The organism is Nocardia sp. NPDC060259 (assembly GCF_042728775.1).
Taxonomy (GTDB): Bacteria; Actinomycetota; Actinomycetes; order Mycobacteriales; family Mycobacteriaceae; genus Nocardia.
The window spans coordinates 1-57358 of the sequence record NZ_JBHXAY010000025.1 but is presented as its reverse complement, the minus strand read 5'-3'; the positions used below and the strand labels follow the sequence as shown (position 1 = coordinate 57358).

The window sequence follows — 57358 nt, the reverse complement described above, 5'->3', positions numbered from 1 at the left end:
TGCGCGACGCCGCCGACAAGCCGATCGCCGCGCTCTCGGCGGAGCTGCGCATCCCGCACGCCGTGCGTGACCGGCACGCGATCCTCGGCCTGCTCGCCGAGTACCCGAGCGGCTCCGCGCTGTCCGCGTCCGATATCGGCAAGCTGCTGGCCTGGCGGATGCCGCGGCGGCGCAGGCACTTCCGCCTCGACGCGGTCACCGCGACCCTCGCCGAGGCCGCCACGATCGGCATGCTCGGTCGCGGCGCGCTCGATTCCGCCGCAAGGGCCCTGCTGCACGGCGCGCCGACCAGCGTCGCCGACGCCGAGGCCGAGATGGCCGCGGCACTGCCGGAACCGGTCGATCACGTGCTCGTCCAAGCCGACCTGACGGTGATCGCCCCCGGCCCGCTCGTCCCCGAACTCCGCGCCAGGATCGCGCTGGTCGCCGATGTGGAGTCGGCGGGCGCTGCCACGGTCTACCGGGTCGGCGACGCCTCGGTGCGCCGGGCACTGGACGCCGGGATGACCGCCGCCGAACTGCACGCCCTGTTCGCCAGTCACTCCCGCACGCCGGTCCCCCAGTCGCTGACCTACCTCATCGACGACGTCGCCCGCCGCCACGGCCAGCTGCGCGCAGGCATGGCCCAGTCGTTCCTGCGCAGCGACGACCCGGCCCTGCTCGCCCAGGTCCTGGCCGCACCGGTGGCCGACACCCTGGCCCTGCGCGCGATCGCGCCGACCGTCGCCATCGCCCTCGCTCCGCTCGGCGAACTGCTCGACCAGCTGCGCGAGGCCGGTTTCGCCCCGGCCGGTGAGGATTCCGCAGGCGCGATCGTCGACCTGCGCCCGCGCGGCGCCCGCATCGCCGTGCGCCCCCTGGCCCGCAAGCCCTACCGCCCGAGTCCCCCGAGCGACGAGCAGTTGTCCCTGCTGGTCACCGAACTGCGCGCGGGCGAACGCGCCGCGGGTGCCCGCACCGGCCAATCCGTGCGCACCGACGGCACTCGCACCGGTACCGCGGCCACCCTGGCCCTGCTCCAACTGGCTGCCAGGGTGGGCCGCCCGGTGAACATCGGCTACGTCGACGCCCAGGGCGTAGCCAGCCAGCGCGTGGTCGAACCGATCCGCGTCGGCAACGGCCAGCTGGACGCCGTCGACCCCGTCACCGGCGCCACCCGCCACTTCACCCTGCACCGCATCGCGTCGGTCGCCCTGCTGGACTGACGCTCCAGAATTACGGCTTGGCCATGCAGAACGTCGTCTTGGGGTCGGCGACCGTGCGGAACTGGGTCGCGTCGGTGCCGCACTCGAGTTCGTCGGCAACCCCGTCGATCCGCTTGACGACCTTGAACGTCGCCTCGGGCGCGGTACAGGCGACGGCCTCGGCGGGGCGCTTGCCCGCGTCGGCGTAGCAGCTGCCCTGGGCGAAGTTGGGGGCCAGGCAGAGCGCGGTCTTGGTGTCGCCGACGGTGCCGTTGAAGGTGGCGTCGGAGACGGCGCAGGTCAGCGGGGCCGTGCCGACCTGAACGATCCGGTAGTTCGACGTCGCCGCCGAGCAGTCACCGACGGTCGCCTTCATCGCGTCGGCCGCGTTGTCGGTGACCTCGACACAGGCGCCCTTGGTGGCCGCACCCGCGGACGAGTCGCTGTCCGACGAACAGGCGACGACCGCCCCGACCAGTGCGACCGTCGCCACGGGGGCGAACACGATCCGCGCCAGCAGTCGCTTTCCTGGGAAAATCACTGAAAACCTCACTCACCGAACGGTTCAGGCATACATGGCCGCCGGTGACGATACCCAAGCCGGTGTCGTCCGCGCTCGGCCGCGTCGAACCTGGCTACCATCGCAAAGATGACCCTCGACGATGTCGCAGGCGAGCTGTACGGCCTCGACCCCGGCGACTTCGTGGCGACCCGCACCGAGCGGGCCGCCCAGGCGCGCGCCGAGGGCGATCCCGACCTGGCCAAGGCCGTCACCGCGCTGCGCAAACCCACGGTCGCGGCGTGGACGGTCAACCTGCTGGCCCGGCACGCGCCGAAGGAGATCGCGGCCCTGCTCGACCTCGGTGACGCCTTGCGTTCGGCGCAGCGCCAGCTCTCCGGCGACAAACTGCGCGCGCTCGGCGCGCAGCGCCAGCAGGTGGTCAACGCGATGACCAAGCGGGCGGGCGAGCTGGCCGCCGAGCACGACCGGCCGGCGAGCGAACAGGTGCTGCGCGAGGTCGGCCAGACCCTCACCGCCGCGCTGGCCGATCCCGACGTCGCCGATCAGGTTCGCGCCGGCGTCCTGCCCGCCACGGTCACCTACGACGGTTTCGGCCCTGCCGGGCTGGTCGCGATCACCGGGGGCAAGGCCGCAGCGCCCGCGAAGCGCGCGAGCACCCGCCGTTCCGGCAAGTCACCGGAGGACGTCGAGGCGGCACGTCGCGCCGAGGCGAAGCAGGAACTCGACGACGCCGAATCCGCGCTCGAGACAGCCCGTTCAGCGCGGGATGAAGCGGAAACCGCCGCCACACAGGCCAAAACAGAGCTGGAAGAGATCGAGACTCGCATCGACGAGTTGCGCACCGAACTCGAGCACGCCGAGCAGCAGCGCCATTTCGCCCGCACCGCCGAGCATCGGGCACGCGGCGAATTGACCTCCGCACGCAGTCAATTTGAACGATTGCAGCGATCGGCAGACCGCGCCCGCGCCCGCATGGAAGAGGAATAGTCAACCGCCCGACCACGTCGACTCCGAGGTCATCGCTACAGTCGCGGTCTGGCTGAAGGTGCGCTGACGGGGCTGGCATGATCGCGGTGTGGACCTACGATTCGGTATTCAGTTGGCGCCGACAGCGACCGAGCTGCCGCAGCTACGCGCGATGGCCGTGGTGGCGGACCGGGAAGGCCTGGATCTGCTCGGCATCCAGGATCATCCGTACTCGGGCGGGCTGGCCGATACGTTCGCGGTGATCGCCACCGTGCTGGCGGAAACCGAACGGCTGCGGGTGTTTCCGGATGTCGCCAGCCTTCCGCTACGCGGGCCCGCGATGCTCGGGAAGCAGGCCGCGACGTTGGATCTGCTCAGCGGCGGGCGATTCGAACTCGCTGTGGGAGCGGGCGCGTTCTGGCCCGCGATCGGCGCCATGGGCGGACCGGTGCGGTCGAATCCCGAAGCGCTGCAAGCGCTCGAGGAAGCTACCGCGATCATCCGCGCCATGTGGCATCCGGGGACGAAAGCGAAAGTCGAAGGCACGCACTACACCGTGAAGGGCGTGCAGTCCGGACCCGCGCCCGCGCATCCCGTCGGGATCTGGTTCGGCAGTGTCGGCCCGAAGGCCAACGCCCTCACCGGACGGATCGCCGACGGATGGGCCGCGCCCATCCCGCACTACCTGCCGTACGAGAAATGGCAGGCGACACAGGACATCATCTCCGCCGCCGCGGTCGACGCGGGACGTAACCCGGCCGACATCACCCGGATGGCACAACTCGTCGGAACGATCACCGACACTCCGGGGCCGGTCACCTTGCGCGGCGAGGAACCGATTCGCACCGACGCCGCGGGCTGGGCTCGCGTACTGGCCGATCTCGCCACGGAAACCGGCTTCGACACCTTCGTGTACTGGCCGGAATCCGCCGACGATACCCAGCTTCGCCGCTGGATCGGTGACGTCGTTCCCGCCACCCGCGCCTTGTGCGCCTGACCGTCCCAGGCGCTCCACCCGCTACCCGATACTCACCGGGGTGTTCTGCCCGGTGCGGATACGCCATTCGCTCGCCCGCTGCTCGAGCGTCAAGATGATCACACCGTGCATCGGGTCCGGCGCCGAATCGTCGCTACCTCGTGTGCGTTGCCGGGCGACGACCTGCACGAAGGTCGGTGCCAACTCGATAGTCTTCTCGAGGCGGTAGTGCACATTCACGTCGTGCAGTGGGCCGTTCGCGCCGAACACGAAACGTTGTTTGATCAGCAGTTCGTCCCGGCCGGCGGCCACACTGCCACTGAAGTTCACGAAAGTGCTGTCCTCCCAGAACAACGCGTTCATGCCGTCGGCGTCGTTGGAGTTGAACGCCCCTTCATACCGCTCCAGCACCCGCACTGCCGCATCGATCGTCATCGCTTCTCCTAGCCTCGGTTTGACGCAGTACAACCAAGGCTAGGAGCTCGAGTGCACTTCAGGTAAAGCCCGCCGAGCTGGATCACATTCTGATCGACCCCGCCGCGGCGATTCAGAGGCCCAGCGTGCCCGGGTACAGGAATGCCTCCCGCGGCGGCGACGTCGAATCCAGCCACTCGCTCAGGAATTCACCGAGCGGCATCGAAGTCCGGCTCTGCAGGAACTCCCGGAATTCCGGCATCGAGGCGTGGCCGTCGCGGTGCTCGTCCACGAAATCGCGGATGGCCGTGAAGAACACGTCCTCGCCGAGCAGTTTGCGCAGCGCGTGCAGGAACAGCGGCCCGCGGTAGTAGACCGAGGTGAACTCGTTGCCGACGCCCGGATTCGCGAGCGCGATCTCCCAGAACTCGGGGTCGTCATGGAATTTCGCGATCGTCTCACGGTATTTGGTGTCGACGTCGGCCTGCTCGACCCGCTCGATCCAGAGGTACTCGGCGGTGTAGCTGGCGAAGCATTCGTTGAGGCAGATGTCGGACCACTGCTTCACCGACATGGTGTCGCCCCACCACTGGTGGGCCAGCTCGTGCACCACGGTGTCCAGGTCGGCCCACGGCGCATAGGTGGGCCGGGTCTGGGTCTCCAGCGCGAACGGGATCGCGGCGTCGACGTAGATCCCGCCCGCGACGTCGAACGGGTAGGGACCGTACAGGTTTTCGAGGAAGTCGAGAATTTCGGGCAGGCGCTGCTCGTCCTCGCGGTTGCCCTCGGACTCCGGCGCGAAGGCGCTCAGCACCGGGGTGCCGTTCGCCCGCCGCTGTTCGAGGAAGGTGAAGTGGTCGACCGCGACCGTGGTCAGATACCCGAGGACGGGCGACCTGGTCTCCCAGGTGGTGACGAGCCTGCCGTCGCGCACCTCGTGCACGGTGCGATCGCCCGTCGACATCACCTCCCAGTCGGCGGGCACGGTGGCGTGCAGGGTGAATGTCGCCTTGTCCAGCGGTGTGTCGTTGAGCGGATACCAGGTGCTCGCGCTGTGCGGCTGGCCGACGGCGAACGCGCCGCCGCTCGGCGCGTAGGTCCAGCCCTCGCCCGCGGTTTCGGCGGGCTGACCGGCGTAGTCGACGATGATCCGCATCGGCAGGCCGGGCGGCAGCGGGAGCAGCGGGGTGACGACCAGTTCGCGGTCGCCGTCGCGGGTGAACCCCGCGGGCTGCCCGTTCACCGTCACCATCAGCACCTCGGGGCCGCGGTAGTCGAGGTTGAACTGGGCCAGCGGCTGGGTCGCGCCGGCATCGATGCGCGCGGTGCCGCGCAGGAAGGAGGTGGGCGGGTCGTAGTCGAGCGTCAGCTCGTAGTGGTCGACGTCGTAGCCGCCGTTGCCGTCCAACGGGTAGTAGGGGTCACCCAGCCCCGGCGCCCCGATCAGCCCCTGGTCCGCGCCGACCGGGCGGATACCGAGCGTCAGTATCGCCAGGATCGCGCAGAGGGAGGCCGACCATCGCATCTGGACAGGTACCTTTCGCCGGATCGAGCCCCGCGGACAAACCCCATCGTCCCAGCCCCGCGGCGAGACTCCTAGCCCAGGTCGCCGGGCAGCTGCTGCGGGTCGAGCAGCAGGCGTTTGGTCGCCGTGCGCCGTACCCGCGCGGCCAGCGCCAGGTTCGCGGTGAGCAACTGCCATTCGACCTCGGTGATCTCGCCACGTGCCCGCTCGATCACCGCGCTGTCGCGGGTACCCCACGCGATCGGCATGGCGGTGACCAGCTGCCAGCGTTCGCCCACCTGCCGCGGCGCGCTGTCGGTACGGACCGCGACGGCGGGCACCCGCTCGCCGGGCTCGGGCGCGTGGCCGGGCAGCGTACGCACCTTGCGGGTGATCAGCGCCCAGCTGCGCGTGGCCGCCGTGGGCTCGGCGACGTCGACGAGGGCGAGCAGCACGATGCCGGACGCCTCGGTCTCGGTGACCACGGCGGGCACCAAAGCACCGTCCTGGTACAGCTTTTCGATACTGGAGCGGTGCGGAGTCCACAGCGCGACCCACAGCGCGATCGCCGCGACGAGGACACACACCACCGCGAGCAGGTACCCCCACGCCTGCCCGCTCCACAACAGCGCGGCCGTGGCCGCGACGGCGAGCCCGGCCACCAGCAGCGCGACCACGCGCAGCCTGCGTAACCCGGTGAACGTCTCGTTGACCGCATGAGCGTGCTCACGGTCGACCACGAATTCGAAGCGGCGCACGGTTCCTTCCTAGCACAAGTTGTGGAGGAGTTGCCTCCACTTATCTGCCGGGGACTTCACCGCACGGTACCGCGATCCGACCTGCCGATCAGCTCTACGCGCCGTCACCGATCGGCGGTCCGAGCAGATCGTCGGCATCGGTGATGCGGTACGCGTACCCCTGCTCGGCGAGGAACCGCTGCCGATGCGCGGCGTACTCGGCGTCGAGGGTGTCGCGGGCGACCACGGAATAGAAATGCGCCTGTCCCCCATCCTGTTTCGGCCGCAACAGCCTACCGAGGCGCTGCGCCTCCTCCTGCCGCGAACCGAAGGTGCCCGACACCTGCACCGCCACAGACGCTTCCGGTAGATCGATGGAGAAGTTCGCCACCTTGCTCACCACCAGCACCGGCACCTCGCCGGACCGGAACGCGTCGAACAGCGCCTCGCGTTCCTTGTTCTTGGTCGCGCCCGTGATCACCGGTGCGTTCAGATCGATGCCGAGTTCCTCGAGCTGATCCAGGTACGCGCCGATCACCAGCGTCGGCGCGTCCTTGTGCCTGGCCAGGATCGACTCGACCACCGGGATCTTGGTGCGCGCGGTGGAGCACAGCTTGTAGCGCTCCTCCGGCTCCGCGGTCGCGTACGCCATCCGCTCGGCGTCGGTGAGCGTCACCCGCACCTCGATGCAGTCGGCGGGGGCGATCCAGCCCTGCGCCTCGATGTCCTTCCACGGCGCGTCGTAGCGTTTCGGGCCGATCAGCGAGAACACATCGCCCTCGCGGCCGTCCTCACGCACCAGCGTCGCCGTCAGGCCGAGCCTGCGGCGCGACTGCAGGTCCGCGGTCATCCGGAAGACCGGCGCGGGCAGCAGGTGCACCTCGTCGTAGATCACCAGGCCCCAGTCGCGGCTGTCGAACAGCTCCAGGTGCTTGTACTCACCCTTGGTCTTGCGGGTGATCACCTGGTACGTGGCGATCGTGACCGGGCGGATCTCCTTGCGCTCACCGGAGTACTCGCCGATCTCGTCCTCGGTCAGCGTGGTGCGCGCCAGCAGTTCGCGGCGCCACTGCCTGCCCGCGACGGTATTGGTGACCAGGATCAACGTGGTCGCCTTGGCCTTGGCCATGGCGGCAGCGCCGACCATCGTCTTGCCCGCGCCACACGGCAGCACCACCACGCCCGAGCCACCGGCCCAGAACGAGTCGGCGGCCATCTCCTGGTAGTCGCGCAGGTGCCACTTGGCGTCGGTGTAGTCCAGGCCGATGTCGTGCGCCTCGCCGTCGACGTAGCCGGCCAGGTCCTCGGCGGGCCAGCCGATCTTCAACAGCATCTGCTTGATGTGGCCGCGCTCGGACGGATGCACGATCACCGTGTCGTCGTCGATGCGCGCACCGAGCATCGGCGCGATCTTCTTGTGCCGCAGCACTTCCTCGAGCACCGCGCGATCCAGGCTCACCAGGCACAAACCGTGCGCGGGATGCTTGACCAGCTGCAACCTGCCGTAGCGGCCCATCGTGTCGACGATGTCGACCAGCAGCGGCTGCGGCACCGCGTACCGCGAGAAGTTCACCAGCGCGTCGACGACCTGCTCGGCATCGTGGCCGGCCGCGCGGGCATTCCACAGCGCCAGCGGCGTGATCCGGTAGGTGTGCACATGCTCGGGCGCACGCTCCAGCTCCGCGAACGGCGCGATGGCCTGCCGCGCGTTGCCAGCCAGCTCATGCTCGACCTCGAGCAGCAGGGTCTTGTCGCTCTGCACGATCAATGGGCCGTCGGTCACAGTGCTCCTCGGCGGCCGGAGCCGCGGGTTCTGGGCCTCGCGACCCTCGACTCAGCACTCGAGACGGGCGCCTGCTGCGCATGCGCTTCGACTGCTGGGGCGAGGGGCAGCCCCGAACGGGCTCGTCAGCCCTGTGCGGGGTGCGTTCGGCCGGGATGTTTCTCCAGTGGGTACCGACGCGATGGGCGCTTCGGCAGCCTTTGTCGATTGTACGGATCGGGACCGACACGACCTGGGCCGATTCGGCCGCCCGCGCGATAGCCGGGGTCCAGCGGGTGTCGACTGGACCGCGACAAGGCCTGGCTGACCAGGTCAGACTCGACGAGTGCTTCAGACAACGGCGGTAATCGGGGTTGCGGCGGCGGCGCTCGGCATGGTGCTGACACCGGGGCCGAACATGATGTATCTCGTGTCACGGACGGTGGCGCAAGGGCGGCAAGCGGGAATGATCTCGCTGGCCGGGGTCGCGGCGGGGTTCGGGGTGTATCTGCTGGCCGCCGCGGCGGGGATCACGGCGGTGTTCGCGGTGGTTCCCGGGCTGTATGTGGCGATCAAGCTGGCCGGCGCCTGCTATCTGCTGTGGCTGGCCTGGCAGGCGGTGCGGCCGGGCGGGTTGTCGGTGTTCGCGCCGGCCGACCTGCCGATTGATCCGGCGCGACGGCTGTTCACCATGGGATTCCTCACCAATCTGCTCAATCCGAAGATCGCGATCATGTACATGGCGCTGATCCCGCAGTTCGTCGATCCGGAGCGCGGGACGCTGTGGCTGCAGAGCCTGTCGCTCGGCGCGGTGCAGATCACGGTCGCGCTCACCGTCGACGCGCTGATCGTGCTCGGCGCGGCCGGTCTGGCCGCCTTCCTCACCGCGCGGCCGCTCTGGCTGCGGACCCAGCGGTACCTGATGGGGACCGCGCTCGGCACCATCGCGGTGCTGCTCGCCACCGACAAGGCGCGGCCCGCCCCTGCCTGAACTCAGCCCCCACCGCGGCGGGCGAGTGTTCGACGAGGACACCCGCTGCCGCCGGGCCGCGCCACCGTGAGACCCGGCGTCGCGACGTGAAGTGCTTCCGCTCACACGCCAGGGGGCGACACGGTGAGGCCGGGTGGTCGGCGGTGAACTCCTGCGTGTCACGCTGCTGGGTGGTCCTGGCGAGAAGGAGTGAGCGGTGAGTGTTGGGTTGCTGGTGGCGGTGGTCGCGACCGGGCCGTCGGTGACGGAACTGGATTCGGCGGTGACCATGGTGCATCGGGGCGGCGAGCTGCTCGGGGTGATCTCGTTCGCCGCGTCCGGCGCGCTGGTCGCCGCCCGCAAGCGGCTCGATCTGTTCGGCATCGCGGTACTCGCCACCGCGACCGCGCTCGGCGGTGGCATCGTGCGCGACCTGCTGATCGGGCGCACGCCACCCGCCGCGTTCACCGACCTCACCTACCTGTCCGCTTCCCTGCTGACGGCCTTCGTCCTGTACTTCATCGCGCCGTCGCCCCGGCTCACCAAGGGTCCGCTGGAAATCGCCGACGCGATCGGGCTCGGCCTGTTCTGCGTCACCGGAACCGTGATCGCCGACTCGGCGGGTCTCGGCGCGCCCACCGCCGCGCTGCTCGGCATGACGACGGCGATCGGCGGCGGCGTCCTGCGCGACGTGCTCAGCGGCGAGGTGCCGCGCGTGCTGCGCCCCGACCAGGACCTCTACGCCATCCCTGCCCTGTTCGGCGCGGCCACCACCGCCACCCTGCTGCACTTCGACCTGTACCGGGCGTGGACAGGGTTGCTCGCCGCCGCCGGTGCCATCGGGTTCCGGCTGCTGGCCCGCCATTACCAATGGCACGCGCCGCTGGCCCGCCACGCTCGCGACTGAGCCAAGGGCGTCAGCGCACCGGCATACCCGCGCGCAGGCGCCGCACTCCCTCGTCGATGGTCTCGTCGCGCTTGCTGAAGGTGAAGCGCACCAGGTGTTTCCATTCGCCGGGGTGGTCGGTGAACACACTCACCGGCACCGCGACGACACCGAGACGCGCGGGCAGTTCGCGGCAGAACGCCAGCCCGTCCTGCGCGCCGAGCGGGCGGATGTCGGCGCAGACGAAGTACCCGCCGGAGCTGGCGGCGACGCCGAAACCGGTGTCGCGCAGCGCGGCCGAGAGGCGCAGCCGCTTGTCGGACAGTCCGTCACGCATGGCGCGCACCCAATCGAGTTCGGCGTTGATCGCGTGCGCGACCGCCGGCTGGAACGGCCCGCCACCGACGAAGGTGAGGAACTGTTTGGCCGCGAGCACGCCGTCGAGCAGCGGCGCGGGCGCGCACACCCAGCCGATCTTCCAGCCGGTGACATTGAAGGTCTTCGCCGCGCTGGACACCACGATGGTCCGCTCGCGCATGCCGGGCAGGGTGGAGATGCTGATGTGCTCGGCGCCGTCGTAGACGAGATGCTCGTACACCTCGTCGGCCAGCACCAGCAGATCGTGTTCGCCGGCCAGCTCGGCGATGGCGGTGAGATCGGCGCGATCGAGCACCGAGCCGGTCGGGTTGTGCGGTGAATTGATCACCAGCATGCGGGTTTTCGGGGTGATCGCGGCGCGCAGACTATCCAGGTCGAGCACGAAACGGTCGCCGTCGGGGACCAGGCGCGCGGTCCGGCGCCGGGCACCGGCCAGCGCGACCGCGGCGGCGTAGGAGTCGTAGTACGGCTCGATGAGCACCACTTCCTGGTCCGGCTCGACCAGCCCGAGCAGGGCGGCGCTGATTCCCTCGGTGGCGCCGACGGTGACCAGCACCTCGGTGGCCGGGTCGTAGGCGGTGCCGTAGCGGCGGACGCGGTCGTCGGCGATCGCCTGGCGCAGCACCGGCATGCCGCGGCCGGGCGGGTACTGGTTGAGCCCGTCGGCGATGGCGGCCCTGGCGACCTCGAGCATGCCAGCGGGCCCGTCGGTATCCGGGAATCCCTGACCCAGATTCACCGCGTCGTGGCGGACGGCCAGTTCGGTCATCTCGGCGAAGATGGTCGATCCGAACGGGCGCAAACGGGAGACAGTGGGCGGCGCAGACGACATCTCCGCAGCGTATCCCACTTTTCGACTACGTTGCCGACCGATAGCGAACACGTATGTTTCACAAACGTTTTGGCGGGTTGACCTGCGCTATTGTGCGATCACCCAGGCTGAGCTAGCCTCGCCGTGTTCTACCTCACACACCACTGCGTGGTGGTATATCGAAAGGGGCTCCTTATGGCCTCACCTCTGCTCGATTTCATCGCCGGACCGGCTGCGTCGGAGGTTGCCGGTTCCGCTCTGCGATTCATCCACGACCATCTGCTGGGCAGCCCGATCGTGGACTACTTCACCGGCTCGGCGACCCCGGACAACAACATGGGTTCCTCGACCGGCGACCACAACCTCGGTTCGTCGACCGGCGACCACCAGTGGGGGTCGACCTACCCGTAGACACTCGCGGCATCGGACCGGATCGCGCGGGTCCGGTCCGATGCGAGGGGTCAGCGCAGCCGCGCGCCCGACAGCTTCATCACATTGGCGAAATCGTAAGCAGCCCAGACTTTTCCGTCGCGTACCGAGAATCCGAGGACGCGCACCGGCCGCCCGAACGGCGAGTTCGGATCGGTGAGCACGAGGCCCGATTGCCCGTTCACCGCGGCGAATCCCATGTCCAGCCCCGGTTCTTCCAGGTGCTTGCGCCACAGGCCCAGCGCCAGGCGCGCGATCTTCTCCGCTCCCGCAACCACATTCAGTGCGGTCTTGGTCGTTCCGCCCGCATCGGCGACGAAGGTCGCGTCCGGATGCAGGGTGGCCGCCACCGCCACCACGTCGCCGGTCGCCAAGGCGGCGAGAAACTTGTGCACCGCCTGATCGTGCACCTCGTCGGTGACCGGTTCCGGCGCCTTCGCCGCCGCCTTACGCGCCCGCACGGCCAATTGCCGTGCGGCATCAACGGAGACACCCAGGATCTCGGCGATCTCGTCGAACGGCACATCGAGGCTGTCGTGCAGGACCAGCGCAACACGCTGCTGTGGTGTCAGCGCGTCGAGCACCACCATCGCCGCCATCCGGCTGTCCTGATTGCGGACCACCACATCCAGCGGATCAGGGGTGCGCGACGGCGTGGTGACGATCGGCTCCGGAAGCCACTGCCCCACATAGGTTTCCCGGCGCACCACCGCACTGCGCAGATGATCGAGGCAGATCCGGCTGACCACCGTCGTCAGCCAGGCACGCAGATCGTCGATCTCGGACTGGTGCACCCCGGCCATCCGCAGCCAGCTCTCCTGCACCGCGTCCTCGGCGTCGCCGACGCTACCGGTGAGCCGGTAGGCGACCGAAAGCAGGTGCGCTCGATGCGATTCGAACAGGTCGGCGAGAAGCGGGGAAACCATCGTCGATGATCCTACGGACCGGAAAACCTGCTGAGAAACCGGGCGTCGACCTGTCAGGATGACACGATGTACGAGCACACGCTCACCGGCGGCACGGTCTGGCTCACCCGCCCGGCCTGCGCCGACATCGACCGCATCACCGAGTGCTGCCAGGACCCCGAGGTGGGCCGCTGGACGACGATTCCCGTCCCGTACAGCCGCTCGGACGCCGAGCAATTCCTCGACCTGGTCGTCGCACCCGGCTGGGCGGGCAACGCGCCCGTCTGGGCGATCCGCACCGCCGAGGACGGGCAGGTCGAAGGCATGATCGGCCTGCACACCCGCAGCCCCGGCGTCTGCGAGATCGGCTTCTGGCTCACCCCCGACCACCGTGGCCACGGCCTGATGTCACGCGCCATCGCCCTGGTCTGCGGCTTCGCCTTCGCCCCCGACGGCCTGGCCCTGGCCCGCATCACCTGGCGCGCCATGGTCGGCAACCACCCCTCGGCCGCCACCGTCCGCCGCAACGGCTTCCACTACGAGGGCACCGCCCGCCTCGGCGGCATCCAGCGCGGCGCCCGCGTCGACGAATGGCACGCGGCCCGCCTGTCCACCGACCCACCCGGCCCCGCCGACACCTGGCCCGCCGACATCGCACCCCGCTGAGCTAGCAAGTTGACCAGCTCAGCGGTTGGCTCTAGCATGAAGCTACCAACCCAGTCCTCACGTAGGGCTGGGTCTTTTTTTGCCCGGCGCATAGTCAGTCGGGACCCGGGGCTACGTTCATATCGCACTTCGTTGGGGGCGCAATGCGGGTTGGCGTGTATATCGATGCTTACAACTTGTACTACGGCATGCGGGGGATCTGCGGTCGTGGAACATCCGGCTGGCGGTGGCTCGATGTCCGCGGTCTCGCCGAATCGCTGTGCGGCTGGCAGGGGGCGAGCGTGCAACGGGTCGTCTACTGCACGGCACGGGTCGATCCGACCGACAACCCTGATGCACACCGAGATCAGAGCATCTACCTCAACGCGCTGCAGGCAAGCGGTTCGATCGATGTCCTCGAATTGGGCCGCTATGTTGCATGGCCGAAGTCGGCACCACTCGCTCACCCCAACAAAGCCGGTCGTGCCGACGTGGTCGTTGCGACAGGTACGCAGCAATGGTCATCAGATCTGCCGATCCGCCTCGCGACCAACGGCGCTGGAAGCGACGTGCTGATGGCGACAGTCCGGATGCGGGAAGAGAAGGGCTCCGACGTCAATGTCGCAACACACCTGTTGACGGACGTCCTCCGCGGTCAGGTGGACGGTGCGATCGTGATCTCCAACGATTCGGATCTCGCGTTGCCACTTCGCACCGCACGGCTGCATGTCCCGGTCGGGACGGTGAATCCCAGTTCGAGGCAACTCGCGGGCGCGCTGCGTGGAACCTCAGCCGAAGGCGCAGGTCGGCACTGGTGGGCGAGGCTGTCTGCTCACCACTATTACTCGTCCCAACTCGCAGATCCTGTGGACAACCACTGGCGGAAGCCGACGGGCTGGTAGGCCACGGCCGTTGATCGGAGCGCACATGCCTGACGACGCTCGGTTCGAGTGGCTTGCCGATGTCATGGGGGTTGGGGCGGAGGATCGGGTGCTAGAGCTCGGGCAGGGGGCCGGGGCGGCGCTGGTGCACGCGTCGGGTGACCTGATGGCCGCGGATGGCCGACCACGATGTTCGCGTGAAAGCCTGGTGATCAATCGGCCGGCTGCTCAGTTCGGACGGGTGGACGCGCGACGGGCGGTGCCCCGGTGGGCCGTGATCGTCGTCGGGTCCTCTGGCCAGGCGTGTTTCGGGTAGCGGCCGCGCAGGTCGGCGCGGACCTGGGGCCAGCCGTTCTTCCAGAAGCTGGGGAGGTCGGCGGTGACGGCGACGGGGCGCTGGGCCGGGGAGAGCAGGTGCAGCAGGATCGGGGAGCGACCGTCGGCGAGGGTTGGTGGGTCGGTCCAGCCGAAGATCTCCTGGACCTTCACGGCCAGGACCGGCGGTTCGGCGCTGTAGTCGAGGCGGATGTGGCTGCCGGAGGGGACTTCCAGGCGTTCGGGGGCGAGGTCGTCGAGCCGGGCGGCCTCCGGCCATGGGAGCAGGCGGCGCAGGGCGGTGCCCGCGTCGATGCGGGCGAGGTCGGATCGGCGGCGGGCAGTGGCGAGTTCGGTGGCGAGCCAATGGTCGAGGTCGGCGAGGAGCGCGTCGTCGTCGACGGCGGGCCATGGGGCGCCGAGTGCGCGGTGCAGGAAGTCGAGACGCTGCCGCAAGTTGCGGGCGTCGTCAGTCCAGCGCAGGAGCTCGAGCCCCTCGGACCGCAGACCCTCGCGCACCGCCTTCTCCACCAACCACGTATCCGGTTCGCGCAGCGCCTTTTCCGACAGAACGATGGCCCCGAGCCGTTCCACCCGCCGGGCGACCACGTCACCCGACTCCCACCGCACCTCCTCGGCCCGCGTCACCAACCCGGGTGCGGCCTCCCTCGCGAGATCCTCATCAGCGATGGCCGCCAACCGAATTCGCCCCTCGGCCCGCCCCGGATCACGATCCGCCACCGCCACCGCGAGCCATTCCGCCGCGCCGAGACCGGAACCCGGCGGCAAAGTCACCGCCGTACCCCCAGCCATGAGATATGAAGACCCGCTCGCCCGCCGCCGAGCCAACCGCTCCGGATACGCCAACGCGATCATGAGCGCGGCAACGTCCGCGGGTTGCCCCGCCGATCCAGCGGCCGCAACCCCACGCTCACCAGCAGCCGACGCCGATCCAGGCCGCGCACCGCCACGCTCAGCGGCTGCTGACGATCCGGGCCTCGCAACGCCGGGCTTGTCGGCAGCCGAAGCCGATCCAGGCCGCACGTCGCCACGTTCACCGGTCGACGCCGATCGGGACCGGCCGGTCCTGCCTGCGGCGGACTCGCCGGCTGTGGCACTGTCGCTGGGCAGGTCGTTCGCGGCGACCAGTTTGACCAGCCGCTGCACCTCCTTCGTCCAGCGGGTTGGGCGTTCGGCGCGCAGGGCGCGGAGTGCGGCGGCCGCGTCGATGCCTGGGGCCAGGGAGTCGTCGTCCATGAGGACCACCATTTCGGCGGCGGCGCGCGCACCGACGTGGGCGGCGCCGTCGAGGAGGGCGCGGGCGAGGCGGGGATGCAGGCCGAGGGCGGACATGGCGCGGCCGCGTTGGGTGATGCGGTCGGTATTGTCGAGGGCGCCGAGGGCGCGCAGGACGGTGCGGCCAGCGGCCAGGCCGCCTTCGGGTGGAGCGTCCCACCAGGCGAGGCCGGTGCCGTCGGGGGTTCCCCAGCAGGCCAATTCCAAGGCGAGGCGGGTGAGTTCGGCGGTGCGGATCTCGGGTTCGGGGTAGGCGGGCAGGGTTTGGTGCTCGTATTCGGGCCAGCAGCGCCACGCGTAGCCAGGAGCTTCACGGCCTGCGCGGCCTGCGCGCTGTTCGGCGACCGCGGCCGAAACACGGACGGTCGCGAGGCCGGAGAGGCCTCGACGGTGGTCGATGCGGGGCACCCGCGACAGACCGGAGTCGACGACCGCGCGGACACCGGGCACGGTGAGGCTGGATTCGGCTACCGCCGTTGACAACACGACGCGACGCCGAGCACCCGGCCGCAACGCGGTGTCCTGGACCGAGCTGCCCAGCCTGCCGTGCAGCGGTACCACGTCGACCTCGCCGAGATCGCGCAGCAGACCCGCCGTCCGGTTGATCTCGCCGACGCCGGGTAGAAAGACCAGCACGTCCCCGGCGGTGGCGGTCAGCGCGCTGCGGACAGCCCGCGCGACCTGCGCTTCGATCCGCTCCCGTGGCAGCGCAGGCACGTAGTCGACGTCGACCGGATAGGCCCGCCCGTGTACTTCGATGACCGGCGCGCGCACCGCCCCTGGCGATGGTGGGGCGTTCCCACCGGAGCCGGACGCGGACGACGCGACAGACCCGTCCCCCGCGCCGAGCAGCACCGCGAGCCGATCCGCCGCCACTGTCGCCGAGGTGGCGAGCACCCGCAGGTCCGGCCGTAGCCCCGACCTGGCGTCGAGCAGCAGCGCCAGCAGCAGGTCGGCGTCCAGGTGCCGCTCATGGCACTCGTCGAGGACCACGGTGCCGACCCCGGCAAGTTCCGGATCACTCTGCAACCGCCGCACCAGCAACCCCGAGGTCACCACCTCGACCCGCGTCCTCGGCCCGACCTTCCGATCCCCGCGCACGGCATACCCGACGGCCTCCCCCACCTTCTCCCCAAGCAACGCCGCCATCCGCGCCGCCGCCGCCCGCGCCGCCAAACGCCGCGGCTCGGCCACGACGACCCGCCCCTCGGTCTCGGCAGCCAAGGCCAACGGAACGAGCGTCGTCTTACCTGTTCCCGGCGGAGCGACCAGCACCGCGACCCCGCGATCGGTCAGCGTCTCGACGATCTCGCCCAGCGCGGGCCGCACCGGCAGATCAGGCAGTTCAGGCAGCTTCATCACCCACCAGTCTGCCGACCCGCAACCACAAGGACAGCACCCACCCGTGGTGTCGACACCGAAATCCTGGCTCGACCGAGTAACCGATGAACATCTGTTCCCCCTACACCGAGTCCTGGTTAAGCTGCGGGAGATGAACACCGAGTTCGTCCTGACCACGCTCGTCATCGTCGCCACACCGGGCACCGGGGTCCTGTTCACTCTCGCCGCCGGTCTGTCCCGCGGCGTCCGTGCCAGTGTGATCGCCGCCTTCGGCTGCACCCTCGGCATCGTCCCGCACGTGATCGCGGCCGTCACCGGCCTGGCCGCGCTGTTGAACACCAGCGCCGTCGCCTTCCAGACGCTGAAGTATCTCGGTGTCGCCTATCTGCTGTACATGGCGTGGAACACCTTTCGCGACAAGGGCGCTCTGGCGATTCCCGATGAACAGGCAGGCCCGGCGCCCTCGGCGCGCACAGTGATCACCTCGGCGATCCTGTTCAATATCCTCAACCCGAAGCTGACGATCTTCTTCTTCGCGTTCCTGCCTCAGTTCGTGCCGAACGGCGCCCCGAATGCCCTGCCACGCATGCTCGAACTGAGCGCCGTCTTTATGCTCGCCACCTTCGTGGTGTTCGCCGTCTACGGCGCGGCGGCGGCCGCGGTGCGCGGCCACATCCTGTCCCGCCCGCCCGTGGTCACCTGGATGCGACGGATCTTCGGCGCCTCGTTCCTCGCGCTCGCCGGGCGCCTGGCTGTCCAGAATCAGTAGTCGGCGGCGCGGGTGCGGAAGTATCGGCGGGTTTCCAGGTCGGCGGGAAGGTAGACCTCGACGGCGATCTCGTCGAGCGCGATATCGAACGCCGCGCCGAAGGTGGTGACCGTGTTGACGAAGCTCAGCTCGGTTCCGCGATACGCCAACCGGATGCGCAAGGCGACCTCCGCCGGGTCGGGTGGCCCCGGCTCGTGCTCGGGTCCGAACGCCGCCAATTCCTCGTATAGAGCGTGCAATTGCGGATCTCCGCCGCGCGCGGCCTGATGGGCAAGGCGGGAGAGCAGGAACGACCGCACCTGCTCCAGGTTGCGCAGCCGCGGCGCGAGCCCGTCCGGACGCAGACCCAGCCGCATCATGTTGACAGGCGGCCGCAACAGTTCCGCGGCAGCGCCTTCCAGGAACACCTCGACGGCACTGTTGGCCAGCACGAGATTCCAACGCCTGTCCACCGCGAGCGCGGGAAACGGCTCGTGCGCGAGCAGCACCTGCTGCACGGTCTCCCGTGCCCGCACCAGATCGGGCTCGTCCAGCGGTTGCTCGCGGAAGACCGGCGCGTGCCCGGCGGCGACCAGCAACCGATTACGTTCGCGCAGCGGCACATCGAGAGTGTCGGCCAAATGCAGCACCATCGCGCTGCTGGGAATCGTGCGCCCCGTCTCGACGAAGCTGACGTGCCGCGCCGACACCTCCGCCTGGATGGCCAGATCGAGCTGACTCAACCGTCTGCGCACACGCCATTCGCGCAGCAGCTCCCCCACCGGACGATCGTGCGTCATGCCCCGAGTCTGCGCCCCACCCGACACCGCCGCCATTACCAGGCGGGTAATCGACGCGCCGCATCGTGTCGGCGACTCTCAACGTCATGGACACCAACAAACAACTCGTCATCGACGGCTTCCGGCGCTTCGCGGCAGGCGATCTCGACGTGCTCCGCACCCTGGTGCACGCGGACTTCGTCGAGCACAGCCCCGGAAACCCCAGCGGACGAGACGCATTCATCGACTACATCGCGAAAGCACCGGTCGCCGGCGCGCAGCTGGACCTGCACCGGGTCGTCGCCGAAGGCGATTTGGTGGTCGTGCACTACGCCATGACCCCGCCCGGCGCGCCGACCAGCAGCGCCGTCGTCGACATCTGGCGGTTCGTGGACGGACAGATCGTGGAGCACTGGGATGTCGTCCAGCCGGTACCCGAGGCCGACCAGATCCCGAACGGAATGTTCTGAGACGACCGAAGGACGCCCCCGTCGCCGGGAGCGTCCTTCGTGGTCGGGTCAGGCGCCGCGACGGGATTCGACGGCGGCGGCGAGCCGGTCGAGCTGGGCGGCGGTGACGTTCCAGTCGATGCACGCGTCGGTGATGGACTGGCCGTAGGTGAGCTCATCGGCCTTGCCGAGGGTCAGGTCCTGGCGACCGGCGACGAGGAACGACTCCAGCATCACGCCGACCACGCCCTGCTCACCGGCGGCGAGCCGGTCGGCGATATCGGTGACGACATCGACCTGGCGGTTGTGGTCCTTGTTGCTGTTGCCGTGGCTGGCGTCGACCACCACGCGCTGGGCCAGCGAGGACTTCTCCAGCCGCAGCTTGGCCTCGGCGACCGAGGCGGCGTCGTAGTTGGTGCCGTTGCTGCCGCCGCGCAGGATGACGTGGCAGTCGGGGTTGCCGGTGGTGCGGATCAGCGCGGAGCGGCCGTCGAGGTCGGTGCCGGGGAAGACGTGGCTGGCCGCGGCGGCACGCACACCGTCGACGGCGACCTGCACGTCACCGTCGGTGCCGTTCTTGATGCCGACCGGCATGGACAGCGCGCTCGAGAGCTGCCGGTGCACCTGGCTGGCCGCGGTGCGGGCGCCGATCGCTCCGTAGGAGACCAGGTCGGCGATGTACTGCGGGGTGATCGGATCCAGGAACTCACACGCCACGGGCAGGCCGAGCGCGGTGATGTCGACGAGCACCTTGCGGCCGATACCGAGGCCGGTGTTGACGTCGAACGAACCGTCCAGGTGCGGATCGTTGATCAGACCCTTCCAGCCCAGCGTCGTGCGCGGCTTCTCGAAGTACACGCGCATCACCACGTGCAGCCGGTCGCTCAGCTCCTCGGCCTTGGCGGCCAGCTTGCGGGCGTAGTCCAGCGCGGCGGCCGGGTCGTGCACCGAGCACGGGCCGACGATCACCATGAGGCGGTCGTCGTCGCCGTTGAGCACGTCGACGGTGGCTTTGCGGCCCGCGCGGACGGTGTCGGCGAGCTCGTCGGTGATGGGGTGGACCGTGCGGACCTCGGCGGGCGAGCGCAGGGGGCTCACGCTGAGGGTGCGCTGGTCATCCAGATCGGAATGCCGCGAGTCGATATCGGCTGCGGTTGTCATGTGTGGGTTTCCTATCTTCGAGGCCGACCCACGGACTTTCGCGAACCCGTCGAGCCGGTCAGTGTCCGGCTCGGGGGTGGAGGAGGTCAGCGCGCAGGGTCGCAGACCGGCCCACCCAGGGCCGGCTCGCTAAACCAGAAATATGCGCGCTGCATGCCGTGGACTGTACCACCGGTGAAACGTCGCCAGTCAGGGCTAGGTTGCCCGGAGTGTGGACCATCACACCGCCGCGTCGGCGAAACCGCAGGCCCCGAACCCTTGACCTCTACCTTGCTCGAGCTTTTAGCGTCGGTAGTCGACGAAAGGAAATCGACTGTGACAACGCTGGTTACGGGCGCTACCGGAAACACCGGACGCCAGGTGGTACGCGAACTCGTCGGCCGCGGCGAGAAGGTCAGGGCGGTCACGCGCGATGCCGCCGCAGCACGCACCTTGCTCGGTCCGGAGGTGGAGCTGGTCACCGGGACCCACAACGTGCCGTCGACGCTCGGCGATGCCTGGCATGGTGTCGACCGACTGCATGTGACGGTGACCGCCGGGCTCGGGCCGGAGCTGATCGGCCGGGCCGTCGAGGCGGGCGTGCGCCGCATCACCGTCGTCTGGGGCGGCGGGGTCGGTCCGGTCGAGGAGGCGATCGCCGAGTCCGGGGTGGAGTGGACGCGGCTGGAGCCGCAGGAGTTCATGTCGAACACGCTCACCTGGCGCGAGCCGATCCTGACCGACGGCGTGGTGCGCGAGCCCTACGACCACCCGAGCGCGGTGGTCCACGAGGCCGACATCGGCGCGGTCGCGGCCGTGGCGCTGCTGGAGGACGGCCACCACGGCCGCGCCTACAACCTGACCGGACCCGCGGCGATCACCCCGCACGAGCGGATCGCGATCCTGGCCGAGGCGGCGGGCAGGCCTGTCGAGTTCGCCAGGATCACCCATCAGCAGGCCGTCGACCGGCTCATGGCGACCGGCGTGTCCCAGGCCGACGCGGACTATGTGATCGGCTGGTACGCCGAGTCGAGCCCGGAGTCGTACACGGTCGACCCGACGGTGGAGCAGGTGCTCGGCCGCCCGGCGCGCACCTTCGCGCAGTGGGCGGCCGAACACGGGCACCGATTCGCCCAGCGCACGTAGTCGCCTGAGCCGGGCGGCAGGGTCGGCCGCTCAGCCCCACTGACCCGGCTCGTAGTCGCCGATCGACGGCTGAGCCGGGCGGCGGCACCGGTCTGGGCTCAGCCCCACTGACCCGGCTCGTAGTCGCCGGCCGGGGTGCGGGCGATGGCGTTCATCCGGTTCCAGGCGTTGATCATCGCGATGGCGGCGATCAGCGCGGCGGTCTGATCGTCGTCGAAGTGCTTGCGCACCTGCTCCCAGGTGTCGTCGGAGACGTGGCCACCGTCGGCGACGCGGGTCGCCTCCTCGGTCAGCGCGAGGGCGGCCCGCTCGGCGTCGGTGAAGACGGTGGCCTCGTGCCAGGCGGCGACCAGGTTCAGCCGCGTCGCGGACTCGCCCGCGTGGACGGCGTCCTTGAAGTGCATGTCGGTGCAGTAGCTACAGCCGTTGATCTGCGAGGCCCGCAGCTTCACCAGCTCATAGGTCGCCTTGTCCAGCGTCGAGTCGTCGATCACCTTGCTCGCCATGGTCAGCCGCTTGGTGAAGCTGGTCGCGACACGGTTGGCGTAGAGGTCGAAGCGCGGTTCCATGATGGCTCCTTCGTCGTTCTGTGGGGTTCTACAGAGACGACGAGGGAGCCACCCGCGGTGTGACAGCATCGAAGGTGATGCCCGTCACTACCTCTCAGATCAGGCCGCAGAGCTTCTCGGAGAGTTCCCACAGCTCGGAGGCGACCGCGCGGTCCTTCGACGCGCCGGTGCTGCCACAGCGGGCCGGGTATCCGCGCAGGCCGAGCAGGCCGTCGGGGCCGTAGAAGGCGCCGGGCACGATATCGGCGGTAGCCGCGAACAGGGTCGGCAGCGCGCCCTGCTCGGCGCTCTGGGCCAGCGTGCGGTTGCCCAGCCACATCACCGCGTCCTGGATCGACTCGGTGTGTGACATGAGTTCGGTCGCGGCGTAGCCGGGGTGCGCGGCCACCGAGACCACCGCCGAGCCCTCACCGGCCAGCCTGTGCTGCAGCTCGTAGGCGAACATCAGGTTGGCCAGCTTGGACTGGCCGTAGGCGAGCCAGCGGTCGTAGCGGCGGCGCTCCCAGTTGGGGTCGTCCAGGTCGATCCGGCCGATGCGGTGCGCGCCGCTGGAGACGGTGACCACGCGATCGGTGATCCGGTCGAGCAGCAGGTTGGTGAGCGCGAAGTGGCCGAGATGGTTGGTGCCGAACTGCATTTCGAAGCCGTCGGCGGTGCGGCGCAGCGGCAGCGCCATCACGCCCGCGTTGTTGATCAGCACGTCGACGCGCTCGATCGAGTCGGTGAAGGCGCGGACCGAGTTCAGGTTCGCCAGGTCGAGCTCACGGACCTCGGTCGCACCCGGCATGCTCGTCGCGACCCGCTCCGCCTTGCCCGTATCTCGACAGGCCAGGATCACCCGGGCGCCCGCGGCGGACAGCGCACGCGCGGTGGCGGCGCCTAACCCACTGTTGGCTCCGGTGACGATGATGGTGCGGCCGGTCTGGTCGGGCAGGTTCGCGGTAGTCCACTTACTCACTGGCGAAAGTCTACTGCGACCTGCGAAAATCGCGAATCGGCAAGAGCCGGTGCGTGGTCCGCACCGGCTCGGCGGCCGTCAGGACTGCGCGAGGATCTCCTCGTCGGTCATCGCGGCGACCTCGAGGTACATCGCGGCGACCGCCTCGAGCCTGCCCGTGGCGCCCGACTCGGCCTCCCGCTCCAGCATGCGCGCGGCCAGGCCGGCGATGCTGCGGGCGGTGAACAGGTCGGCGACCACGGTGTCGGGCGCGTCGAGCCATTCGCGGATGCGGGCCACCGCCGTGGTGGCCAGCACCGAGTCGCCGCCGAGGGCGAAGAAGTCGTCGGTGACGCCGATCCGCTCGGTGGCGAGGACCTCGCCGACCACCGCGGCGAGCGCGCGCTCGAGGTCGGTCCGCGGCGCGACGAATTCCGTTGCCGTCTCGCTCTTGTCGAGCACCGCGCGGACGGCCTTGCGGTCCGGCTTGGCGTTCGAGGTCAGCGGGAGCTCGGCGAGCAGTTCGAGCCGGGTCGGGACCATGTAGGCGGGCACCAGCTCGGCGGTGGCGGCGAGCACGGCCTCGATGTCGAGGGTGGCGTCCGGGGTGGCGACGATCGCGGCGACCAGCTTCGGCGCGGCCGAGCCGACCACGGCGGCCACCGCGTGCCGGATGCCTGGCACCGCGCGCAGGGCACTCTCCACCTCGCCGAGTTCGACCCGGTAGCCCCGGATCTTGACCTGATGATCGGCGCGGCCGAGGAATTCCAGGCCGCCGTCGGGCAGGTAGCGGGCCAGGTCGCCGGTGCGGTACCAGCGCAGGCCCTCGTGGGTGACGAACCGGTCGGCGGTGCGCTCCGGATCGGCGCGGTATCCGGCGGCAACGCCGTCACCGCCGATCCACAGCTCGCCGGTGACCCAGTCGGGGCAGTCGGTGCCCGCGGGCCCGACGACGCGGCACTGCACATTGCGCAGCGGGGTGCCGTAGGGCACCGCGCTCCACTCGGCGGGGACCTCGGCGCCGACGACCTCGCAGATGGTGGAGTGAATGGCGGTCTCGGTCGCGCCGCCGAGACCGGCGAACCGGCACTCCGGGGCGAGGGCGGCCAGGCGGGCGGGCAGGGCGACGTCGACCCAGTCGCCGCCGAGGATCACCGTGCGCAGCGACGGCAGCTGCTCGCCCGCGGCGGCGGTCAGCAGCATGTCGAGCAGGCTGGGGACGCAGTTCAGCATCGAAACCCGGTGGCGGCGGATGAGTTCCACCCAGCGGGCCGGGTCGCCGCGCTGGGCGTCGTCCACGGCGACCACCGCGCCACCCGCGGCGAGCAGGCCGAAGATGTCGTAGACGGAGAGGTCGAACTCCAGGGCCGAGAGGGCAAGTGCCCGGTCGCCTGCGCCGAGACCGAAGCGCTCGTTCAGGTCGTCGATGGTGTTCATCGCGGCGCGGTGCGGCACCTCGACGCCCTTAGGCTTGCCGGTGGAGCCTGAGGTGAACAGCACGTAGGCGATGTTCTCCGGATCACCGAAGACGGGGCGCGCCAACGGTTCCGCGTGGGTGCGCGCCTCGGCCAGGTCGATCGCCCTTGCCTCGGGAATCTGCGCGCCACCGACGGTGAGCACCGCGACCGCGTCCGCGGTGCGCAGGATCTCCGCGCGCCGGGCGGCGGGCTGATCGAAGCCGATCGGCACGTAGACCGCACCCGCCGCGAGCACGCCGAGGACCGCGACAACCTGGTCAGGACCCTTGGGCAGCTGCACGGCCACCGAATCACCCGGCGCCACACCGACTTCCCGCAGCGCACCGGCGACGGCCAGCGCATCGGCGGCGAGCTCACCGTAGGTCAGCTGCCCGGCGGGTTCCCAGAGCACCGCGGGCGCCGCGGGATTCGTGGCCGCGTTCGCGAAGAATCCGGTGTGCAGCAGACCGCCGCTGACCGGGCCGGAAGTCGCGTTGACCCGAGCCCGGGTCGCCGCCTGCTCCACCGGGATGCGCACACCGGCCTCGGCCTGCCACCCCGCACCGCCGACCACGGCGGCGGGACCGGACTCGGCGCCACCCAGCGGATCGGCGAGCGCGGAGCTCTGGCCGCCCAGTCGCTCGATCGCCTCGATGTACCGGGCGAACATCACCTCGACCATGCCCGCGGGGAAGGCGGATTCGCGGATGTCCCAGTTGAGCAGGAGGCCGCCGCGGACCTCGGTGATCTGGGCGTCGAGGAGGACCTGCGGGCCCTGGGAGATGATCCAGACCGGGTCGCCGAAGGTGTCGGTGACGGTGTCGGCGAACAGTTCGCCCAGGTTGAGGGCGCTGGTGTAGACGATGGGGGCGAGTACCGGTTCGCCGCGGTGACGGCCGAGGTCACGCAGGACCTCGAGGCCGGAGTAGGCCGAGTGCGCGCCCGCTTCGTGCAGGCGTTGCTGGAGGGCGCGGGCGCGGTCGGCGACGGTGGCGGGTTCGGTGACGTCGACCTCGAGCAGCACAGAGGAGGTGAAGTCGCCGACGACGCCGTCGACCTGCGGGTGCACCGGCTCGCGGTGGAACAGCGGCAGGTTCAGCAGGAAACGGCGCTGCGCCGACCAGCCGCCGATGGTCTCGGCGAATACCGAGGCCAGCGCCATCGCCGGGGTGATGCCGCGGGCGTGCGCGGCGTCGAACACCCGCGCCTTGGCCTGCGGGGAGAGCCAGCGGTGCAGGCGGATCGTGCGGCTGGGGTCCGAGATCTGCTGGGCCTGCGGCAGTTCCGGCGAACCGGGCAGCTCGGGCAGGCGTTCCTGCCACCAGGCGCGGTCGCGGGCGTGCTCGTCGCCGGTGCCCGCGGGGTGCTCGGCCAGGTACTGGCGGAAGGTGTAGTCCTGCGGCGGCAGCTGTTCGCCGTGGTAGAGCCGGGCCAGGTCGGTGATGAGGATGCGGTAGCTCATGGCGTCGGCGGCGAGCATGTCGACATCGAGGTGCAGGCGGGTGCGGCCGTCGGCCAGCTGGGTCAGCGCGATATCGATCACCTGACCGTCCTGCACCGCCATCCGCTGATGGGTGCGCGCGGTCCGCAGCTCCTCGAGCCGCTGCTCGGCGTCCGCCGCGGACGCCTCGCGCAGATCGGTCACGCTGTACACCGCGCGGCCAGGCCGGTCGAGGGTCTGCTGGGTGCCGTCGGGCAGGAACCGGGTGCGCAGCATGGAATGCCGGACGAGCAGCTGCTCCACCGCGCGCTCGAGCCGCTCGGGATCGACACCGGCACCGTCGAATTCGACATAGAGGTGCGCCGCGACACCGCCGAGCTCCTGGGCGTCGGACCGGCCGATCCAGTACGCGTGCTGCATGGGGGCCAGGGCGAACGGGGTCCCGTCATCGGGCACGATCACCGAGTCGCTTGCCGCCGAGTCGAAGTCGGCGTCCACCGGCTGCCTGCCGGCGGTCAGGGCACCCGGCGCGGAGACCTCGTCATCGGCAGCGGACGGCACCACTGCGTCGACGTCGCGGGCCGTGACATCGACGGCCGAGTCGGTCGCCGATGCCACGGCGCCCGCAGCCGTCGCGCTCGACGCTTCGGTGCCGCTCGCCGCGAGGTCGTCGGGGTCGGCGCCGTTGAGCAGGGCGAACCAGGCGTCGACGGTGGGATGGGCGGCGAGCAGGGCGAAGTTCACCGCGATGCCGCGCTTGCGCCAGCCGCCTGCCAGCTTCATGGTGCGAATCGAGTCGAGGCCGAGCTGGATGAGGTCGGTGGCGTCGGCGATGTCCGAGGGGGCGAGGTCGAGGTGGCGGGCGATCGCGGCGCGGATCTCGGCGCGGTCGATCACGACGCCTTCGGGTGCTGTATCCATCTGCCGGTTCACTCCTTGCTCGCCGTCCGGGGCCGGACGGATTTCGGTACTGCCCGGCGGCAGCCTACTTCATTGAGATAGGGTTGCCTAACCTATGCAAGGTTAGCCTGCGACGCGGGCACCGAGCTACCGGTCTCCCCACCCGCGGCTATGCCGGATCGACCAGCGGGAGGGCCGAGGCCGGGTGCGAGAAACACGCGGCGCGAGCCGCCAGAGCAGCGAGGCAGAACGTGACGTCGACATCGGCCGAAGCAGACCACCGCGAGGGCTACGTCCCCTTTCCCGAGGCCGCGGCACAGCGGTACCGGGCCGACGGCTACTGGGCCGGACGCACACTCGGCGACCTGCTCCGCGACTCCGCGCGCGCCCAGCCGCAGCGTCCGGCCGTCTTCACCGACGGTGGCACCCAGACCTACGCCGAACTCGACGCGGCCGCCGACCGGATGGCGCACGGCCTGCTCGCCCTCGGCATCAACCCCGGCGACCGGGTGGTCGTCCAGCTGCCGAACATCCCCGAGTTCGCCACCGCCCTGTTCGGCCTGCTGCGGGCGGGCATCATCCCGGTGCTCACCCTGCCCGCGCACCGCCGCGCCGAGATCGAGCACCTCGCCGCGCTCTCCGGCGCCGTGGCCTACCTGATCCCCGACACCCTCGGTGATTTCGACTACCGCGAGCTCGCCACCACGGTGCGGCAGGCGGTTCCGTCCCTGCGCCACGTCCTCGTCGCGGGCGAGCCGGGTGAGTTCACCGCACTGGATTCGATTGCCCGCGACGGCGATTCGCTGCCCGAGATCGATCCGTCCGAGATCGCGCTGATGCTGGTCTCCGGCGGCACCACCGGCCTGCCGAAGCTGATCGCCCGCACCCACGACGACTACGCCTACAACGCCACCGCCAGCGCCCAGGTCTGCGAGCTCACCCCCGACGACGTCTACCTCGCGACACTGCCCGCCGCCCACAACTTCCCGCTGGCCTGCCCCGGCATTCTCGGCACCGTCGCCACCGGCGGCGCGATCGCCTTCACCCTGGACCCGAGCCCCGAGGCCGCGTTCGCCGCGATCGAGAAGCACGGGGTGACCGTCACCGCCGTCGTCCCGCCGCTGGCCCAATTGTGGAGCGCCGCGGTGGAATGGGAGGACGCCGACCTGAGCTCGCTGCGCCTGCTCCAGGTCGGCGGCGCCCGCCTGGCCGAGGTCAACGCCCGCGACGTGGAACCCGCACTGCGCTGCCGCCTCCAGCAGGTGTTCGGCATGGCCGAGGGCCTGCTCAACTACACCCGCCTCGACGATGACGACGAGCTGATCTGCACCACGCAGGGCCGCCCGCTCTCCCCCGCCGACGAGCTCCGTGTCGTCGACGCCGAGGGCGACGATGTCGCGCCCGGCGAGGAGGGCGAACTGCTCACCCGCGGCCCCTACACGCTGCGCGGGTATTACCGTGCGCCCGAACACAATGCGCGCGCCTTCACCCCCGACGGCTACTACCGCAGCGGCGACCTGGTGCGGCAGCTGCCCACCGGGCACCTGGTGGTCAGCGGCCGGATCAAGGACGTGATCAACCGCGGCGGCGAGAACATCTCCTGCGACGAACTCGAGGAGCACCTGCTCGCGCACCCCGCCGTGCGGCACGCCGCCGCGGTCGGCCTGCCGGACGCCTCGCTCGGCGAAAAGGCCTGTGTCGTCCTGGTTGTCACCGGTGAGCTGCCGAGCCTCGGCGAGATCAAGACCTTCCTCACCGAGCGCGGCCTCGCCACCTACAAGCTGCCCGACGTTGTCCGGCAAGCGGATTCGCTGCCGATCACCGCCGTCGGCAAGATCGACAAGAAGGCCCTGCGCGCCCTGCACGGCTGACACGAAACGGCGGCCCACCGAAAGGTGAGCCGCCGTTTTGTTGTCCCGAGAGAATCAGGCCTTGACTACATAAGGCGCGACGCTGCCGAGCTTCTCGCAGGTCTCCTCGAACTCACGCTCGGGACGCGACTGCCCGACGACGCCGGCACCGGCGCGCAGCCACGCGCCCTCACCGGTCTGGTAGATCGCCCGCAGCACCAACGTCGCCTCCATCGCACCGGTCGGCGAAACACACACCACCGCACCGGAGTACAGGCCGCGCGGATCGTGATCGTTACGGAAGACGGAGTCGACGCCCTCGCGCTTGGGGATGCCGGAGGCGGTCACCGAGGGGAACAGCACCTCGAGCGCGTCCCAGCTGGTCCGGTCGGCGGCGAGAGTGCCGCGCACGGTGGACGCCAGGTGTTGCACGCTGCCACGCTCGCGCACCGCCATGAAGTCGGAGACGGCAGGCGTGCCCGGCGCGGCGACCTCGGTGATCTCGGCGAACGAGGTCTGCACCGAAATAGCGTGCTCCACGATCTCTTTCGGATCGGCGAGCAGCTCGGCGCGGGCGGCGTCATCGGCCTCGACACCGAGCCCGAAGGCGCGGGTCCCGGCGAGCGGCTCGGTGGTGACGATCCGGTCGTCGTCGACCGAGGCCACCAGCTCCGGACTGAACCCGGCCGCTTCCAGCCCGCCGAGGCGCAGCAGGAAGGAGCGAGCCGGGGTGTTGTTGGCCCGGCCGAGACGGTAGGTGGCCGGCACGTCGACGGCGAAGGGCAGATCGACCTTCCTGGACAGGATCACCTTCTGGTAGTCGCCGGAACGGATCTCCGCCACCGCCGTGGCGACGCGACCCTGGTAGTCGGTCGGGTCGGGCCGCACGTCGACCGGGAACGCGACCGGCAGGTCGGTGCCCTGCGACGCGGCGATCAGATCGTGGATATCGCAGGCCTCGGCGGGGGTGGCGCCGCTGATCCGCACGCCGGTGGCATCGATGCGGACCTCGATCCGCGGAATCATCAGGTGCACCAGCGGGGTCAGCGGGTTCAGGTAGCGGGTCGCGGCCAGCGAGAAGGCGCAGAACTCGAAACCGATCCAGCCGTAGGCATTGCGGCCGTCCAGCGGCAGCGCGGCCAGCGCGGCGTCGACGACCTGGGCGGGCCTGCCGGTCCACGCGCGCGCGGTGGTCTTGCCGCCCCACACGGTGCGCAGTTCACCGGCGTCGAGTTCGACGCTGCCGAGCGGGTCGGCGGCGAACACCCACCCGCCGGGCTGCTCGTACATCACGTACTCGCCGAACCGATCGGCCGCCGCCAGCCGGGACATCGCTGCCGCCGGATCGGTCACATACTCCACCCGTACGGGCTGTTCCGTCGACGACAACGATCCTCCAAGGTAATGCTGACCTAACTTCTTCGTGGTTAGGTTAGCATTACCTCGTGGATTAGCCAGCCAGGTCCGTGGGTATCCTTCGCCACCCGGGCCTGCGGCACGGCCGTGCGCAACGCGCGGTAATCCAAGTTCGGTGCGCCGAGGCGGATCTGCCGCTTGAATGGAGAGATGATCGACATCGGTGGGCGGCGCGGCCCGCGAACGGGACCCATGGCCGACTCGGTGGTCGCCCTGGTCGACGCGGCCTCCGGCGTCGAACGCGAACTGATCGGCAACTGGATCGCCGAGGGCGGACTCAGCCGCGACATCGGCTCCGATGCCCCGGTGACCCAGCTCGACCTCGACGCGAAGGCGATCACCAAACGCCTGGTCGGCAGGCACGACGACCCGCTCGTCGTCCCGGTTCGGGTGCTGTGGCTGCCGCCGGAACGCGATGGCGTCCGCCGGGTCACCTTCGCCGACCTGGTCATGCTGACCAACCCGCGCAAACCGAACCGGCTCGTCCAGCGCAGACTGCTGCGCACCGAACCCGACCGGCACCGGGTACTCGTCGGCGCGCCCGCACGGCTCAGCGAACTGCGCACCAACAATCCCGAGGCCGCCGCCTTGCTGCGGGCGGGCACGGCCGAGCCGTTCGCGCGCTCGGTGGTGCGCGCGGCCGTCGTCGCGCTGGAGCGGGCCGAGCGCACCGTCATCGGTGACCGCTACAAGGTGCCGCAGCTGGTGGCCGAGGAGATCCTCGATTCCCCCGAGTTCCAGCGCAAACTCGACTACATCGCCGACGAGACCGGCACCGAACCCGACCAGGTGTATCGCAACGCGGAGAAGGCGCTGCGCGAACTGGTCGCCGCGCAGAGCAGGCTGGTCTCGGACCTGTTCACCCAGGCCATGCGACCGGTGCACGCCTCGACCTGGAAGGTCGACACCGACCTGCCCGGCCTGGACGCGCTGCGCAAGCTCAACCGCAAGCACCCGCTGGTATTCCTGCCCTCGCACCGTTCCTATGTGGACGCGTTCGTGCTCGGTGACGTGCTGGCGCGCAACGACTTTCCGCCCAACCATGTGATCGGCGGAGCGAACCTCAACTTCTGGCCGATGGGCCCCATCGCCCGGCGCACCGGAACGGTGTTCATCCGGCGCAGTTTCGGTGACGACGAGGTCTACAAGGCGGTCGTCGAGGAGTACTTCGCCTACCTGCTGGCCAAGCGCTTCAATCTGGAGTGGTACTTCGAAGGCGGTCGCACCCGCACCGGCAAACTGCGGCCGCCCCGCTACGGCCTGCTCAATTTCCTCGCCGCGGCGGTACGTTCACGCCGCGTCGAGGACGTGATGCTGGTGCCGGTCTCGATCACCTACGAGCGGCTCAACGAGCTGGGCGCGATCGCGAGTGAGCAGTCCGGCGGCACGAAGAAGCCGGAGGGCATCGGCTGGCTCGCCAGATATGTCCGCAGCCAGCAGCATTCGGCCGGGCGCGTGTATGTGCGGTTCGGCGAGCCGCTGTCGGCGCGGGAACGGCTCGGCGCCAACGGCGATCCGCTCGATCAGCGTCCGATGACGATCCCGCTGCGCGACACCACGACCGGCGAGACCAGCGTGCCCGACGAGTCGGCGCTGCGCGAGAGCGAACGGAAAGCCGTGCAGCGGCTGGCCTTCGACATCGCCGTCGGCATCAACCAGGTCACCCCGATCACGGTGAACGCGCTGGTCACGCTGGCGCTGCTCGGCGTACACGAGCGCGCGCTGACGCTGGGGCAGGTGCGCACGGTGGTCGACCCCGTTCTGGGCTACATCGCCCAGCGCGGGCTGCCCAGTGGCGAGCTGTCGGCGCTGCGTGACGATCAGGGCCTGCGGGTCGTCCTCGAACAGCTCGCGCTCGCCGGTGTCGTCACCGTGTATCGCGGTGGGCTGGAGCCGGTGTACGCGATCGAGCCCGGCGCGCACCTGGAAGCGGCGTTCTACCGCAACAGCGCGGTGCACTGGTTCGTCAACCGGGCCATTCTCGAACTGGCCGCGCTGACCGCCGTGGAGGAACCGGGCGATGACCCACTGCGCTCGGCGTGGAAGGCCGCCTTCGCGTTGCGCGATCTGCTCAAATTCGAATTCTTCTTCCCCGAGCGCAAGGAGTTCGCCGAGCAGATCATCGACGAGGTGCGGATCATCGTGCCCGAATGGGACGAGAACACCCCCGACGATCGGCTCGATCGCCAATTCCTCGGCGCGCTCACCGATTCCGGCTTCGTAATGGCGCACCGCGTGCTGCGCTCCTTCTTCGACGCGCAGCTGGTGGTGGCCGAGCGCTTGGCCGCGCGGTCGGCCGACACGACGATCGACCGCAAGGAGTTCATCGACGAGTGCGTGGCGGTCGGGAAACAGATGCTGTTGCAACAGCGATTGCACAGTCCGGAGTCGGTCTCGACCGAATTGTTCACCAGTGCGTGGAAACTGGCCGACAATCACGGCCTCGTCGCACCGGCAGCTCCGGGCGCGGAAGCCGAATTGCTGGAACGGCGGCAGGAATTCGCCGAACGGCTCCGTGACCTCGGTGAGCGCATCGCACGGGCCGCGAGCCTCGACCCGTCGAACCGGACCGCGATCTGATGAGCACACTCGCCGAAGCACTGGCCGCTATCCGGTCGGGACCGCAGGGATCGCAGGTCGCCGCCGTCTTCGATTTCGGTGGCACCGTTGTCGACGGGCTACCGCGACGGAGTCTGGCGCGCAGACTGTTCCGTCGTGGTGATGCGCGCAGAGCCGCACTGCTCGGTGGCATTGTGCGCGGTGGCAACGACGGTGACTACGCGCGCGTACTGCAAGCCGTCGAGCGGACCTGGGCGGGTCGAACCGAGTCCGATCTGGAAGAGCTGGGCCGCAGCGCTTTCCGCCGCGAGATCTACGGCAGGCTGTTCCCCGAGGCCTGGCAGCTCGTGCGTGCCCATCAGCTGGCCGGGCACACGGTGGTGCTGGTCAGCGAACTCACCCGGTTCCAGGTGCTGCCCGCCGCCGAGCGACTCGGCATCGAGCACGTGCTGTGCACGGAACTGGCCGTGGACGACGGCATCCTGACCGGGCACACCGAGGGCGCACCGCTGTGGCGTGCCGAAAAGGCGGACGCCGTCGGTGAATTCGCCGCGGCGGCCGAGGTGGAGATCGGCTATGTCTATGCCGACAGCGCCACCGATCTGCAACTGCTCGACCTGGCCGAGATCCCCACGGTGGTCGACCCCGATCCGAAGCTGGCCGAGATCGCCGCCGAGCGAGGCTGGCCCGCACTGACGTTCCGTCCCCGCCTCGCGCCACGCCCCGTCGACTATCTGCGCACGATCGCCGGCTTCGCCGCGCTGCTCGGCGGCGCGCTGGTCGGTGTGCTGCGCAAGTCCTACACCGGCCGGCGCCAGGCCATGGCCGACGCCCTCATGCACGACGCCACCACCGCGACACTCGCGGCGATCGACGTGCGGTTGCGCGTCGTCGGCGCCGAGCACGCCCGCGCCCCGCGACCCGCGGTGTTCCTGTTCAATCACCAGAGCCAGTTCGACGTGATCATCGTGCCCAAGGTGCTCGGCGGGGCGGTCACCGGCATCGGCAAGAAGGAGCTGGCCAATCATCCGCTGTTCGGCCCGCTCATGCGGTTCGTCGGCGTCACCTTCATCGACCGCACCGACACCGAACGCGCCAAAGCCGCGCTCGCGCCGGTGGTTTCCACCCTGCGCGACGGACTCTCGATCGGTGTCGCGCCGGAAGGCACCCGGTCGTACACGCCGCGGGTCGGCCCGTTCAAGAAGGGCGCGTTCCATATCGCCATCCAGGCGGGCGTGCCGGTGATCCCGGTGGTGATCCGCAACGCGGGCGAGATCGCCTGGCGGGATTCGCCGATCGCGCGGGCGGGGATCGTCGATGTCGCGGTGCTGCCACCGATCGATGTCTCCGGCTGGGACCCCGCCGCGATGGACGACGAGGTCGAGCAGGTGCGGCGGCTGTTCGAGAACACCCTGCTCGACTGGCCACAGGCCTGAGCAGGCCGGGCGCGGTGGTGCGCCCGGCCGGATTCTCAAGCCTCGAACAACCGCTGCCCGAGATAGTGCCCCGGTCCCGGCACGCCGGGCGGGATCGCGAACACGGCCGAACCGACGGGTGTCGTCCATTCGTTCAGCGCGTCGAATTCCGCCAGCCGCTGCTGCACCGGCAGGAACTGGGTGTCGATATCGCGCTGGTAGGCGACAAACAACAGGCCCGAGTTCGACAGCAGACCCGGGGCAGGGGCTTCGTCGTAGTTGAAGCCGCGGCGGAGGAAACGTTCGCCGTCGTTGGTGTGCCTGGCCCGCGCGACGTGCGACGAGGGCGGGATGACCGGGATGCCGTTGCGGTCGACCGCTGTCAGGTCGGGCTCGTCGTGTTCGGCCGTGCCGGTCAGCGGCGCGCCGTTGGACACCCGGCGGCCGACGGTGAGTTCGCGGCCGTCGGCGTCGAGTTCGTCCCAGGTGTCGAGGTCCATGGCGATGCGCCGCAGCACCAGGGAGGTGCCGCCCGCCAGCCACGGCGTCGACGCGCCGTCGTCCCACACCAGGCGATCGAAGTCGACTGTGCGCGGGGCGATGTTGACGGTGCCGTCGACCTGGCCCATGAGGTTGCGCATGGTCTGGCCGCGCGGAGCGTCCCGGAAGCCGCGCTGCACCCAGCGCACCGCGACCAGCGATTTCACGTGCTTGGACAGCACCCGCACCGCGTGCGCGACCGTCGTCACCTCCTCGGCGCAGACCTGCAGGACCAGGTCGGCGCCGGTGTAGGCGGGATCGAGGCGGTCGATGGGGAACGGCGGAAGCTGCCGCAGCCAGCTCGGGCGCCGCTCGGCCATGCCCGCGCGGGTGAACAGTTCGGGTCCGAAACCGACCGTGATCGTCAGGCGGGCGGGTCGGGTCGCGAGTTCCGGTTCGGTGTCGGCGAGCGCGGGCAGGCCCTGGGTGAGCCTGGACGCGTCGTCGGTCCAGATCCGGAGCAGGCCGATGATGTCCTCGCGGCCGACACCGGGCGCCAGGTCGAAACCGGCGAAGGCCACGTGACCGGGTGGCGTCGTCTCGACGCCTGCCTGGTGCGGGCCGTAGAACGGGACGACGTCGAGCGCATCGTCCCCGGCTGGTTCCTCACGTGCGAAACCAGCCGCACCCCAGCTGATTCCGGCCGCGCCGACGACACCCGCCGCCGCGGCTCCCCCGCCGAGCAACCGACGGCGGGAGAGCCTGGGATGCGGATCAGCCATGCGTGGGATGCTCGGTGCCCGGCGTGTAGTTCTCCTTGCCGCCGGCGAAGTCGCGGACCTGCGCGGTGACGACGGTGCTCGAACCGTCGGCGAAGGTGAGCGTGAGTGTTGTTTCCGCGCCGGTGCGCAGCGGCTGCTTCAGATCCATGAACATCAGGTGCTCGGCGCCGGGTTTCAGCGTGACTTCACCGTGCGCCGGGATGGTGATGCCACCTTCCTTGGGGCGCATGGTCTTGGCGCCGGTGCTGTCGGGCACCACCTCGTGGATCTCGACGCGATCCGAGGCCGGGCTGGTCGCGGCGACCAGGGTCATCGGTGTGTCGCCGGTGTTCCTCAGGTTGCCGAAAGCGGCGGACATGCCGGAATCGGCGGCCTTGATCCACTGGTCGCTCATGGTGATCCGGTCACCCGTCGGCGCATCGGGTGCGGGGTCGGAGGCCGAGCAGGCGGTGGCGAAGAAGGTCAGCGCGGACAGGGCCGCCGCGGCGCCGAGACGGCGTGCGAGCCGGGGCGGACGCAGGGCGGTACGCGGGAATGCGGACACGGGAGAACTCCGATCATCGGGGTTGGGTGAGAACCCGAACCGACGCGCGGAGTCGACGAATCGACCGCGCGGACAGCGGGATTCGTGGAACGGCGGACTACGCCGGAACGGGATGAAGTCTGGTCGCGGCCGCGGGTGGCGGTCCGCGCAGGCCGATGCCGGGTCGCAGGAGGAGCTGCCGCAGGACCGCGCGTTCCTCGACCGGTGGCAGCCGCAACGCGGGCGCGGCGGGCTCGGTGATCCCGGCCAGCACGAGGACGAGGCGTCGCACGCTGGTGATCGCCCGCCGGGCACCGATTTCGGCGGCGCGGATCGCCAGGGCGCCCGCCGGGATCGCCACCAGGTGCGCGAGCAGCATGGCGGCGGAGAAGCTGTGGTGATGGGTGTGGCCCAGCGTCAGCGCGGTGTGACCGATGCCCTGGCCGACGGCCAGCACCGCCATGGTCGAGGCCGGACCCTCGCCGCGGGGCAGCGCGGTGACCACGACGCCGATCAGGGCGCAGGCGGCGAACAGCAGCGTCAGCGACGATCCGGTGGGAACCGCGGTCGCGCCACCGAGTCCGTGCGCGAGCACGGCGACCGCACCGGAGGCGGCACCGACCGCCGCGCCACGCAAGCGCGCGGTGTGATCCGTCGGTGAACGCACCCCGCCATGCTACGACCCGCTGTCGTAGGTGGGCGGTACAGGGCGCGTGACCAGCGTCTCACCCGGTTCGCGGAAATTGATCACGTCCACCGCTTGACCTAAATAATGGTTCAGGTTCGATGATTGTCTCACCACCGAATGAGGGAGAACATCATGACCACCACCACCGCCACCCCGACCGCCACCCGCACGCTGCCCGCACTGAACCGGCCGGTCGCCGTCCTGGGTGGCGTGGCCGCCGCCGTCGTGGCGAACTTGATCGTCTGGGGCATCGGCGCGGCCGCGGGCGGATCCTTCATCACTACCGAGGGCGGCAAGGTGATGGACGTCGCTCCCGGCGGCGTGATCTTCATGTCGACCGTGCCGCTGCTGATCGGCCTGACCGTCGCCGTGCTGGTGTCCTACCTGTGGACCGGGGTGCTGCGCGTCGGCGCGGTCGTCGGCTCGGCACTGTCGATCGCGACGATCGCCATGACCGTCGACGCCGATTTCGACACCGCCTCCACCATCGCGCTGTCGGTGATGCACGTGGTGCTGGTGCCGGTGATCGTGGTCGCGCTGGAAGGCGTGCGCAAGAGCATCACCGCCCGTTGACCCCCGCAACGACGAAGGACCCCGCCGGAGATCTCCGGTGGGGTCCTTCGTGTGTCAGTACTTACACCGAGCGGCCGAACAGCAGCTTCCACGGCATCAGCGCCGACTCCAGCTGCACCTTCAGGCTCATCTTCGACGCGCCGAGGGTGCGCTCCTCGAACCGGATCGGCACCTCGGCGATCGTGTAACCCTTCTTGATCGCGCGGTAGTTCATCTCGACCTGGAACGAATAGCCGTTGCTGCGGATCGACGCCACGTCGATCGCGCGCAGGGTGTCGGCCTTCCACGCCTTGAAGCCGGCGGTCGCGTCCTTCACGCCGAGGCGCAGGATCAGGTTCACGTAGAAGTTGGCCCAAGCCGACAGGGCCTTGCGGTACCACTTCCACTCCGCCGCGGTCGAGCCGCCGGGCACGTATCGGGAACCGAGCACGACGCCCGTATCGGCGGAGCTCAGCTTCTCCAGCATCGCCGGGATCACCTCGGCGGGGTGCGACAGGTCGGCATCCATCTGGATCACCACGTCGGCGCCCTCGGCCAGAGCCTGGGTGATGCCCGCGATGTAGGCGCGGCCGAGGCCGTCCTTCTCGGTGCGATGCAGCACGCTCACCACGTTCGGCAGCTCGGCGGCCAGCTTGTCGGCCACCTCGCCCGTGCCGTCGGGTGAGTTGTCGTCCACCACCAGCACGTGCAGGTCGGGGACCGGCAGCGCCGTCAGCCGCTCCACCGCCACCGGCAGATTTTCCCGCTCGTTGTAGGTCGGCACAACAACGGTAACCCTCAAGGGTCGCCCTCCCTGCTCACCTGGTAACGCCTCGCGACCCAGCCAGCGGGCGCGAGGGCATGTCATCGATTCGTGATGACGGTACTCGATCGACCTGACGCCGACCTGAGCGGCCGTGCGGGCCCGTCACCACAGCTGGCGTGCGTGTACCAGCGCGTCGACCACCAGGACCACGCCGAACACCACGAAAAGCACCCGCACCACCGGCGGTCCGAAGCGGGTGATCCACCGCACCAGCAGGCGGTACACCCGGCGGGCGCGCGGCGTCTTGCGCATGGCCAGCGCGAGCACCACCAGTGGCAGCAGCAGGGCTATCGCGCAATATCCGGCCACGATCAGCGGCCACGCCACCGGCAGCGGACGCTGCGCCGACAGCATCGCCAGCGCCGCCAGATACGGCACCGAGGTCGGCACCTTGGCCAGCCCGAGCGTGAACCCGACAACCCCCATCAGCCACGGATACTTCCGCACGGGCCGCACCCAGCGCCCGCCACCACGCATCGTCGTATCCATCGGCAACGCCGCCACCACGATCAGCACCACACCGATCAGCAGCTCACCCCAGTACCGCAGCAGCGGCGTCAACTCGAAGTCGAACAGCCGAACCAGGAAATCGATCCCCAGCACCGTCGCGATCCCGAACGCCACCGACACCGCGAACACGCCACCGAGAAAACTGAACCCACCGACCACCGGCGACCGCCGCGCCAGCCGGCTGTCCGCCACCACCGCCGTGGTGATCGCGACCAACAGCACATCGAGCGCGTCGACCACCGCGAACCCGAGCAACGTGATCAGCAGGACACCCATGACCGTTGCGACCCTACTCGCCGGTCACCTGGGTTCCGGACCACGGTGCGACCCAGTCCCACCCACAACGGCGCCGATCTCGTTAGGCTTTTCGTGCCGGGAGTGCCCGACGAGCACCCGCGATCGTGAAGGGGAAGACATCGTGGCGGAAATGTCATTCGACCCGTCAGCGCTCGACGCGTACCAGCGCGCCGCAGCTCGGGTCGCGGATCTACTTGGTGAAGCGGCTACCAATACCACTACTGCGGCGGGGGTGGATCTGTCCGGGCTCGGGGTGCTCGGGCGGGAGTTCGCCGCCGCGTGGACGGAGGCCGCGGGCGCGCACGCGTCGACGTTGAGTACCGCGGGGAATCTGGTCACCGCGTATCAGGACATTTTGAATCGCTTCGGCGCCGACGTCACCGGGATCGATACCGGGCTGGCGGGCGACCTGCGCGCGACCGAGAGCGAGGTGGCGTGATGGCCACGAAATCCCTGGTCACCGAGACCACGCTGAGCACGATCACCCCGGCCGAGGCCGAAGCCAGGATCGCGCCGGTGGTCGCGCTGCTGGAGGTGCCGTTGCTGGAGCTGCGGAAATCGCTGGGCTCCAACACCTCCGCCGACCCCGATGCCGATGTGGTGGCCGCGCTGACCTCGGCGAGCGACGCCACCACCGCCACCGAGGACCCGCACCGGCTCGGCCTGTACGCACTGGAGTCGACCGAGACCGCGGCTCCCGCCACGCCCGCGTTGCGCCAGACCGCGACCGAGGTCTCGGCGGCCGCTGACCGTGGCCAGAAACTGAGCACCCTGCTCGGACAGGCGCATTCGACCCAGGCGACCGCGGCGGCCAAGGTCGACGCGATCATCGCCGACTTCCGCGCCAAGGCGAAAGCCGCCGCACCCGCGGTGAACGGCAACAACCTGGACGCGATCGTCGAACTCGCGGAGGAGGCGATCCAGGAGGCGGTCGGCGTCGTCGGGAGCGCGAGCACCGAGATGGACCAGTACACCCGCAACACCAAGGAGCTGACCTCCGATCTGGGCGGGACCAACGGCGTGACCGTGCCGCAGGGCGCGACCGAGGTGGCACCGGGCGTGTATGTACTCGGCACCGGCGGCACGTCGACGGACACGATCGACACCGACACCGACACCACGACGACCGATCCGGCGACGGCGGCGCAGATCGCGTTGCAGGAGGCGCTGATCGACGGTGGCGTCGCCCTCGGCACCGCGGCGATCGATGCGGGCGTCACCTTCGGCACGCACCTGATCGACAAGATCGCCGAGGTCGCGATGCACGGCATCGACAAGGGCGCCGAGCTGGCGACCACCGGGATCGATACCCTCGCCGCGAATGTCACCGGGACCGAGGGCACGGCGACCAGCCCGGCCACGACGACACCGTCGCCAACCACACCGTCCACCAACGGCGGCGGCAACTCGGGCGGGCTGTTCGCCGGGCTCGGCAACGGCGACACCGCCGCCAAGCCGGAACCCGCGAACAACAACGGCAACAAGCCCGCGTCACCGGCCCCGGCGAGCCAGGCGCCCGCCGTGGAACAGCCACAGCAGCAGGCTCCGGCGAGCACGCCGAGTACGCCCGCTCCAGCGCCCGCGCAGCAGCCGGTCCAGAGCGGGGTGATTCCGCCGTCCGCGCGTCCGCAACAGGATCAGGAGACCGAAAAACCGTCGGCCGCACCGAGGCACGGGCAGCCGGGAGTCGTCCCGGCGCCGGCGTAAGGCGTCCGGATGGACAATCCGTTCGGGGCCTATTTCTCGTCACCGGAGGATCCGGCACGCCGTCGCCCGCAGGGCAAACGGCGACGTCGGCGCAGGCGCGAAGCCGAGCCGCAGACCATCGGCACCAACCCGGAGACGTGGCCGCCGCCGGAGCCGGAACTCTACGACGACGCCGCCGGCCACCTCGCGAACGCCCAGACCGAGCCGATCTACCGCACGCCCGCCGACGAGGACGGGTTCACCGGCGACTGGAACGACTGGACCGACGAGGCCCCCGTCGACGAGACACCGCGCCGCGGTGACGATGTCGACTGGAACGACTGGGCCACCACCACCGCGACCGAGCAGAGCGGCGACCGCGTCGAGATGCCCGTCCTGCCGCGCCTCAAGGACTTCGGTGGCGGTGGGCCGATCGCGCGCAGGCCACGCAAGAAATACGACGACGAGCGCTACGACGATCCGCACGGTCGCACCAAAGCCGCTGCGGCGGTAAAGGGGATCGTCGGCGCGCTGGTCTTCGTCGTCGCGGTCGGCCTGGCGGCCAATATCTTCCTCGGCTCCGACGACAAGCCGGTGGCGGCGACGCAGGCGGCCGTACCCGGTTCGCCGACAACAGCAACCACCGTTCCCCCGCTGCCGGCGCACGCGGTGGCAGGCTGCGAATCCTTCCGCAGCCAATCCATCACCATCAGCGCCGAGCGCGGCGACACCGCCACTCCCCAAGGCGCGATCCTCGGCTTCGAATACAGCTACTACGTGGACCGCGATGCCGCCAAGGCCCGCACCTACGTCACCGACGACGCTCATGTCGGCGACGAATCCGCCCTCGCCGCAGGCATTTCCACCTTCCCGACCGGCGTCAAGTACTGCATCCACATCACCCGCGCCGACTCCACCGATCCGACGCTCTGGAACGTCACCGTCCAGCAGCAATGGCCCGGCGACGCGGCCATCGAGAAGATCCAGCAGACGATGCGCACCGCGGAGGTCGCCCCTGGCCGCTACCGCATCACCAGCATCGACCACCGTCGATAACATGCGCTGAGCACACCCCGAAACGCAGAATCCCCGCACCGGAACCGGTGCGGGGATTTCTTGCGACCCTGACGGGACTCGAACCCGCGACCTCCGCCGTGACAGGGCGGCGCGCTAACCAACTGCGCCACAGGGCCGTGATGTATCGCTACATCGCGGGAGCGACTGTACCCCGGTAGCGCTCTCGGGCGTTAACCGAGCAGGTGGGACGATGAATCCGCCATTGACATTGACGTCAACGTCAACAACACTTGTGACGGTGACCACAAGTGCGGCCCAGGAGCGGGCGCGGTCGGCGCGCAAGGACAGTGCCGGGCCGCGGCGGGGCGAACTGCTCGACGCGGCGGGGCGATGCTTCGCGGAGTTCGGGTACGACCAGACCTCGGTGGAGACGATCACCACGCGGGCGCGGGTCTCCCGGGCGACGTTCTACGCGTACTTCTCCTCGAAGGACGAGGTGTTCGGGGCGATCACCGAGCGGGTGTGCGCACAGTTCCTTGCCGCGCAGCTCGTGGTGGACATCGAGGTCACCGAGCCCGCCGAGGTAATCGGGGCTACCACAAAGGCTTTCGCGGAGGCGGTGTTCGCCAACGGGGCACTGGTCGCGCTGATCGAGCACCGCGCCGGGATCGATCCGGCGATCGGCGCGGAATGGTCGCAGGTGCGCACCCGGCTGCGCAAGCGGTTCACCACGTTTCTCGAACGGGTCGACGCGCGCGGCGGGATCGACCCGTGCGCGCCACTGTCGCGGGTCGTCGAGACCCTGTCCGACGCACTGCTGGCCGGCGCCTCCCGGCTCGCCGGTGCGGGCCCTGACCAGCGTGAACGGTTCATCACCGACCACATCGCCATCGCCGAGCGACTGATCGGCTTCACCCCGGCCGCGCACGACAAGGACACCCGGTGAAACTGCTGATCGCCAACCGCGGCGAGATCGCCCTGCGCATCATCCGCACCGCTACCGAACTCGGTGCGAGCACCGTCGCGGTCTACGCCGAGGACAACGCGGACAACCCGAATGTGCACGCGGCGGACGAGGCGATCGGGTTGGCGGGCGCAGGGCCGGCGCCCTATCTCGACCACGCCGCGATCCTGGCCGCCGCCAAGGAATCGGGCGCCGAATTCATCCATCCCGGCTACGGATTCCTCAGCGAGAACGCCGAATTCGCCAGGGCGTGCGCGGCCGCGGGGTGCACGTTCATCGGCCCGGACCCGGCTGTGCTCGATCTGTTCGGCGACAAGTCCTCGGCCCGCAGGACCGCCGTCGCCGCGGGCGTGCCCGTCCTGCCCGCGACCGAGGGCTCAAGCGAAGTCGCCGAGGTCAAGGCATTCTTCGGCGCGCAATCGGGCCCGATCATGATCAAGGCACTGGCCGGTGGTGGCGGGCGCGGCATGCGGGTGGTGCGGACGAGCGAGCAGATCGACGACGCCTACCGGCAGTGCGCCGCCGAGGCCCAGCTCGGTTTCGGCAATCCGGCGGTGTTCGCCGAGGCGTTGATGGAGAACGCCCGGCATATCGAGGTGCAGGTTGTCGCGGCACTCGGCGCAAACGGCACCACGGCTCTCGCGCTCGGCGATCGGGATTGCAGTGTGCAGCGCAGGCATCAGAAGCTGATCGAAATCGCTCCCGCCCAGGGTCTTTCGGACACACTTCGCCGTGAGCTGCACGAGGCGGCGGCCCGTCTGTGCGCGCGGGTCGGCTATCGCGGGCTCGCCACCGTCGAATTCCTGGTCTCCGGTGAGGAATTCGTCTTCCTGGAGGTCAACCCGCGGATCCAGGTTGAGCACACCATCACCGAGGAGGTGACCGGCGTCGACTTGGTCGCCGTGCAGCTGGCGATCGCCCAAGGTGAGACCTTCGACGGGCTCGGCCTGCCACCCGGAATCACCTCCGACGGACGGCAATCCACCGGCGAGCCCGCCAAAGCCGACGGTATAGCGATCCAGGCCAGGGTGAATATGGAGACGATGGCCGCCGACGGATCGACCATCCCGACCGCAGGCACCCTGACCGCCTTCGCGCCGCCCACCGGTCCCGGCGTGCGAGTCGACACCTTCGGCCGTCCCGGACTCACCCTGAGCCCGCGCTACGACTCGTTGCTGGCCAAGGTGATCATCCGCACCCGCGGGAACTCCTTCCCCTCCGCCGCCCGCAAGGCCGGGACCGCGCTGGCGGAATTCGCCGTCGACGGTCTCCGCACGAACATCGGGTTCCTGCGGGAAGTGCTCGCCGACAGCCATTTCCAGACGGGCATCGTCACCACCGCCTACCTCGGCGAAAACCTGCCAGCGCTGGTCGCGGCCGCCGAGGCGGGACAACCCGAGGTCGCGGTTGCCACCGTCGAGCTGTATCCGGGACAGGAAGCGGTCCGTGCGCAACTGGCAGGCACCGTGGTCGAGGTCGCCGACGAAGGCGTCGAGATCGGCGGGGGCGGGCAGCTGGTCGTGCTCGAGGCGATGAAGATGCAGCACGTGCTCACCGCGCCGGATGCCGCCAGGACCATCCGCGTCCTGGTACGCCCGGGGCAGGTCGTCGCGCCGGGCGATCCGCTCGTGATCATCACCCGCACCGGCGCCGACACCACCGGCGGAGTGCAGGCCGACCTGGATCCCGACCGCGACCGCGCCGATGTCGACGAGATCCGCGCGCGTCACCTCGTCACGCTGGATGAATCCCGCCCCGAAGTCGTCGCCAAGCGGCACGGGCTCGGCCGCCGCACCGCGCGGGAGAACATCGCTGACCTCGTCGACGCGGGCAGCTTCGTCGAGTACGGCGCACTGGCCGTCGCCGCGCAGCGCAGCAGGCGCACCGAAGCGGACCTGATCGCCAACACCCCCGCCGACGGCCTCGTCACCGGCCTGGCCACCATCGGCGCCGACCGCTTCGGCAAGGCGGCCGCCGAAGCCGTGGTGGTCTCCTACGACTACACCGTGCTCGCGGGCACCCAGGGCAAGAACAATCACGCCAAGACCGACCGCGCCTTCGAACTGGCCGCCCGCAAGCGGGTGCCGGTGGTGCTGTTCGCCGAGGGCGGCGGCGGCAGGCCCGGCGACACCGACGTGACCGGGATGGGCCTGGACGTGCCGACCTTCCGCGCGCTCGCCGCGCTGCGCGGACAGGTTCCGCTGGTGACGATCGTGTCGGGCCGCTGCTTCGCCGGGAACGCCGCCCTGGCCGGGGTCTGCGACGTGATCATCGCGACGCCGGACGCCAATATCGGCATGGGCGGTCCGGCGATGATCGAGGGTGGCGGGCTCGGGGTCTACCGCCCCGAGGACGTCGGGCCGATCGATGTGCAGCGGCGCAACGGCGTCGTCGACCTGGTCGCCCGGGACGAGGCGCACGCGGTGGCTCTGGCCAAGCAGTACCTGGGCTACTTCCAGGGGCCGGTCGCGGACTACGAGGCGCCCGATCCCCGGCTGGCCAGGCACGTGGTGCCGGAGAATCGGCTGCGCGCCTACGACATTCATCGCGCGATCGAGGCGATCGTCGACGTCGGCTCGGTACTCGAGTTGCGGGCCGACTACGGAGTCGGCATCGTCACCGCGCTGGTCAGGGTCGACGGCGTGCCGTTCGGCCTGGTCGCCAACAGCAGTCATCACCTCGGCGGCGCGATCGACGCCGAAGCCGCCGACAAGATGGGCGACTTCCTGCGGCTGTGCCAGTCATTCGGGCTGCCGATCGTCTCCCTGTGCGACACACCAGGATTCATGGTCGGGCCCGACGCGGAGAAGACGGCCACGGTCCGCCGGTTCAGCGACCTGTTCGTGCTCGGCGCCCAGCTGAGCGTGCCGTTCGGCATGATCATCCTGCGCAAGGGTTACGGCCTCGGCGCAATGGCGATGGCGGCCGGGCACTTTCGCGCGCCGCACTTCACCGTCGCCTGGCCGACCGGCGAGATCGGGCCGATGGGGCTGGAAGGCGCGGTGCGCCTGGGCTTCCGCAAAGAGCTCGCCGCCGCGGCGGACCCGGCCGAACGCGAGACCCTGTTCCAGCAACTGCTCACCCTCGCCTACCAGCAGGGCAAGGCGCTGACCGCGGCCACCTGCTTCGAACTCGACGACGTCATCGACCCCGCCGACACCCGCGCGTGGATCGCCACACTGGCCGACTAGCGGCGGCCTCGGTCGCGCCATGAGATCAGCGCAGGTTGTTGCGGTCCAGCCAGTCGGAGATGGCGGCGGCGAGCAGCTCCGGCTGGTCCTCGGGGGTGTGGTGGCCCGCCACCTCGTCGTAGCTCTGGATATGCAGGTTGGGGATGGTTTTCGCGCACCAGTCGATGACGGCGGGTTCGGTCATCGTCCCGTACGCCGGCGTGAAGTTCACCATGAGCTTCGGTACGTCCGGGCTCGACGCCAGCCATTCGTCGTACGCTTCGGCGCGTGCGACGACGTCGTTCGGTGTCCCGTCCAGCGGCATCGAACGTGCCAAGCGCAGCAGCGGAACCCGGCTTTCCCGCGTCGGGTACGGCCGCTGGTATACCTCGAGGTCGGCAGGGTCGAGTCGGTTCGAAATCGCCCGTAGCCCGTCCTCGACGAACGAGTCGTCCAGGAACATGGACTCGCCGACGCCGTCGGTGCGGATGGCGCGCCACAGGTCTCGGCCGGCCTCGGGGAACTCGTCCCAGCTCATCGGTTTGACGATGGTCTCGGTGAACGCGACCCCGTGTACCCGGTTCGGATGACGGGCCGCCCAGTCGAAGGCGAGCGCGCCGCCCCAATCGTGGCCGACCAGCACGACGCGATCCAACCTCATCGCGTCGAACCAGGCATCCAGGTACCGCGCGTGGTCGGCGAAGGTGTAGTCGATCGGCGGCTTGCCCGAGTCGCCCATGCCGATCAGGTCAGGGGCGAGCAGCCGGCCGGGGCCGACAGCGGGCAGGACATTGCGCCACAGGTACGACGAGGTCGGGTTCCCGTGCAGGAACACGATCGGTTCGCCGGTTCCGGTCTCGCGGTGATGGATGGTCGAGTCGAGGACAGAGGTGTCGGGCACTGCTACTCCCGTCATTAGTTAGTTGACTGACTGACCGACTGTAGCCGGGCGATGTCGTCTTTGTCCAGGCAACGAAACCGCCTTGGTACGTACTTGAAGTTGACGTCAACTTCTAATAGGTTCGAGTCGACCGAGATGAGCGGCCGGGACACGGTCGCTCCCGATAATCGAAGGAACGCACGTGCGAGTTGCGCAGAAAGTGGCTGTCGTTACCGGCGGCGGGGCGGGCATCGGGGCCGCCCTGGCTACGGCGCTGGCCGCCGCCGGGGCCCGGGTCGTTGTCTCCGATATCGACGAGACGGCCGCGCTGGCGGTGTCGGCGCGGATCAATGCCGAGCACCCCGGCGCGACCGTCGGCAGCGGCGCCGATGCCGCGGACACCGCCGACATCCACGCGTTGATCGCGCTCGCGGAGCGGGAGTTCGGGCCGGTCGACCTGTATTTCGCGAACGCGGGCATCACCGGGGCGCCCGGACTCGACGTCGACGAGCGCGCGTGGGATCAATCGCTCGCGGTGAATCTGCGCGCCCACATCCGCGCCGCGCGGATCCTCGTCCCGCAGTGGCTCGAGCGGGGCGAAGGCTACTTCGTGAGCACCGCCTCGGCCGCGGGTCTGCTCACCCAGATCGGGTCGGCCACGTACTCGGTGAGCAAGCACGCCGCGGTCGGGTTCGCCGAATGGCTGAGCGTCACCTACGGCGACCAGGGCGTTGGGGTCAGCTGCCTGTGCCCGATGGGCGTGAATACCGCGCTGCTCTACGAGGGCAGGGACTCCGGTGACCCGCTCGGGGCCGCCGCCACGCGCGCTGTCGTCGGCGCGGGCGAAGTCCTCGAACCCGCCGAGGTGGCCGAGATCGTGCTCGAGTCCATCGCGGCCGAGCAGTTCCTGATCCTGCCGCATCCGCAGGTGCTGGAGATGTACCGCAACAAGGGCGCCGACTACGACCGCTGGCTGCGCGGGATGCGCCGCTACCAGGCCGCCCTGCTGGCCGAAACCCGCTGACACCCTCGACTCCCTGGAGTACCCATGTCGCTGTTCGATCTGTCCGACCGCGCCGAGAAGTACCGCGCCGACCTGCTCGATTTCATGGACTCGCACGTCTATCCGGCCGAAGCCGTCTACGACGAGCAGATGCGTGCCTCGGGCAACCCGCACTTCCAGCCGCCGATCCTCGAAGAGCTCAAGGCCGAGGCCAAGCGGCGCGGCCTGTGGAACCTCTTCCACCCGCATCCCGGTCGCGGCCCCGGCCTGACCAATCTCGAATACGCGCCGCTGGCCGAGATCATGGGCCGCAGCCATCTCGCGTCGGAGGCCTGCAACTGCAATGCCCCCGACACCGGGAACATGGAGGTGCTCGAGCTGTTCGGCACCGAGGAGCACAAGAAGAAGTACCTCGAACCGCTGCTCGACGGCACCATGGCCTCGGCGTTCGCGATGACCGAACCGGGTGTGGCCAGCTCCGACGCCACCAATGTCGAACTGTCGATGGTGCGCGACGGCGACGAATACGTGCTCAACGGGCGAAAGTGGTTCGCCACCAATGCCTTGCACCCGAACTGCCGGGTGCTGATCGTGATGGGCAAGACCGATCCGCAGGCCGCGCCGCACCGGCAGCAGTCCATGATGGTCGTCCCGATCGACGCGCCCGGCGTGACGATCCTGCGCGGGCTGCCCGTGTTCGGCTACCAGGAACGCGAAGGCCACGCCGAGATCGACTTCGCCGATGTGCGGGTGCCCGCGACCGACGTGCTCAAGGGTGAGGGCGAAGGCTTCGCGATCAGCCAGGCCCGGCTCGGACCCGGCCGCATCCACCACTGCATGCGCAGTATCGGCATGGCCGAACGCGCGCTGGAGATGATGTGCAAGCGGGCGCAGTCGCGAGTCACCTTCGGCAAGCCGATCGCCGAGAACGCCAATATCCAGGACTGGATCGCCGAGTCGCGCATCGAGATCGAGATGATCCGGCTGCTCACGCTCAAGGCCGCGCACCTGATGGACACCGTCGGCAACAAGGCGGCGCGCACCGAGATCGCCGCGATCAAGGTCGCCGCGCCGACCATCGCGCTCAAGGTCCTCGACCGCGCGATCCAGGTGCACGGCGCGGGTGGCGTCACCGACGACTTCCCGCTCGCGGCGGCCTGGGCCGGGCTGCGCACGCTGCGCCTGGCCGACGGCCCCGACGAGGTGCACAAGCGCGCCATCGCGCGCCAGGAACTGGGCAAGTACCGCGGCAAGGAGTGAACAAAGCCGCGGCGGGCACGCCGACCATCGAACGAATCGACGCCGTGGTGCGTCTGGCCTGCGACGTCGCCGACGACGCAGGCATCTAGCGAAGGGATTTCAGCATGAAGGCATGGCAGGTCGGCGAGCTCGGTGAACCACGGGACGTGCTGCGGATCGACGACATCGAAGATCCCGTCGCCGGGCCGGGGCAGGTGCTCGTGCGGGTGCTCGCGGCGCCGGCCAACTTCCCGGATGTGCTGCTGTGCCGTGGGCAGTACCAGGTGAAGCCGCCGCTGCCGTTCACCCCGGGAGTCGAGCTGTGCGGCTCGGTGGTCGCGGTCGGTGACGGTGTCGCCGGGTTCGCTCTCGGTGATCGCGTCGTCGGCACCACGACACTGCCCGGCGGTGCGTTCGCCGAATTGGCGGTGCTGGACGCGGAGAATGTCTTCCCCGCGCCCGACTCGCTCGACGACGCCGAGGCGGCCGCCCTGTGCATCGGCTATCAGACCAGCTGGTTCGCCCTGCATCGGCGGACCCAGCTGCGGGCAGGCGAGACCCTGCTCGTGCACGCGGCGGCCGGTGGCGTCGGCAGCACCGCCGTGCAGCTGGGCAAGGCCGCAGGCGCGAGGGTGATCGGTGTGGTCGGCGGGCCGGACAAGGCCGAGTACTGCCGCAAGCTCGGGGCCGACCTCGTCATCGACCGGCACACGGAGGACTTCGTGCCGATCGTCAAGGAGTTCACCGGCGGACGCGGCGCCGACGTGATCTACGACCCGGTCGGCGGCGACGCTTACGCCAAGTCGACCAAGTGCATCGCGTTCGAGGGCCGCATCCTGGTGATCGGATTCGCGGGCGGCACCATCCCGCAGCCCGCGCTCAACCACGCGCTGATCAAGAACTACTCGATCATCGGCCTGCACTGGGGGTTGTACAAGCAGTACAACCAGCAGGCCATCCGCGATTGCCATGCCGAACTGACCCGGCTCGCCGCGGCGGGTCAACTGAAACCGCTGATCAGCGAACGCCTTTCGCTGGCCGATGTCCCCGACGGTCTCGGCAGGCTCGGCGACGGCAGCACGGTCGGCCGAGTCGTCTTCCAGCCCTGAGCAGCGACTCGCCGGGCGCCGCTGACCAGGCCGCGCGCTATAAATACAGCATGGATCGACCCGCGGACACCGACGGCGAAGGCGCGCTGCCCTCGATGGCGCGCACTTCGCTGTTGCGCGAGCTGCCCGCCACCCCGCGCGGCCTGCGGACGCGTTCAGCCCTGATCGACGCGGGCCGCAAGGTATTCGAGCGGCTCGGTTACCTCGACACCAGGCTGGTCGACATCACCCAGGAAGCCAACTGCTCCTCGGGCACCTTCTACACCTATTTCGCGGGCAAGGAAGAGATCTTCGCGGCGATCCTCGAACACGCCCAGGAAGACATGCTGCATCCCGGCATGCAGCATGTGGCCGGTGACGACGACCCCGCGTCCATCGTCGAGGCGAGCAATCGGGCCTACTTCGAGGCCTACAAGCGCAACGCCAAGCTGATGGGCCTGCTCGAACAGGTCGCCAATATCGACCCCGAATTCAGCAAGCTACGCCAGGATCGCGCCGACGCCTTCATCCACCGCAACGCCCGCAGCATCGCGAACCTCCAAGAACGCGGTCTCGCCGACCCGGAGCTGGACCCGATGCTCACCTCGCGAGCGCTGTCAGGCATGGTCAGCCGCCTCGCCTTCAACTACTTCGTGATCGGCGACGGCCACCTCGACGGCGAAGCCCGCCCGATGGAAGACCTCGTCTACACCGTGACCCGCCTATGGGTGAACGCCCTGCGCATGCCCACCACCCACTGACGCAAAAATCCCCTCTACCAGGTACTGGTGAGGGGATTTGTGGTGGCCAGGGCCGGGATCGAACCGGCGACCTTCCGCTTTTCAGGCGGACGCTCGTACCAACTGAGCTACCTGGCCGCAGGCACCCGTACTGAATGCCATACGCGAAGCGCCGGATCACTCCGGCGCTTACTTGCGACCCTGACGGGACTCGAACCCGCGACCTCCGCCGTGACAGGGCGGCGCGCTAACCAACTGCGCCACAGGGCCTTGCTGTACTGCTACACAGTCCGGAGACTGTACCCCCTACGGGATTCGAACCCGCGCTACCGCCTTGAAAGGGCGGCGTCCTAGGCCGCTAGACGAAGGGGGCTCGTCCCGGATCTCTCCGGACCGGCTTTCAACGTTTCCGTTGGGAGCTCGCATAGCTTATGACAGGTGTGCGCAGACTTCCAAATCGCCTGGTCAGGCGCCCAAACCGAGGTCATCGAGGCGTGCTTGTGCGCGCCACCCGTCGCTGCGGAAGCTCTGGATCCACACCGGGGTTGCCATCGCTTCGACAATAACCTCCAGCACCTCGGCGAACCGGGCACGCAGGTCCGCGGCCGAACCGCTGGCGATCGGATCGACCAGATAGCGCTGGCCGGCCAGGGCCGCGGCGAGGGTGCGGGTGAAGCGGTCGGGGTCGGCGTCGGCGCGCAGCTGGCCGTCGTCGATCGCGCGCACCGCGAGGACCCTGGTGGCGCGGCCGACGATCCGTCCGCCGCCGTTGCCCGCGTCGCGATGGAAGTCGGGCTCGATCACGAGCCGGTACTCGGCCTGCACGATGGTGTCGTGCTCGAGCCGCAGCGCGATCTCGTCGACCATCCCGTGCAGCAGGTCGAGCGGGCCGAGGTCGGCGCGGCCCAGCCAGCGTTCCGCGCAGATGCGGTAGCGCTCGACCGCGGTCTCGAGCACCGCGCGCGCCAGATCTTCCTTGGAGTCGAAGTGGAAGTACATCGCGCCCTTGGTCGCGCGCGAACCTTCCAGAATGCGGTTGAGCGATGCCGCGGCATATCCGCTCTTCCCGAACTCGACGGCCGCGGACTTGATTATCGCCGCGCGTGTCCGGCGGGCCCGCTCTTGCTGCCGTGCCATGCTCGAAACGCCTCCGAACCTTCTCACCGCCATCGATCAATAACCGACCGTTGACGCGAATAGTGGTTTTAATACAAACTTTTGGTATGAAATCTCGCAGAAAAGCCGGTACCCCGCCGGCTGGTATAGTTCGCCCGCCCGGGTGCGCCGCAGGGGGTGCACACTCGGGCTCAACTACCTGTGAGAACCGCCTCCTCCTGCGGTAACGATTGCCCCTTTGCCGAAGATTCGCGCACCCTTCACGATTACCCCGGCACTTCGAACCCTCGATGAATTCCTCGACACCACAACCGGCACCGGCGCGCCGAACAACGCAGCACCGGTGATTGTTTCGAAATTCACCAGGCGATCACCGTACCCGCATTCGCGAGCCGACACGCGGCAAATGGAACACCCATCCGAACATCCGGTTCGGTTATCCAGATCAGCAAACGAGGCGCAACCGAAATGGTTTCGTCGGCTATGAATTCCGTAGGCGCACAGCCCGGTTGACCAGGCCCACGACCTTCGGGCGAACCCCCTGCTGTTCGCCCGGCGGTCGCGAGACCCGCGTCCACACCGGACCACCTGTTCGACCACGTATCCCCTGCTCATCGAAAACTGTTGCGTGACAACAGTATTCGATACCATGCCGAGACCTGAAGTGCGAACGGTGGTGGGTACCAGTTGTTTACCCGGGAATCGTCGGTTGCGGGCGCTTCGTTACCGGCGTCCACCAGGGTTGATCGGGCTCCGCGACGGAGCTGGGGGCCGGTATTCGGCCCGACGACGGGGTGTCCGCTAGACTCCCCTCCGCGCCCCTTTAGCTCAGTTGGTAGAGCTGGTGACTTTTAATCACTAGGTCGTAGGTTCGAGTCCTACAGGGGGCACCACGATTTACCAGCCTGACCTGCGGTTATAACCTAGCTGGGTCATCGAGTAGGACTTGAGGCTCCGACCAAGCTACCGACTACACTCCCCGAAGCCGTCCAGGTCCTGATGATTCCCGTCCCTACGCCCCTGATCTGCGGTTCCCCAGCACGGCGGATTACTGTGATTCCCGCCACGCTCGAGCCGATTCAGCGGTCGTCGGGATGAGGCGGGAGGCCGGGGCAGCTGGGGCGGTACTCCAGGTCGGGGGAAACCCAGTCCGACCACTGCTGGCGGCTCATTTCGAAGGTCAGCTTGTCGCACAGCAGCTCTGTCCATGCGGCTGGGCCGGGCCACGTCCACATGCCGGAGTTGTTGTCGAAGCCCGAATAGCTGGTTCGGACGCTCGTGCTGTCCGCACTGATCCAGACGTCATCGATCGAGCCCGGTGACCCGTCCAACGGCTCGCCGACGGCGCGGCCATCGGCCAGGTCCCAGAAGCGCAGGGTCTGGTCGCTGGAACCGGAGACGATGTAGCGGCTGTCGGCGCTGATCGCCAAACCGTGCACCATCTCGGTGTGCCCTTCCATCGGGGGCCCGAGCTGCTCACCGGTACGCATGTCCCACCGGCGCAGGGTGGTGTCGTCGCCGGTCACGAACATGGAACCGTCAGGAGCCATCGCCACCGACCAGACGAACTCATCAATTTCCTTGACCATGGCACCGGTGCGCACGTCCCACAGCCGTACCGAATCGCTGTGTGTGAGCAGGCGTGTTCCGGCGGCGTCGAATTCGAGGGTGCTGAAGCTGGTGGCGATTGGTCCGGTCATCGGGCCGCCGATCGGTGTGCCGGTTTCGGTGTTCCACAGTCGTATGGCCTCGTTGTCGACAGCGGCGAGATAGCGGCCGTCCGGGCTGAGCCCGATCCCGTTGGCATCGGGCAATCCTTCGAACGGGCCGCCTACTGGTGCAGCGGTTTCGGTGTTCCACAGCTGCACTACGTTTCCGGTGGTGACGGTGGCCAGGCGGGTGCCGCGAGCACCGAAGTCCAGCGCGCCTACCGGCTCACCGAATCCGGTCAGCGGACGGCCGACCTGCATGCCTGTCTCGGTGTCGTAGAAGGCGACCGACTTGTCTGGGCCTGCGACAGCAACACGACTGCCGTCCTCGCTGATCGCCGCTTGGGCGCCGGCGCCGTCAGGGTAGTCGGAGTCGTCGGGGTAGTCGGCCAAGGGCCCGATGGTGCGGCCGGTCTGCGAGTCGACGATCCAGACCGATGCGGTCGCGCTGTCCTGCTCGACGAGCCGCCGTCCATCGTCCTCGACCGTCAGCACCCGGCCTCGGCCCGCCGTGGGCGAACCGGGGTCCGACGGCCAGGGCGCACCGAGCGAACCGGACCGGCCGACATCCCAGACGCGTAGCGTCCCGTCCCAAGCGGTGGAGGCGAGGCGGCGGCCGTCGGGGCTGAACACGACGCCCATGACCCACCCAGCGTGCCCTGCCAGCGGCGCCCCTTCCGCGCTGCCGGTGCCTGCGTTCCACAGTCGCACCGTGTTATCGGACGCCCCAGAGGCCAACCTGGTGCTGTCTGGACTGAAAGCGACGGAATTGACAACCCCCTCGTGCCCGACGAGCGGTTTACCCACGGGTTGGCGCGTGTCGGCGTCCCAGAGCAGTAGCGCCGTACCGAAGAACTCGGGTTCCAGATCTGCCGCCTTGGCCGAACCGTAACTGCCGGACGCGATACGCCGGCCGTCGGGGCTCCACGCGACGGTCATCACGGAATCGCTGTGCCGTCGCAGAGTCTCGGGTGGGTCCGTGGGGGATTCGACGTTCCAGATTCGCACGGCCATGTCGTCGCCACCAGAGACGATGTGCCGCCCGTCCGGACTGAACGCCACCGAGCGCACCGCATAGTCGTGGCCGGTGAACACCTCTGCACGACCGCTGGCGACGTCCCACCACCGGATCGTGCCGTCCCAGCCGCCGGCCGCCACCGACCGGCCGTCCGGTGCGAAAGCGACGGTGGTGACGCCATCCCGGTAACCCGTGAGCGGCGGCGCGGAGGACTTGCCTGTGGCGGTGTCCCAAATTTGGACCGAGTTGTCCCGGGTGGTCGCGGCGATGTGGCGGCCGTCCGGACTGAATACCGCGCGCAAGGCCTGCGGCTGTGGCTCGAAGACCCGATCGATCCGGGCTCCGGTCGCCGCGTCCCACAGTCGCATCTCCGCGCCGGTGGTGAGGATACGGTCGCCTGCCGGGCTGAAGGCGATGCTGAAGTCGAGCTCGTGCGCGCGAAGGTGCTCGGCTACCGCGGCAGGATCACCGAGAAACGGATTGAGACCGTACGGCTTGCCGGTCTGGACGATCTTCTCCACCGCCGCTTCGGCATTCAGGGTGCGCAGCAACGCACCCTCGTCGAAGGTTGGACCGATTCTCTGAGCGGCGAGAACCTGCTGGATCGCCCGGATGTCATCGCGGGACCTGGCACCGCTCACCATCGCTTCGGCCTCGGAGACCAACCGCAACGCGATCGCCTGATTGCGCTGCCTCTCAGCTTCCCGCTGCCGGTCGACGGCAACAAAGGCCGCCGCGAGTGCGAGGACGGTGAGCAGCACCAGACTCGCGACGGCGACACGGCGCACACGGCGGAACCGGCGTTGCTCACGCAGATCCTCCCCCGCCAGTTCGTATTTCGGCTTGCCATGGATAAGAGCGGCCAGGTCGGTGAGCTTCTCCCGGAACAACGGGGCGCGCGGGTCCCACGGCGCGTCCTCGGTGACATCGACGTAGAGCGGTTCGGTGGGCAGCACCCCCGGTTGGGTCAGGACCGGCAGCGCCACGGTCGATCGCTGCGGATCGAAGCAGTGCGTGTGCCGATCCCACTTCAACTTTCCGCCCGCGACGACGAACAACAAACGTTCCGGTCCTCGCGTGCGCAGCCAGTAGTCGATCTCACGGTCGACCCATTCCGAAACGGCCGAGTGCGGCGACAGCACCACGATGCAGTACCGGGCCTGATCCATCGCCTCGGTGACCTTGCCCCACAGATCGGGGCTCGCGGTCAGGTCGGTCGCGTCGCGGAACACCCGCAGCGCGTGCAGGTGACCCATCCGGCGGCCGATGCGGTGCAGGCCCTTCTGGATGCCTGCCGCGATCGCGCGGTCGGCGTGCGAGTACGACAGGAACGCGTCGTAGGCAAAGATCGGCGCGGCGCCGGGCGGCGGCTCCGGCGCGATCGTCATCGACTCACTCATCGGCTTCTCCCAACACGGGACGACCGTTCCTCTCGACGGTCCACCCTCGGCGGGCTCGGATCACGAGTACCCGGCTACTCGGTTCCCGCGGGTCCATCGTCACGTGGCGACGCGCCGCGCGCAGACGCCGCCGAAACCCGCGGTTCCGGCATCTACGCCCCCTACCCTGAGCGTGACCCGGGCGCTACCGGGCACCCCATCGACACAGGCGGAGCCGATGACTTCTTTCGATGATTTGCTCTCCCAGGTACCGATCGCCCAGATCGCCGACCAGCTCGGCGTCGACCAGGCGACCGCGACCAATGCCGTCCAGGCCGCGCTGCCGACGCTGCTCGGCGGCCTGCAGGCCAACGCGGCCGAGCCTCGAGGCGCGGCATCGCTGCTCGGTGCGCTCGACAACCACGGCGGCCTCGTCGAAGGTGACGGCGCGGTCGATCTGCGGCAGGTGGACGTGGCCGACGGCGAGAAGATCGTCGACAACGTCTTCGGTGACGAGAAGAACACCGTCATCAGCGCCCTCGGCGGGACCGGCGGGACCGGCGGCAACGACCTGATCGGCAAGCTGCTGCCGATCCTGGCGCCGATCGTGCTCGCCTACGTCGCCAAGCAGCTCACCGGCGGTGGCGGTGCGGCCGCGCAGGCGCCCCAGCCGCAGGCCTCGGGGGGCGGTCTCGGCGACCTGCTCGGCGGGCTCATCGGCGGCAGCACCAACAGCGGCGGGCTCGGCGGTGTGATCGGCGAGGCACTGTCGAAGAACGCGGGCGGCGGGCTCGGCGGCATTCTCGGCGGTCTGCTCGGCGGCAAGCTCTGAGAGTTTTCCCACCGGGGGCTAACGTCGCGCGGCCCGTAGCGATAGACCCTACGCTGCGGGCCGAGCACCTAGACTCGTCAGCACGACGAGACGGCGTCGGCCGAGGTTGTGGCGTTGCTCAACTTCGACGGAAATCCGCTCAGTTGCGTTTCGCATCACACCTACGGTGCCGTAAGGTATGGCCGAATCGCGACGTTCGACCGTAAGCACGACAGCGAAGGGTTTTTACATGGCAAGGGATCTGACTCAACTCGAACTGCTCACAGAGTTGGAGCCGGTTGCCGAAGAAAACGTCAATCGGCACCTGTCGCTCGCCAAGGAATGGCACCCGCACGATTACGTCCCGTGGGATGAGGGCCGCAACTTCGCCGCCTTGGGCGGCATCGACTGGGATCCTGAGCAGTCCAAGCTCAATGAGGTCGCCAAGGCGGCCATGATCACCAACCTGCTCACCGAGGACAACCTGCCGTCCTACCACCGTGAGATCGCCGAGAACTTCTCCCAGGACGGCGCCTGGGGCACCTGGGTCGGTCGCTGGACCGCCGAGGAGAACCGCCACGGCATCGTGATGCGTGACTACCTGGTGGTCACCCGCGGCGTCGATCCGGTGGCACTCGAGAACGCCCGCATGATCCACATGACCAACGGTTTCGCCTCGCCCACCGAGGTGGACGCCGGCTTCCTGCACTCGGTCGCCTACGTGACCTTCCAGGAGCTGGCCACGCGCGTGAGTCACCGCAACACCGGCAAGGTGTGCGACGACCCGATCGCCGACCGCATGCTGCAGCGCGTCGCCGCCGACGAGAACCTGCACATGATCTTCTACCGCAACCTCTGCGGCGCGGCGCTCGACCTGTCGCCCGACCAGGCGATCGAGGCCATCTCGCTCATCGTCGAGAACTTCCAGATGCCCGGCGCCGGTATGCCGAACTTCCGCCGCAACGGCGTCCTGATGGCCAAGCACGGCATCTACGACCTGCGTCAGCACCTCGAAGAGGTCGTCCAGCCGGTGCTCAAGAAGTGGGACATCTTCGAGCGCACCGACTTCACCGCCCGCGGTGAGGCCACCCGTGAGCGCCTGGCCGGGTTCCTCGACAAGCTGGGCCAGGACGTGCTCAAGTTCGAGGAGC

48 protein-coding genes and 5 tRNA genes (1 of these 53 cut by a window edge) are annotated in these 57358 nt (G+C 69.3%); 27 read left to right on the top strand and 26 right to left on the bottom strand.

Annotated features, from left to right (window positions below; genetic code table 11):
• Positions 1-1205, top strand: the 3' portion of a protein-coding gene (locus ACFWF2_RS13065; protein WP_379307620.1) for a helicase-associated domain-containing protein. 1096 nt of this gene lie to the left of the window's left edge; only the last 1205 of its 2301 coding nucleotides appear in the window; its start codon lies off the left edge, out of view; its stop codon occupies positions 1203-1205.
• 10 nt (positions 1206-1215) lie between these two features.
• Here ACFWF2_RS13065 and ACFWF2_RS13060 read toward each other — a convergent pair whose 3' ends face one another.
• Positions 1216-1725: a hypothetical protein gene (locus tag ACFWF2_RS13060; protein WP_379307618.1), complete on the bottom strand. Its 510-nt coding sequence runs from the start codon at positions 1723-1725 to the stop codon at positions 1216-1218.
• Between the two features lie 108 nt (positions 1726-1833).
• Between ACFWF2_RS13060 and ACFWF2_RS13055 the strand changes: the two genes are divergently transcribed.
• A complete protein-coding gene (locus ACFWF2_RS13055; RefSeq protein ID WP_379307616.1) occupies positions 1834-2694 on the top strand; it encodes a hypothetical protein in 861 nt (286 codons plus the stop codon).
• An 88-nt stretch (positions 2695-2782) separates the two neighbouring features.
• On the top strand, positions 2783-3670 hold the full coding sequence (locus tag ACFWF2_RS13050) for an LLM class flavin-dependent oxidoreductase (RefSeq protein WP_379307615.1): 888 nt from the start codon (positions 2783-2785) through the stop codon (positions 3668-3670).
• A 21-nt stretch (positions 3671-3691) separates the two neighbouring features.
• On the opposite strand, the gene ACFWF2_RS13045 is transcribed toward ACFWF2_RS13050, so the two are convergent.
• The 4 genes from ACFWF2_RS13045 to ACFWF2_RS13030 all read right to left on the bottom strand — a co-directional run bounded on the left by ACFWF2_RS13045 (position 3692) and on the right by ACFWF2_RS13030 (position 8087).
• Positions 3692-4084 carry an SgcJ/EcaC family oxidoreductase gene (locus ACFWF2_RS13045; RefSeq protein ID WP_379307613.1) on the bottom strand — a complete coding sequence of 131 codons (393 nt, stop codon included), beginning with the start codon at positions 4082-4084 and terminating at the stop codon, positions 3692-3694.
• 112 nt (positions 4085-4196) lie between these two features.
• Positions 4197-5588 (bottom strand): M1 family metallopeptidase, encoded by a 1392-nt coding sequence (locus ACFWF2_RS13040; RefSeq protein WP_379307611.1) that lies wholly within the window; start codon positions 5586-5588, stop codon positions 4197-4199.
• Between the two features lie 71 nt (positions 5589-5659).
• Positions 5660-6325 carry a DUF3239 domain-containing protein gene (locus tag ACFWF2_RS13035; RefSeq protein WP_379307609.1) on the bottom strand — a complete coding sequence of 222 codons (666 nt, stop codon included), beginning with the start codon at positions 6323-6325 and terminating at the stop codon, positions 5660-5662.
• A 94-nt stretch (positions 6326-6419) separates the two neighbouring features.
• Entirely contained in the window at positions 6420-8087 is a 1668-nt protein-coding gene (locus tag ACFWF2_RS13030; RefSeq protein WP_379307607.1) for a DNA repair helicase XPB, read from the bottom strand.
• Positions 8088-8460: 373 nt separating this feature from the next.
• On the opposite strand from ACFWF2_RS13030, the gene ACFWF2_RS13025 reads away from it, so the two are divergent.
• Positions 8461-9057, top strand: a complete 597-nt coding sequence (locus tag ACFWF2_RS13025) for a LysE family translocator (RefSeq protein WP_379307656.1) — start codon at positions 8461-8463, stop codon at positions 9055-9057.
• A gap of 268 nt (positions 9058-9325) precedes the next feature.
• Positions 9326-9943: a trimeric intracellular cation channel family protein gene (locus ACFWF2_RS13020; RefSeq protein WP_379307654.1), complete on the top strand. Its 618-nt coding sequence runs from the start codon at positions 9326-9328 to the stop codon at positions 9941-9943.
• Positions 9944-9953: 10 nt separating this feature from the next.
• Here the strand turns inward: ACFWF2_RS13020 and ACFWF2_RS13015 are convergent, their stop codons facing one another.
• Positions 9954-11132: a pyridoxal phosphate-dependent aminotransferase gene (locus ACFWF2_RS13015; protein WP_379307605.1), complete on the bottom strand. Its 1179-nt coding sequence runs from the start codon at positions 11130-11132 to the stop codon at positions 9954-9956.
• A gap of 174 nt (positions 11133-11306) precedes the next feature.
• Between ACFWF2_RS13015 and ACFWF2_RS13010 the strand changes: the two genes are divergently transcribed.
• Positions 11307-11522 (top strand): hypothetical protein, encoded by a 216-nt coding sequence (locus ACFWF2_RS13010; RefSeq protein ID WP_379307603.1) that lies wholly within the window; start codon positions 11307-11309, stop codon positions 11520-11522.
• A 50-nt stretch (positions 11523-11572) separates the two neighbouring features.
• On the opposite strand, the gene sigJ is transcribed toward ACFWF2_RS13010, so the two are convergent.
• Positions 11573-12466, bottom strand: coding sequence for an RNA polymerase sigma factor SigJ (gene sigJ, locus ACFWF2_RS13005; RefSeq protein ID WP_379307601.1), 894 nt, complete (start codon positions 12464-12466; stop codon positions 11573-11575).
• 66 nt (positions 12467-12532) lie between these two features.
• Between sigJ and ACFWF2_RS13000 the strand changes: the two genes are divergently transcribed.
• Both ACFWF2_RS13000 and ACFWF2_RS12995 read left to right on the top strand, forming a co-directional pair.
• A complete protein-coding gene (locus ACFWF2_RS13000) occupies positions 12533-13111 on the top strand; it encodes a GNAT family N-acetyltransferase (RefSeq protein WP_379307599.1) in 579 nt (192 codons plus the stop codon).
• 155 nt (positions 13112-13266) lie between these two features.
• Complete coding sequence (locus tag ACFWF2_RS12995; RefSeq protein ID WP_379307597.1) at positions 13267-13992, top strand: NYN domain-containing protein; 726 nt, start codon at positions 13267-13269, stop codon at positions 13990-13992.
• A gap of 207 nt (positions 13993-14199) precedes the next feature.
• On the opposite strand, the gene ACFWF2_RS12990 is transcribed toward ACFWF2_RS12995, so the two are convergent.
• Complete coding sequence (locus tag ACFWF2_RS12990; protein ID WP_379307595.1) at positions 14200-16941, bottom strand: ATP-dependent helicase C-terminal domain-containing protein; 2742 nt, start codon at positions 16939-16941, stop codon at positions 14200-14202.
• Between the two features lie 133 nt (positions 16942-17074).
• Here ACFWF2_RS12990 and ACFWF2_RS12985 point away from each other — a divergent pair, with 133 nt between their 5' ends.
• A complete protein-coding gene (locus ACFWF2_RS12985; protein WP_379307593.1) occupies positions 17075-17692 on the top strand; it encodes a LysE family translocator in 618 nt (205 codons plus the stop codon).
• Here ACFWF2_RS12985 and ACFWF2_RS12980 read toward each other — a convergent pair.
• On the bottom strand, positions 17686-18471 hold the full coding sequence (locus tag ACFWF2_RS12980; protein ID WP_379307591.1) for a helix-turn-helix domain-containing protein: 786 nt from the start codon (positions 18469-18471) through the stop codon (positions 17686-17688). The two genes, ACFWF2_RS12985 and ACFWF2_RS12980, sit on opposite strands and share 7 nt — an antisense overlap.
• Before the next feature lie 86 nt (positions 18472-18557).
• Between ACFWF2_RS12980 and ACFWF2_RS12975 the strand changes: the two genes are divergently transcribed.
• Complete coding sequence (locus ACFWF2_RS12975) at positions 18558-18920, top strand: nuclear transport factor 2 family protein (protein WP_379307589.1); 363 nt, start codon at positions 18558-18560, stop codon at positions 18918-18920.
• 48 nt (positions 18921-18968) lie between these two features.
• Here ACFWF2_RS12975 and ACFWF2_RS12970 read toward each other — a convergent pair whose 3' ends face one another.
• Positions 18969-20060: a 3-deoxy-7-phosphoheptulonate synthase gene (locus tag ACFWF2_RS12970; RefSeq protein WP_379307587.1), complete on the bottom strand. Its 1092-nt coding sequence runs from the start codon at positions 20058-20060 to the stop codon at positions 18969-18971.
• 315 nt (positions 20061-20375) lie between these two features.
• On the opposite strand from ACFWF2_RS12970, the gene ACFWF2_RS12965 reads away from it, so the two are divergent.
• Complete coding sequence (locus ACFWF2_RS12965; protein ID WP_379307585.1) at positions 20376-21185, top strand: NAD(P)H-binding protein; 810 nt, start codon at positions 20376-20378, stop codon at positions 21183-21185.
• Positions 21186-21283: 98 nt separating this feature from the next.
• Here the strand turns inward: ACFWF2_RS12965 and ACFWF2_RS12960 are convergent, their stop codons facing one another.
• The 3 genes from ACFWF2_RS12960 to ACFWF2_RS12950 form a co-directional block, all read right to left on the bottom strand.
• Positions 21284-21754 (bottom strand): carboxymuconolactone decarboxylase family protein, encoded by a 471-nt coding sequence (locus tag ACFWF2_RS12960; RefSeq protein WP_379307583.1) that lies wholly within the window; start codon positions 21752-21754, stop codon positions 21284-21286.
• A 94-nt stretch (positions 21755-21848) separates the two neighbouring features.
• On the bottom strand, positions 21849-22712 hold the full coding sequence (locus tag ACFWF2_RS12955) for an oxidoreductase (RefSeq protein WP_379307581.1): 864 nt from the start codon (positions 22710-22712) through the stop codon (positions 21849-21851).
• 78 nt (positions 22713-22790) lie between these two features.
• Entirely contained in the window at positions 22791-26510 is a 3720-nt protein-coding gene (locus ACFWF2_RS12950) for an amino acid adenylation domain-containing protein (protein ID WP_379307579.1), read from the bottom strand.
• 230 nt (positions 26511-26740) lie between these two features.
• Here ACFWF2_RS12950 and ACFWF2_RS12945 point away from each other — a divergent pair, with 230 nt between their 5' ends.
• On the top strand, positions 26741-28360 hold the full coding sequence (locus ACFWF2_RS12945; protein ID WP_379307577.1) for a (2,3-dihydroxybenzoyl)adenylate synthase: 1620 nt from the start codon (positions 26741-26743) through the stop codon (positions 28358-28360).
• A gap of 54 nt (positions 28361-28414) precedes the next feature.
• Here the strand turns inward: ACFWF2_RS12945 and ACFWF2_RS12940 are convergent, their stop codons facing one another.
• A complete protein-coding gene (locus ACFWF2_RS12940; protein ID WP_379307575.1) occupies positions 28415-29701 on the bottom strand; it encodes a salicylate synthase in 1287 nt (428 codons plus the stop codon).
• A 204-nt stretch (positions 29702-29905) separates the two neighbouring features.
• On the opposite strand from ACFWF2_RS12940, the gene ACFWF2_RS12935 reads away from it, so the two are divergent.
• Together ACFWF2_RS12935 and ACFWF2_RS12930 are read left to right on the top strand one after the other, a co-directional pair.
• Positions 29906-32335: a glycerol-3-phosphate 1-O-acyltransferase gene (locus tag ACFWF2_RS12935; RefSeq protein ID WP_379307573.1), complete on the top strand. Its 2430-nt coding sequence runs from the start codon at positions 29906-29908 to the stop codon at positions 32333-32335.
• On the top strand, positions 32335-33750 hold the full coding sequence (locus ACFWF2_RS12930) for an HAD-IB family hydrolase (protein ID WP_379307571.1): 1416 nt from the start codon (positions 32335-32337) through the stop codon (positions 33748-33750). Before ACFWF2_RS12935 ends, ACFWF2_RS12930 begins: the two co-directional genes overlap by 1 nt.
• Before the next feature lie 35 nt (positions 33751-33785).
• Here ACFWF2_RS12930 and ACFWF2_RS12925 read toward each other — a convergent pair whose 3' ends face one another.
• The 3 genes from ACFWF2_RS12925 to ACFWF2_RS12915 form a co-directional block, all read right to left on the bottom strand.
• The gene (locus ACFWF2_RS12925) at positions 33786-34991 is read right to left on the bottom strand and encodes a Dyp-type peroxidase (RefSeq protein WP_379307569.1); all 1206 of its coding nucleotides are present in this window, start codon (positions 34989-34991) and stop codon (positions 33786-33788) included.
• A complete protein-coding gene (locus tag ACFWF2_RS12920) occupies positions 34984-35511 on the bottom strand; it encodes a copper chaperone PCu(A)C (RefSeq protein WP_379307652.1) in 528 nt (175 codons plus the stop codon). The genes ACFWF2_RS12925 and ACFWF2_RS12920 overlap by 8 nt, the downstream gene beginning before the upstream one ends.
• 121 nt (positions 35512-35632) lie before the next feature.
• On the bottom strand, positions 35633-36181 hold the full coding sequence (locus ACFWF2_RS12915; RefSeq protein ID WP_379307567.1) for a hypothetical protein: 549 nt from the start codon (positions 36179-36181) through the stop codon (positions 35633-35635).
• 153 nt (positions 36182-36334) lie between these two features.
• Here ACFWF2_RS12915 and ACFWF2_RS12910 point away from each other — a divergent pair, with 153 nt between their 5' ends.
• Positions 36335-36775, top strand: a complete 441-nt coding sequence (locus ACFWF2_RS12910; RefSeq protein WP_379307565.1) for a DUF6069 family protein — start codon at positions 36335-36337, stop codon at positions 36773-36775.
• Between the two features lie 61 nt (positions 36776-36836).
• Here ACFWF2_RS12910 and ACFWF2_RS12905 read toward each other — a convergent pair whose 3' ends face one another.
• Both ACFWF2_RS12905 and ACFWF2_RS12900 read right to left on the bottom strand, forming a co-directional pair.
• Positions 36837-37598: a polyprenol monophosphomannose synthase gene (locus tag ACFWF2_RS12905; RefSeq protein ID WP_379307650.1), complete on the bottom strand. Its 762-nt coding sequence runs from the start codon at positions 37596-37598 to the stop codon at positions 36837-36839.
• A gap of 84 nt (positions 37599-37682) precedes the next feature.
• On the bottom strand, positions 37683-38366 hold the full coding sequence (locus tag ACFWF2_RS12900; protein WP_379307563.1) for a GAP family protein: 684 nt from the start codon (positions 38364-38366) through the stop codon (positions 37683-37685).
• Positions 38367-38508: 142 nt separating this feature from the next.
• Between ACFWF2_RS12900 and ACFWF2_RS12895 the strand changes: the two genes are divergently transcribed.
• Genes ACFWF2_RS12895 through ACFWF2_RS12885 form a run of 3 tightly spaced genes read left to right on the top strand, consistent with a single transcriptional unit; the run spans position 38509 to position 41129 of the window.
• Complete coding sequence (locus ACFWF2_RS12895) at positions 38509-38826, top strand: hypothetical protein (protein ID WP_379307561.1); 318 nt, start codon at positions 38509-38511, stop codon at positions 38824-38826.
• On the top strand, positions 38826-40094 hold the full coding sequence (locus ACFWF2_RS12890) for a hypothetical protein (protein WP_379307559.1): 1269 nt from the start codon (positions 38826-38828) through the stop codon (positions 40092-40094). Before ACFWF2_RS12895 ends, ACFWF2_RS12890 begins: the two co-directional genes overlap by 1 nt.
• Before the next feature lie 9 nt (positions 40095-40103).
• The gene (locus ACFWF2_RS12885; protein WP_379307557.1) at positions 40104-41129 is read left to right on the top strand and encodes a hypothetical protein; all 1026 of its coding nucleotides are present in this window, start codon (positions 40104-40106) and stop codon (positions 41127-41129) included.
• A 63-nt stretch (positions 41130-41192) separates the two neighbouring features.
• Here the strand turns inward: ACFWF2_RS12885 and ACFWF2_RS12880 are convergent.
• Positions 41193-41266 (bottom strand) — tRNA-Asp (locus ACFWF2_RS12880).
• Between the two features lie 116 nt (positions 41267-41382).
• Between ACFWF2_RS12880 and ACFWF2_RS12875 the strand changes: the two genes are divergently transcribed.
• Together ACFWF2_RS12875 and ACFWF2_RS12870 are read left to right on the top strand one after the other, a co-directional pair.
• Positions 41383-42036, top strand: coding sequence for a TetR/AcrR family transcriptional regulator (locus ACFWF2_RS12875; protein WP_379307556.1), 654 nt, complete (start codon positions 41383-41385; stop codon positions 42034-42036).
• Entirely contained in the window at positions 42033-45245 is a 3213-nt protein-coding gene (locus tag ACFWF2_RS12870; protein ID WP_379307554.1) for a carboxyl transferase domain-containing protein, read from the top strand. Before ACFWF2_RS12875 ends, ACFWF2_RS12870 begins: the two co-directional genes overlap by 4 nt.
• A 25-nt stretch (positions 45246-45270) precedes the next feature.
• On the opposite strand, the gene ACFWF2_RS12865 is transcribed toward ACFWF2_RS12870, so the two are convergent.
• Positions 45271-46125: a haloalkane dehalogenase gene (locus tag ACFWF2_RS12865; protein ID WP_379307552.1), complete on the bottom strand. Its 855-nt coding sequence runs from the start codon at positions 46123-46125 to the stop codon at positions 45271-45273.
• 181 nt (positions 46126-46306) lie between these two features.
• Here ACFWF2_RS12865 and ACFWF2_RS12860 point away from each other — a divergent pair, with 181 nt between their 5' ends.
• The 4 genes from ACFWF2_RS12860 (at position 46307) to ACFWF2_RS12845 (ending at position 50195) form a co-directional block, all read left to right on the top strand.
• Entirely contained in the window at positions 46307-47128 is an 822-nt protein-coding gene (locus tag ACFWF2_RS12860; RefSeq protein WP_379307550.1) for an SDR family oxidoreductase, read from the top strand.
• A 24-nt stretch (positions 47129-47152) separates the two neighbouring features.
• Positions 47153-48367, top strand: a complete 1215-nt coding sequence (locus ACFWF2_RS12855; RefSeq protein WP_379307548.1) for an acyl-CoA dehydrogenase family protein — start codon at positions 47153-47155, stop codon at positions 48365-48367.
• 104 nt (positions 48368-48471) lie between these two features.
• Positions 48472-49455: an NADPH:quinone oxidoreductase family protein gene (locus ACFWF2_RS12850; RefSeq protein WP_379307546.1), complete on the top strand. Its 984-nt coding sequence runs from the start codon at positions 48472-48474 to the stop codon at positions 49453-49455.
• A 50-nt stretch (positions 49456-49505) separates the two neighbouring features.
• Positions 49506-50195, top strand: a complete 690-nt coding sequence (locus tag ACFWF2_RS12845; protein WP_379307544.1) for a TetR/AcrR family transcriptional regulator — start codon at positions 49506-49508, stop codon at positions 50193-50195.
• Between the two features lie 40 nt (positions 50196-50235).
• Here ACFWF2_RS12845 and ACFWF2_RS12840 read toward each other — a convergent pair.
• From ACFWF2_RS12840 to ACFWF2_RS12825, 4 genes are all read right to left on the bottom strand, one after another.
• Positions 50236-50312: transfer RNA gene (locus tag ACFWF2_RS12840), tRNA-Phe, on the bottom strand.
• 58 nt (positions 50313-50370) lie between these two features.
• Positions 50371-50444, bottom strand: a tRNA-Asp gene (locus ACFWF2_RS12835).
• A gap of 30 nt (positions 50445-50474) precedes the next feature.
• A tRNA-Glu gene (locus ACFWF2_RS12830) sits at positions 50475-50547 on the bottom strand.
• 92 nt (positions 50548-50639) lie between these two features.
• On the bottom strand, positions 50640-51311 hold the full coding sequence (locus tag ACFWF2_RS12825; RefSeq protein ID WP_379307542.1) for a TetR family transcriptional regulator: 672 nt from the start codon (positions 51309-51311) through the stop codon (positions 50640-50642).
• A 796-nt stretch (positions 51312-52107) separates the two neighbouring features.
• Between ACFWF2_RS12825 and ACFWF2_RS12820 the strand changes: the two genes are divergently transcribed.
• Positions 52108-52183 (top strand) — tRNA-Lys (locus ACFWF2_RS12820).
• Positions 52184-52369: 186 nt separating this feature from the next.
• Here the strand turns inward: ACFWF2_RS12820 and ACFWF2_RS12815 are convergent.
• Positions 52370-55417 (bottom strand): toll/interleukin-1 receptor domain-containing protein, encoded by a 3048-nt coding sequence (locus tag ACFWF2_RS12815; RefSeq protein ID WP_379307541.1) that lies wholly within the window; start codon positions 55415-55417, stop codon positions 52370-52372.
• Positions 55418-55634: 217 nt separating this feature from the next.
• Here ACFWF2_RS12815 and ACFWF2_RS12810 point away from each other — a divergent pair, with 217 nt between their 5' ends.
• Together ACFWF2_RS12810 and ACFWF2_RS12805 are read left to right on the top strand one after the other, a co-directional pair.
• A complete protein-coding gene (locus ACFWF2_RS12810; protein WP_379307539.1) occupies positions 55635-56228 on the top strand; it encodes a DUF937 domain-containing protein in 594 nt (197 codons plus the stop codon).
• Between the two features lie 229 nt (positions 56229-56457).
• Positions 56458-57358 (top strand): acyl-ACP desaturase (locus ACFWF2_RS12805; RefSeq protein WP_379307537.1); only part of this gene is annotated, 901 nt, incomplete at its 3' end.

Coding starts and splice junctions, on each gene's coding strand:
- ACFWF2_RS12850 (WP_379307546.1), top strand. CDS start 48,472: ATGAAGGCATGGCAGGTCGGCGAGCTCGGTGAACCACGGGACGTGCTG.
- ACFWF2_RS12930 (WP_379307571.1), top strand. CDS start 32,335: ATGAGCACACTCGCCGAAGCACTGGCCGCTATCCGGTCGGGACCGCAG.
- ACFWF2_RS12825 (WP_379307542.1), bottom strand. CDS start 51,311: ATGGCACGGCAGCAAGAGCGGGCCCGCCGGACACGCGCGGCGATAATC.
- ACFWF2_RS13040 (WP_379307611.1), bottom strand. CDS start 5,588: ATGCGATGGTCGGCCTCCCTCTGCGCGATCCTGGCGATACTGACGCTC.
- ACFWF2_RS12900 (WP_379307563.1), bottom strand. CDS start 38,366: ATGGGTGTCCTGCTGATCACGTTGCTCGGGTTCGCGGTGGTCGACGCG.
- ACFWF2_RS12950 (WP_379307579.1), bottom strand. CDS start 26,510: ATGGATACAGCACCCGAAGGCGTCGTGATCGACCGCGCCGAGATCCGC.
- ACFWF2_RS12885 (WP_379307557.1), top strand. CDS start 40,104: ATGGACAATCCGTTCGGGGCCTATTTCTCGTCACCGGAGGATCCGGCA.
- ACFWF2_RS12890 (WP_379307559.1), top strand. CDS start 38,826: ATGGCCACGAAATCCCTGGTCACCGAGACCACGCTGAGCACGATCACC.
- ACFWF2_RS12985 (WP_379307593.1), top strand. CDS start 17,075: ATGAACACCGAGTTCGTCCTGACCACGCTCGTCATCGTCGCCACACCG.
- sigJ (WP_379307601.1), bottom strand. CDS start 12,466: ATGGTTTCCCCGCTTCTCGCCGACCTGTTCGAATCGCATCGAGCGCAC.
- ACFWF2_RS13010 (WP_379307603.1), top strand. CDS start 11,307: ATGGCCTCACCTCTGCTCGATTTCATCGCCGGACCGGCTGCGTCGGAG.
- ACFWF2_RS13015 (WP_379307605.1), bottom strand. CDS start 11,132: ATGTCGTCTGCGCCGCCCACTGTCTCCCGTTTGCGCCCGTTCGGATCG.
- ACFWF2_RS12960 (WP_379307583.1), bottom strand. CDS start 21,754: ATGGAACCGCGCTTCGACCTCTACGCCAACCGTGTCGCGACCAGCTTC.
- ACFWF2_RS12855 (WP_379307548.1), top strand. CDS start 47,153: ATGTCGCTGTTCGATCTGTCCGACCGCGCCGAGAAGTACCGCGCCGAC.
- ACFWF2_RS12935 (WP_379307573.1), top strand. CDS start 29,906: ATGATCGACATCGGTGGGCGGCGCGGCCCGCGAACGGGACCCATGGCC.
- ACFWF2_RS12925 (WP_379307569.1), bottom strand. CDS start 34,991: ATGGCTGATCCGCATCCCAGGCTCTCCCGCCGTCGGTTGCTCGGCGGG.
- ACFWF2_RS12910 (WP_379307565.1), top strand. CDS start 36,335: ATGACCACCACCACCGCCACCCCGACCGCCACCCGCACGCTGCCCGCA.
- ACFWF2_RS13000 (WP_379307599.1), top strand. CDS start 12,533: ATGTACGAGCACACGCTCACCGGCGGCACGGTCTGGCTCACCCGCCCG.
- ACFWF2_RS12975 (WP_379307589.1), top strand. CDS start 18,558: ATGGACACCAACAAACAACTCGTCATCGACGGCTTCCGGCGCTTCGCG.
- ACFWF2_RS12815 (WP_379307541.1), bottom strand. CDS start 55,417: ATGAGTGAGTCGATGACGATCGCGCCGGAGCCGCCGCCCGGCGCCGCG.
- ACFWF2_RS12845 (WP_379307544.1), top strand. CDS start 49,506: ATGGATCGACCCGCGGACACCGACGGCGAAGGCGCGCTGCCCTCGATG.
- ACFWF2_RS13045 (WP_379307613.1), bottom strand. CDS start 4,084: ATGACGATCGATGCGGCAGTGCGGGTGCTGGAGCGGTATGAAGGGGCG.
- ACFWF2_RS12810 (WP_379307539.1), top strand. CDS start 55,635: ATGACTTCTTTCGATGATTTGCTCTCCCAGGTACCGATCGCCCAGATC.
- ACFWF2_RS12990 (WP_379307595.1), bottom strand. CDS start 16,941: ATGAAGCTGCCTGAACTGCCTGATCTGCCGGTGCGGCCCGCGCTGGGC.
- ACFWF2_RS13025 (WP_379307656.1), top strand. CDS start 8,461: ATGGTGCTGACACCGGGGCCGAACATGATGTATCTCGTGTCACGGACG.
- ACFWF2_RS13055 (WP_379307616.1), top strand. CDS start 1,834: ATGACCCTCGACGATGTCGCAGGCGAGCTGTACGGCCTCGACCCCGGC.
- ACFWF2_RS13020 (WP_379307654.1), top strand. CDS start 9,326: ATGGTGCATCGGGGCGGCGAGCTGCTCGGGGTGATCTCGTTCGCCGCG.
- ACFWF2_RS12980 (WP_379307591.1), bottom strand. CDS start 18,471: ATGACGCACGATCGTCCGGTGGGGGAGCTGCTGCGCGAATGGCGTGTG.
- ACFWF2_RS12970 (WP_379307587.1), bottom strand. CDS start 20,060: ATGACAACCGCAGCCGATATCGACTCGCGGCATTCCGATCTGGATGAC.